A 57671-nucleotide genomic window follows, 5' to 3' on the forward strand; every position below is an offset into this window, starting at 1 on the left:
AGTGCTTCATGGGATTCCCCAGTACCGGCTCGCGCCGGATACGCCGGAGGGCCGTGCCGGTCCTGCTCACCGCCGGGCTCGCGCTGGTGGCCACGGCCTGTGTGCCGGGCACCGACGGATCGCAGGCCTACGGCCCGGGCAACGGCCCCGCCGTCGCCGTACCGGACCCGGCCAAGGCCGGGAAGGTCACGCTGACGGTCTGGGACCAGGAGATCCGGGGCGGCACCAACGGGGAACTGCAGCAGCTCAACAAGGAGTTCGAGCGCAAGTACCCCAATGTGAGGATCAAGCGGGTGGCGCGCAGCTTCAACGATCTGAAGACCACCCTCAAGCTCGCCCTCTCCGGCAACAACCCTCCCGATGTGATCCAGGCCAACCAGGGCTACCCGGACATGGTGTCCTTCGTCCAGGCCGGGCTGCTCGCCCCGCTGGACAACTACGCCGGGATCTACGCCTGGAACACCCGCTACCCGAACACCCTGCTCAACCTCAACCGGGTCTCCGCCGACGGCACCGACTTCGGCACCGGCCGGCTCTACGGCATATCCCAGACCGGTGAGTACGTAGGCATCTACTACAACAAGGACGTGCTGGCGAAGGCCGGCGTCGAACCGCCCAGGACCTGGGGCGAGTTCACCGCGAGCCTCCCGCGCCTCAAGGACCGCGGCAAGCTGCCCATCCAGTTCGGAAACCTGGACAAGTACCCGGCCATCCACACCTTCGGCGTGCTCCAGGACCAGCTCGCCGCCGCCGAGGTCCGCGACACCGTACTCGGCCGCGGCACCGGCTTCGACACCGCCGCCACCAAGGGCGCGGCGGCCACCCTCGCCGACTGGACGAAGCGCGGCTACCTCCCCAAGGGCTCCAACGGGCTCGGCTACGACGACGCCGCCAAGAAGTTCTCCTCCGGCGACGGCGGCTATCTGCTGACCGGCACCTGGCTGCTGGCCGACCTGAAGAAGGCCATGGGCGACAAGCTCGGCCTGATGGTCCCGCCCCCCGCCTCGGCCGGCGGCGCCCCCGTCACCACCGGCGGCCAGGGGCTCGCCTGGTCGATCACCTCCCGCTCCAAGCACCCCGAAGTCGCCGCCGCCTACCTCGACTTCATCACCAACAAGCACGCGGCCGATGTGATGACAGAGAACGGCGTACTGCCCGCAGTGCCCGGAGCCGCCGCCGAGCGGGTGGACCCGGACACCGTGGACGGGCAGATGATCGCCGGATGGAAGCGGCTGAGCGCGGCCGACGGTCTTGTCCCGTACCTCGACTACTCCAGCCCCACCTTCTTCGACACCATCACCGCGGCCCTCCAGGGCGTCATCAGCGGCAAGACCTCGCCCGAGAAGTTCGCCACCACCCTGCAACAGGACTACGGCGCCTTCATGAAGAAACAGCGTGAGCGCCACGCGGCCACCCCCGCCCCGGCGGAGCCGAAATGAAAAACCCTCTCTCCGCGGCCGCGTACCGGCGGCGGGCGCCGGGCGAGCCCCGCGCCATCGGCTATCTCTACATCCTGCCCGCCCTCGTCCTGTACGCAGCCTTCCTGCTCTACCCCTTCGGCCAGTCGGTCTGGCTGTCGTTCGTGCACTGGGACGGCCTGACCGTCGCCACCCCCGCGGGGTTCGACAACTACCGCGACCTGTTCACCGACCCCGCGCTGCGCGCCCCCTTCGCCCACGCCCTGCTGCTGCTCGTCTTCTACTCGGCCCTGCCGGTCGTCATCGGGCTGCTGCTGGCCGCCCTGATGTCCCGCGCCCGGGTCCGCGGTATGACCTTCTTCCGTACGGTCCTCTTCCTGCCCCAGGTCCTCGCGCTGATCGTGGTCGGCGTCGCCTGGCGCTCGATCCTCGCCCCGGACGGGCTGCTCAACGACACGCTCCACGCGGTCGGCCTCGGCTCCCTCGCCCGCCCCTGGCTCGGCGACTACGACTGGGCCCTGCCCGCCGTCGGCATCGTCGGCACCTGGGTCGGCACCGGTCTTTGCATGGTCCTCTTCCTGGCGGGCGCCCAGCGCATCCCGCGCGAGCTGTACGAGGCGGCCCGGATGGACGGCGCCGGGCCGGTGCGGGAGTTCTTCTCCGTCACCCTGCCCGGGCTGCGGCCGCAGATCGCGGTCGCGCTGACCCTGACGATCGTGGCGGGGCTGCGCAACTTCGACCTCATCTACATCACCACCAGCGGCGGCCCCGGCAACTCCACCTCCGTACCCGCCTACGAGGTCTACCACCGGGCGTTCGAGACCAACCAGGTCGGCTCGGCCGCCGCCGTGGGGGTGGCCCTCACGGTGCTGATCTTCGTCCTGACCGTCACGGTCTCCCGGCTCGTGGAAGGGCGGCGGTCATGACCACGCGCCTCGAACGCACTGTCACCTACGGCATCCTCGCCCTCTTCTCGGTCATCGCGCTCACCCCGGTCATCGGCATCCTCTCCACCGCCTTCGGCTCCCAGGACTCCCTGGACACCGGCTTCTCGCTGCCCGAGGGCGGACTGCACTGGAGCAACTTCGCCGACGCCTGGAACCGCGGCCACTTCGGCACCTACCTCGGCAACTCGGTCCTGGTGACCGTGGCCGTGGTGGCGGCCACCACCGTGCTGGCCGTACTCGCCGCGTACGCCTTCGGGGTGATGCGCTTCCCCGGCTCCACGGTGCTGTTCTACGTCTTCGTGATCGGCCTGACGCTGCCCCAGGAGGCACTGGTCGTACCGCTCTACTTCGATCTGCGGTACGCCGAGCTCACCGACACCTACTGGGCGCTGATCCTGCCGCAGACCGCGCAGTCCCTCGCCTTCGGCGTCTTCTGGATGCGGACGTACTTCCGGGGCAGCGCGCGGTCGGTGATCGAGGCGGCCCGGATCGACGGCGCGAACACCTGGACCACGCTGTGGCGGGTCCTGGTGCCCATGGGCCGCCCGGCCATCTCCACCATGGTGGTCATCACCTTCATGTGGACCTGGAACGAATTCCTGATGGCGCTGGTCATGGTCAGCGACGAGGCCCACCGCACGGTCCCGCTGGGCCTGGCCTTCTTCCAGGGGCAGCACAGCTCCGACGCGGCGCTGCTCGCGGCGGCCTCGGTGCTCATCGCGCTGCCGGTGGTGGTCGTCTATGTGGCCCTGCAGCGCCGGTTCATCGAGGGCATGCTGGGCGGCGCGGTCAAGGAGTGACCACTTACGGAAAGGAGCGCGGCCGGTCACAGGTCGGGGGTGCGGCTCACCTCGCGGCCGCGCCGCGCCACGGCCCGGGCGAAGACCACGGCGTCATGGACGGCCGCTCCGCCCGGGTCGTTGTTGAAGTACGCGTAGACATCGCCGCGCTCGGGCCAGGCGTCGGTCACCCGGCGCGCCCAGGCGGTCAGCGACTGGTGGCTGTAGCGCGGCGCGGGCCTGGCCAGCCCGTGGTGGAAGCGGACATAGCCCCACCCGGCCGTGCGCCACAGCGGGGTCACCGGCCGGGAGGCGGCGTCCGCCCAGCACAGCGCCGCGCCCCGGCGCTCCAGCACCCCCCGGATCTCGTCGGTCCACCATGAGTCGTGGCGGGGCTCGACGGCCACCCGCGTCCCGGCGGGGAAGCAGCCGAGCGCGGTGTCCAGCAGCCCGCTGTCGACGCGCAGGGTGGGCGGCAGCTGCAGCAGCACGGGGCCGAGCCGGTCGCCCAGGCCCTCGGCGTGCGACATCAGCCGCGCGACAGGCTCCTCGGGGTCGCGGAGTCGCTTGATGTGGGTGAGATAGCGGCTGGCCTTGAGGGCCATCACAAACCCGGCGGGGGTGCGCTCCCGCCAGGCGGCGAACTGCTCCCGGGTGGGCAGCCGGTAGAAGGCGTTGTTGGACTCGACGGTGGCGAACCCCCGCGCGTACTCCTCCAGCCACAGCCGCTGTGGGCAGTCGGACGGATACAGCACGTCGCGCCAGTCCTTGTACTGCCACCCCGAGGTGCCGACGAGGACCGTCATGCTTCACCCGGATGCCAGGGCGGCCACTGGCCCGGCCGGTCGACCCAGTGGACCTGCTCGGGGTCGTCCAGGTCGATGTCCGGGAACAGCCGTCGCAGCCGCGGCTCGAACTCCTCCCGCTTCAGCGGCTCCCAGCCCAGGCCGCGCAGCCACACCCGCCGGTATCTGGTGTCCGCGTCGTACGCGTCCACGAAGACGAGATGGCCGGACTCGCTCGGATCCGTGGCGTTCTCCATGCTTCCAGGGTGGGCCGCCCCGGCCCGCTTGCGCGCGCCGACGCGGCCGACCGGGTCCCCGCCGGTTTGCGGACGGGGGAAACTTCGGATGGAGTCGTAAGAGCGGGGTCTCCCTGTAGTAGGGGGTGAGTCATGATCTTCGTCGACCGCGTGGACGCCGGGCGGCGGCTGGCGGCCCGGCTGTCCCCCCTGAGCGGCGAGGACCCCGTGGTGCTCGGGCTGCCGCGGGGCGGGGTGCCGGTGGCCTTCGAGGTGGCGCGGGAGCTGAAGGCGCCCCTGGACGTGATCATCGTCCGCAAGCTCGGCGTCCCCTTCCACCGTGAGCTGGGCTTCGGCGCCATCGGCGAGGGCGGGGTGCGGGTGGTGCACGACGCGATCGTACGGATGAGCCGGGCGCGCAAAGAGGAGCTTGAGGAGGTGGAGCGAACCGAGGAAGAGGAGCTCGCACGGCAGGCGCGGCGGTTCCGGCGCGACCGGCCGCGGGTCGCGGTCGGCGGCCGGACGGTGATCGTCGTGGACGACGGGATCGCCACCGGTGCCACGGCACGGGCGGCCTGCCGGGTCGCCCGGGCCCAGGGCGCGGCCCGGGTGGTGCTGGCGGTCCCGGTCGCGCCGCCGGACGCGGCCGAGGCGCTGCGGCAGGACGCGGACGACGTGGTGTGTCTGTCCACCCCCGCGGAGTTCTCGGCGGTCGGCGAATGGTACGAGGACTTCTCCCAGACCAGCGACGCCGAGGTCGTGGAGCTGCTCTCCCGGTCGACCGGGATGCCGGGTCAGGCGCATCCTGGTAAATGAAGCAGGAGGTGATGACCGCGATGGAGACGATCGTGGGATGCGACATCGAAATGGAGTTCCGTGAGCTCGGACCCCTGACCGAGGCGGTCGTCCGGCTGAGGATGCACGACGGGACCGAGATCCTGGCACAGGGCCGGGCCAACCGGAATCCCGACGACCCGGCGCAGCCGCGGGTCGGCGAGGAGATCGCGGCGGCGCGTGCGCTGAACAACCTCGCTCACCGGCTGATCTCGAAGGCGGGCGGTGACATCGAGGAGGTCACGCACGCGAAGGCACATCTGGTGATGTAGGGCGGGTCTGCCGCGGCACCGCGCCGCGGCAGAGCACCCTTCGCTCACACACCTCTCAGATCTGGACGCCCTTGGACCGGAGATAGGCGAGCGGGTTGACATCCGAGCCGTAGTCGGGGCCGGTGCGCACCTCGAAGTGCACATGCGGTCCGGTCACGTTGCCGGTCGCCCCGGACCGGCCGATCTGCTGGCCGGCGGACACCGTCTGGCCGACGTGGACGGTCAGTGCCGACATGTGCGCGTACTGGCTGTACATGCCGTCGGGGTGGCGCAGCACGACCTGGTAGCCGTACGCACCGCCCCAGCCCGCGGCGACCACCTCGGCCGAGCCCACGGCGCGCACCTGGGTGCCGGTGGCGACGGGGAAGTCGACCCCGGTGTGGTGGCCGCTGGACCAGTTGCTGCCGGAGATGCCGTAGGCGGTGCCGACGGCGTGGCTGGCGACGGGCGAGGTGAAGGATGCCGACGAGGAGGACGAGTGCGCCGCCGAGCCGGACTTCTTCTTGGCGCGCTCGCGGGCCTTGTTGGCCTGCTCGACTCGCTGCTTGGCCGCCTGCTCGGCGCGCTGCTTGGCCTGTTCGGCCTGTTCGGAGCGGTGCTTGCCCTGGTCCGTGCGCTCGGGTTGGGGGTGGGTCTGGCGCGGCTGCGTGGCGGGGGACCGGCTTGTGTCGAGGGCGAGTTTCTGGCCGGGGTAGATCAGGTCCGGGTCGCCGCCGATGACGCGGCGGTTGGCCTCGTAGAGCCGCTGCCAGCCGCCGTCCACATCCCGTGCGTCGGCTATCCGGGACAGGGTGTCGCCGCCGACCACCGTGTACGAGGAGCCGGAGGGTCTGGTGGCTGCCGCGCTCTGGTCGACGGCCTTGGTGGTGGCCTTGGGCGCGGCTTCCGGAGCGGACTCGGTCTTGGGAGTGGCCTTGGGGGTGGCTTTCGGAGTCGCTTTGGGGGCGGCCTTGGGGGCGGTCTGGGTCTGGGCGCGGCCGCTCGCGGTGCCGGGGGTGACATCCGCGGGCCGGCCGCCGCGGGTCAGCCCCGCCTTGACCGAGCAGACCGGCCAGGCGCCGGGGCCCTGGGCGTCGAGGACCTTCTCGGCGATGGCTATCTGCTGGTCCTTGGAGGCCAGATCGGCCCGGGGAGCGAAGGACGTCCCGCCGTACGCCTGCCAGGTGGACTGTGAGAACTGGAGGCCGCCGTAGTAGCCGTTCCCGGTGTTGATGCTCCAGTTGTCGGTGGACTCACACTCCGCCACCTTGTCCCAGGTGTCGACGGAGGCGGCGTTCGCCTGGCCGACGCCTATGAGGGGCAGTGCCACGCCGGCGCCGCCCGCGGTGAACGCGAGCGAGGCGCGGGAGACGCGGCGGGGCCGAGGCCGTCGGTGACGTCCGCGTGCAGCCATTGAGCTCATCCTCTCCTGACGCCTGCGAGGTGAGCTGTCGGGTTCGGGCGGGAGCTGCCCGGCCGCGCCGTTCCCGGTGCCCCCGGCACCGTGGCGCGACTTCACCCCTAGCCGTCCCGCCCGACACAGCGCGGCACGGCGCCTACCTGGTTCCCCCGCTCCTGCCGTGACAGGTCGTCGTGTCACTCCTCCGCCACGGCAGGACTCGGCGCTCCGGCGAGGGAGAGACCCGTGCATGGAATGCGCCGGGTGCGGCACAGTAAACACATGGTTTAGGTCACGACAAGGTCTCGACGGACCTGTGTCCGGAAATCGATCACGGTGATGATGAACTGTGATCCGCGTCACCACTTTGCGGATGGGGTGATTGTGACACGGAATCCGCAATGCCGAATTACCCCTGTTATGTGATTAATGCCGCCGCAGACATAAGGACGCCGACCGGGGGAAGAGGAGTCGAAGGGGAATGGACGGGGAAAGTCGGGGCACTCGGCGCGGCGGCTGACGAGCCGCCGGATGCCCGACCCACAGGAGGTTGCCCATGGCTCAGCGGTACGGCGGGACGCCCGCGAGGCGTCGACCGCCGGTCTTATCCGTATCCGTACTGGTCATCGGCGCGCTGGCCGCGGTCACCGCCTGCGGCGCCGACGAGGACTCCGGGGCGCCCGCGCCGCCCGGCGCCGCGGGTGCGTCACATTCGGCCGCGAGCGCCGGCCGGCCCGGCGCCGCCGAACCCGGCGGGCGCGCGCATGACTCCGGCCGGGCCTCGACCCCCGCGAAGGCGCCGAGCGCGGCCAAGCCGTCCGTCGCCACCGAGGGTGCCTCCGGTGCCCCGCCCGCCGCGCGCCGCATCTGCGCCCGGGATCAGCTGAAACTGTCCGTCGGCCGGATGGATATCGGCGCGGGCAATGTCTATGTTCCCCTGGCCTTCACCAATACCGGTGAGGCCAGTTGCACGCTGACGGGCTTTCCGGGCGTTTCCCTGCTCGACACCCCCGGCACGGCTATCGGCGACCCCGCCGCCCGCCGAGGACCGGCGCGGCCCACGGTCGTCCTGAAACCTGGCGACAGCGCCTACGCGAGTCTGCACACCCTCAACAAAGGCCTGTCCGACAAGCCCTGTTGGCGGACCGCGTCCGAAATTCGCGCCTACCCGCCGGACTCCTACCGCTCCATGAAGACGTCGGCGCGCTCCCTCCAGGTCTGCGGTGAAGTATTCGAAGTCACCGCCCTCGAGCCGGGCTCCCAGCCCTGACCCGGAGCGCCACGGCCGGGCGCGGAACCGCAGCCCCCGCCCGTGCCCGACCGGACGCGCCGGAAATGAATTGGCCGGGAAGCGCGGCCACCTGACGCCCCCGGGTGTCCCAAAATCTTGATGGGCCCGACACCCACTGGCCCCTTTCGCCCTTCCGCAATCATTATCGGGTGGGCCACCATGTGAAGAGGCCTCGCCTGAGCCGGCGCGGAGCGTCTAGAGGGGACGATGTCATGGAGCGAGCGGCCACGGGGGTCGAGACGGAGTTGGTGGACCTCTCGGGAACAACGCTCGAAGAACTGGGCGACAGTGAGGAGTTCACTGTCGCGACCCAGCGGTTGCTCGATCTCGTACAGTGCCCGCCGACACTCGCGAACGCGGCTTCGTCGGGAGCCGGCTGTTGATGGAATCCCGGCGTGGAACGACAGCATTCACCCCACCAAGAAAGGCGGCCATGCCGGCGGACTATTCAGCTGGCCCTCCCTCCCCTCTCCCGACCCCGCACCGCAGCCGCCCGCCCGCCGCGCCCCCGATGAGCCGCCACCACCGACTGTCCACCGTGTGCTTCAAGGAGTTGGCGCACGGCGGTGGGGGAGTGTCCGCGATCGCCGAGTTACGGGCGGGCCAGCGCAGCCGTCTCATGCTTCTGCTACGCGCGTTGACCGACCTCGCCTCCTCCCACCCTCGGATCCCAGGGCCGCTGCCCGCGCCGCGGGTGGCGTGGGAGCTGCTGATAGAGGCCGAGCGGCGCAGCCCGCCGAGCGTGGCGCACCTGCTGCTGCACCCCCAGGTCGGCGCCTGGCTCAGCCGCTGTCTGCGCAGGCTGCGCGGTGTCGCGGAGGAAGCCGGGACGGAGGCCGACGAGGTCCCGCTGTGGCTGGAAACCGGCTATCTGCATAGCGTGGCCGCCTCGGCGGCCCTCCTCGCGGGGATCGACTTCCGGATCGTGGTCGGAGTCCGCGACGGCGGGGTGATGCTGCCGGCACTGGGCTTCGTCGACCTGGCGGGCTGTGACTCTCCCGTTGCCGAGATCGTCGCCGACGGCTCGGGCGGCCGAGCCTTGCGGGCCGGCCCGCACACGGTGCCGCTGCCTTCCGACCTCACCCGGGACGCCAAGGGCTGGCACCCCCTGAGACGGCTCCACGGCCGGCACCCCGTCCACCCCTGCTCGCCCTACCTGGATGACGTAGATCCTTACCGGGACTTTCTGCGCCCCGCCGGACCCGCGCGGCTGAGCGAACCGGAGGCCCGGGGGTGGCAGGAAGACTTCGACAGCGCCTGGGCGCTCGTAGCCGGGCAGAGCAATGTGGATCCGGCCGGTGTGGCCGACTGTCTGATCTCCGTCGTCCCCGTGCGATACCCCGCGCGGACGGAACCTTTCAGCGCATCGTCGCCCGAGGCCTACGGCTGCGTGCTGCTCAATCCTCCGACCGATTCGGCCACCCTCGCCGCATCGTTGATCCACGAAGCCCAGCACGTCAAACTCGGCGCGCTGTTGGACCTGGTGCCCCTGCTGCATGGAGGCATGGAGGAGATCCACTACGCGCCCTGGCGCGTGGATCCCCGCCCGCTGCGCGGCCTGCTGCACGGCGTGTACGCGTTCTTGGGCGTCACGGCTTTCTGGCAGGCCCACCGGCTTGCCGTACTGGACGAGACCACGCCGAGCGCGGACTTCGAGTTCGCGCTGCGGCGTGCGCAGACCTCGCACGGGCTCCGGACGCTACGCACCCACGCGGAGCTCACCGCCCTGGGCGACCGATTTCTGCGGGGGATCGAGGACCGGCTGGCCGCGTGGCTCACTGAGCCTGTGCCGGAGGTTCCGCTGCGCGCCGCCGAAGACCTCAACCTCGATCACCGGCTGCTCTACCGCCTGCATCATCTGTCTGTGGACCCCGGCCGGACCGGGCAGTGGGCGCAGGCATGGCGGCTGGGCCGGTCCGCACCGGACACCCTTCCCCCGACCGTGCTGTGCGCCTCCCGGACGGTGGTGTCGGCGCGCCCGGCCCTGATCCGGCTGCGCCTGCGCGACCCGGACGGCTTCGCCCTGCTGCGGGAGAAGCCGGAGGAGCGCCCCTTCGACGGTGCGGACGCCCCGCCCCGGGCCGACCTCGACTGGGCCGCCGGGGACACGGCGGCCGCGCTGCGCGGCTACCGCGATCGTCTGGCCGAGCGCCCCGACGATCTCCCGGCATGGTCGGGGCTGGCCCTGGCCATGCCCCCTGGCCCAGCCAGGGAGGCGCTGGTGGACTGCCCGGAAGTCGTGCTCGCGGTGCACCGGGCACTGCGCGCCCCGGTCTACGGCGGCCCCGACCCGGTGGCTCTCGCCCACTGGATCGGGACCCGCCGCTGAACGCCGGGGCGTCGCGTCAGAACGTGTACGCCTCCAGGTCGCAGTCCGCGCGGATGCCACGGGCCGCCGCGATGGTGGCCGGGTGCTGGGCGCCCAGCACCCGTCGGAACCGCTCCAGGGCGTCGTTGTGCAGCTCCTCCGCCGACCGGCTCTCACCCAGGGCGCGCAGGTCCGCCGACAGATTGACCGCACAGGCCAGCGTGGTGGGGTGGTCCTCGCCCAGCCGCTCCCGGCAGGCGGCAAGACTGTCGGTGTCCAGGCTGTGCGCCTCTTCGTAGTCCGCCAGCGTGTAGAGATCGCTGGCCAGGTTGATGGCGCAGGTGAGGGTCGAGGGGTGGTCGGCCCCGAGCGTCTCGACGAAGACCGGCAGTGTCTCTCTGTTGAGCGCCAGCGCCTCGTCGGTCTCGCCCAGCAGCCGGAGCGTGACGGCCAGGTTGGTCGCCGCGCTCGAGGTGTAGGGATGCCGGGGGCCGAGGATGACCCGCAGATCCTCCAGGGACTTTCGCCCGAGGTCCCGGGCGCCGGCCAGATCGGCGTTCTGCCGCAGATCCATGGAGAGGTTCATCTCCGCCGTGGTGATGTCCAGGTTGGGCTCGATATAGCGCAGCCGGTAGCTGTCCAGGGCCTGCCGGGTCAGCTCGATCGCTCCCTCGTGATCGCCCGCCTTGCGACGGGCCACGGCCAGGGTGCGCATCGCGGCCACGAACACGGGTGCGTTCGGCGGCACGCTGCGCAGCGCGAGAGTGAAGGTCTCCTCCTGCATGGCGCGGGCGGCGTGGTACTGGCCCTTGCCGCGGGCATCGCTGGAGAGGTGGGTGGCGAGCAGGATCGCGGTCAGGGAGTCCTCCCCGAGGACGATGGCCGCCGTGTCGCGCGCGGACTGGTGGATCTCCTGGGCGAGCACGAAGTCGCCGACGGCGCGGAGCGCCAGACCATAGTCGTTCGCGGCGGCCAGCGTGTACGGGTCCTCCTCGCCGAAGACGCGCAGGGCCCTGGTCCATCGGTCGTTCTCCAACTCGACGGATCTGGCGTAATCCCCCTGGAGCCGGGCGCTGTTGGCGACCGCGCCCATGGTCGCGATGGTGTCCTCGTGGTTCTCGCCCGCTTGTGGATGGGCGCGCAGCAACTCCAGGACCCGGTCGTTGAGCTGTCGGGCCTCCTCATAGTGGCCGAGCGCGGTCAGCGCGTGGCCGAGAGTCCGGGACGCGGTCAGCGTCTCCAAGCTGTCCTCGCCCAGCGACTGGCGCCAGGTCTCCACCACCTGCGTGCCGAACTCGCGGGCACCTTGGTGATCCCCCCAGGCGAACAGGAAACTGATCAGGTTGCGCACCATCTGCCGCACCCATTTGTCGTCGCACTCCATCGCGCGTGAGGCGCGGACGTGCGACAAGAGGTCGGCATAGCGCGGCCAGTTGGTGGGGGCTACGTCGTTGGGGTCGCCATAAGCGAGCAGAACGTGGGCGCTGTGCCGCATATCCGCCTGCTGCTGTGGGGACATCTGGCCCATCAGCACCGCCTGCACCAGTCGGTGCATTTCGATGGTGTTGTTCCGGTGATTGATTTTGATCAGCGCATAGCGATTGATCTCGCGGATCGCATGACCGAGCTTGATCGGGTCCTGAAGCACTTCTGAGAGTTCGGGGGAGAGGGAGACTCCCCGGACCCCGGAGAACAGCCGCCGCGAGATCGGCTCCGGCGCGAAGAAGGAGCACACCTGCAGCAGTTGCAGGGCTCCGGGATGATGCTCCGCGAGCCGCCTCAGGGACATGTTCCAGGCCGCCGCGACCGGTTCGGGATAGTCGACCGGGACACCTTGGGCCAGCAACTCGGCGCGCCGGGTGCTGACATCCGCCCGCTCGTCCTCGAAGACGTGCAGATACTCGTCGACCGGCATACCCGTCTCGGTCAGCCATGCGGCCGCCTGCTCGATCGCCAGCGGCAGATCGCCCAGCGCCTCGGCCACCCGGCCGGCCTGCTCGTCCGGTAGCTCCGGGCCTCGGCGCCGCAGCAGCTCGATGCTCTCCGCACGGTCGAAGACATCCACCTCGACCGTGCGGGCGGCCCGGGACCACTGGGCGTTGCGGGAGGTCACCAGGATGCGGCCGGGGCCGCCGTTGGGGAAGAAGGGCCGTACCGTATCCAGTTCTTCCGCGTTGTCGAAGACCAGGAGCCAGTCGCGGCAGGGGCGGCCGGTGCGCAGCGCCTCCAGCACGCTGGGCACGGCCACATTCGACTCCAGGCCGACCTGCAGCCCCAGCCGGTCCGCCAGCTGCACCAGCGCCTGGCGGATCTGCTCCGGGCGCTCGGCCGGGATCCACCACACCGCGTCGTAGTCGGAGGCGTGCTGGTGCACGTACTCCAGGGCGATCTGCGACTTGCCCACGCCGCCGAGCCCGTGCAGGGCCTCGGGGAGCACGGCGGCCGTGCCCTCGCTGCTCAGACGCTCGTGCAAGGTGTCGAGCAACGCTTGTCGCCCGGTGAAGTTGTTGTTCCGGGGCGGGACGTTCCCCCAGATGGCCGGGGGATCCCCGGCGCGGCGCTCCTCCACGGCGGGCAGGGACCGGGCAGCGGTCACGGGCACAAAACTTCCTCTCTGGTGCTCACCCGCCGCGCCCGGCGTGCCGTGCGCCGACGGGGGTGATTCGTCCTTTGCGGAGGACGACTTGGATCGGGACGAAAAGGAGTCAGTCACGGCAACCGCCTCGGGGGTCGAGCTTCCCCCATTGGGGTGATTTTCCCCATTCGGTGGGTCTTCAACTGGATTGTGTCGGTGTTCCCCCGACCGGCCGAGCGCCTGGTGCGCAAGCACGCGCGCGTGGAACGTCCGCGCGCCCTCCAGGTAGGGACCGGAGAGCGCCTGGTAGACCTGTTCCTGTACGCGCATGTAGGGCAGCAGCCGCTCGGTCTCGGGAAGGTCGGGCAGCGCCTCCGAGGGGTGGTTGAGCGCGTCCCGCAGTACGTGCAGGGGTTTCCAGCGGCGGCCGAGCCGGTCCAGGACGCTGCGCAGGATGTACAGCGACTCGTCGCGCATCCCGGCGGACAGCAGTAACTCCCGTACCCCCTGGTGGAATTCGTAGCCGACCCCGGTCTCGTCCATCGGGTCGGTCGCGCCGACCTTGCGCAGCAGTCCGCCCAGCAGGATCTCGGCGAGATCGCCGGGGCTGCCCTGCGGCTCGTGCATGCCCTGGACGAACTCCATCACCGGAATGTTCAGCGGCGCCGCCGCCAGCCGGGAGGCCAGCTTGAAGGCGCTCGGCGACGCGGTGGCGCGGAAGCGGAAGACGCGGTCCCGGGCGGTGGGTTCCGGCTCCCGCTCCCAGCGCTCGGCCGGTACCCCCGGCAGCAGCGCGAGCGTGTGGCGGCCGCGCGTGGACGGCCGGGTCACCAGCTGCGCCCAGCGGTGCAGCCATCGTGCTTCGAGCTCCAGCACCGGGACCGGCGGCTCGCCTCTGGGCCAGGGGGTGCCGTCGGCGCTCTGCCAGGTGGCGTTGGGCGCGCCCGGCTCCGGCACGCGCACCCGCACGCGCTCGGGCATCAGCCCCGTGTGATGCCAGCGGCTTTGATTCAACGTGTGCAGGACGGCGACCGTGGCGTACCGCGCCCAGCGCGCCAGTGCCAGCTTGCCCGTCTCGTCACCCCACGCCGCGCCGATGCCGTCGGTCAGAACCAGCACGGTCCGCCTGCCGCGGGGCGCGATGCCGTCCACCGGCGAGCGCCCGCCGTCCCGTCCGCCCTGTCTGCCCTGTCTCGGGGCTGCCCCGTCGTGGTGGCCCGCCGGGTCCGCGGGGAGCGGATGGTCGAAGTTGATCCGCTGCACGCGGACCGTACGGAACGCGCCGGTGCGCTCGAGGACGGTCACCAACTGGCTGATCGTCTGCCGCCACACCACCATGGAGCTGCTGCTGTCCACGACCAGGACCACGTCCATCCAGCGCTCCCGCACCGGCACGCAACTGGGCAGCCACAGCCCGTCGCGCGCCGCCCGCTCGGCCGTGGTCTCCTCGTCGATCTCGACCTCGACCGGCGAGGGCGCGGTGCGACGCAGCGGCCGGAGCGCTCGGGACAGGGCGCGCTCGGCTGTCGGTGGTGAGACGGGGGCGAGCCGGGGGACGGGGGTGACGATATCGGCGGCGATCGCCTGCCCCGGGGTCTCGCCGGACGGGGCCGGGACGCCGACGAGCTCCACGGGACGCGGTGCGGACAGGACCAGGTCGCCCTCGGGCTCCCGCTCCTCGTCCTCACCGCCGGTCGGCGAACTCTGCGGCGGGTCCAGAGCGCGGGCCGGATCCTGCGCGGGGGGCGCGGCCGAGGGCGGGGCTGGGGCGGGGCGGCCGGCCTCGTGATCGGTCTCCGCGCTGCAGATCGCGAGCCATAACGCGTCGGCGAGCTGCTGCCAGTCGAGGTCCGGCCGACGGTGCTCAGAGGACCTGCCGCCTGGGTCCTGTGTCATGTCGGTCCTGCTGCATCCAGCCGGTGCCAGACGGCGTGCAGTAGCTCCTCCCACTCGGGACCCGGACGATGGGCCTGAGACGTCACCAGATACACCGCGTTGAGCAACTGGTCGGCCGCCAGCCCGCCTTCGAGGCGGCTGCGTTCAAGGAACATCTGGATGAGTTCCAGGGCGCGCGGATCGTCCGCCCGGCCCAGGTGTGCGGCCACGATCGCGGCGAGCCGGTCGGCGTCCGGGTCGGGCAGCCGCAGTTGCAGACAGCGGCGGAGAAAAGCGGGCGGGAATTCCCGCTCGTCGTTGCTGGTGATGACGACGATGGGGAAGGCGCGGCAGCGCACCCGGCCGGAGGCGATGACGGCGCTACGGTCGGGGTCGTCGGTGAGCACCCGGACGGCGGGGCTGCGGCTGCGGATTCGCACCAGTTCGGGAATGGCGTATTCGCCGGCCTCGAAAATGTCGAGGAGGTCATTGGGCAGATCGATATCGCTTTTGTCGAATTCGTCGATGAGCAGGACGCGGGGCAGCCGGTGCGGCAGCATCGCCGTGCCCAGCGGGCCGAGTTGGAGAAAGCCCCCGATGTCCTCAGGCCCGGGCTCGGGGTGATCCTGGTCCGCCGCCTGCCCGGCCGCCGCGGCGTGAACCCGGCCGACCGCGTCGTACTCGTACAGGCCCGACCGCAAGGTGGCGCGGGTGGTGATCGGCCAGCGCAGTACGCGGCCGAGCCCCAGCTCCCTGCTGATGCGGTACGCCAGCGTGGACTTGCCCGTCCCCGGGCGGCCCGTGACCAGAAGGGGACGGCGCAAAATCAGCGCCGCGTTGACGACATCCGCCTCTTCCGGGTCCGACCGCATCCCCAGGGGAGCGGCGCCGAGCCGCCGGGCGGCGTCCTGCTCGTCCTCGGGCGGCGCGGGCGGCTCGGTGGGCGCCTCGCCTTCTCCGTTCTCTAACAGCTCGCTCGTGGACGCCCGTTCCTCGGCCTCGATGCCGTCGGCGGGGCCCGCGGAGACGCCGTCGAAGGTGCGCCACGGTGGGGGCGGCGGAAGGATCTCTTCCAGGCTGACGTCGTGCAAGGGACGTCCGGTGCCCTGATAGATCCACCATGGGCGGGGGATGCCCGATGACGTCGGGCCGACGCGGGACGTAGCGCCCGGATCACCGCCTGCGTGACCGTTCTGCCGCTTCGTAGGCCCTGCGTCGGTCATCGACTGCCCACCCCCTCGTCCGGCCCCGCCACTCGCCCTTGCGTCCCTACGGGACGGGTCGGGTCGTCCCAAACGAGCATGACATGTTGACCAAGGTGCTGTTCCCGCTCCGCGGATCCAATCCCTTGGGCCTCCAACCGCAACTCTGTCACGGCTTCGCGGAGCCGTGCCAGGTCCCCGTTGGCCTCGACGGGTTTTTGTCTCAACTGATGGACCAGGTGCGGGTCTCGCGGATGGCGCCGATCCCAAATGACGACGGGGACGCCCGCCCGCCATGCCGCGGAGGCCTGCCGGTTTCCCTCCTGGCTCACGCCCGGCGGCGCGTTCAGCACCAGGGCGAACACATGCTGGTCGGCGTTGAGCCGGGCCATCAGGGCGCTCGGGTCACCGGAGTGCGGACTGTCCTGATCCGGCCCGTCGACGACGAGCTGCCGGGACCGCTCCGGCTGGGAGCTGAAGGTCTGCCAGCGCTTCTTCCAAGGGCGGTACCAGTGCCTCTTCTGGCTGCGCTCCAGGCTCCGTACGACCACCGGGTAACTTGAGCACAGCGGGGTGGCGAAGTCGCTGTCCAGCTCATCGCGCCACATATGCACCGGCAGATGGAGGTCCTCGGCGCTCAGGACGAACTCCAGGTGGATACTGCGGGCGTCCTCCCACTCCACCACGGCCTCGTGCACCAGGTCCTGTACGGCGCGCTCGGCCGTGGCGGCCGTGACGTTGCTGGCCGGGCCGCGGACCGGATACCAGCCTGTCGGGTCGTAGGCGTGCCACGAGGAGAGCTCGTACCGGCCGGGCTCGTCCTGCGGCAGCAGCTGGATCACCAGATAGGCGTCGATCGACTCGGCGGGGGCGGCGTGTCCCACCTGCTGCCGCAGCGACCTCAGCTGCGAGGTCAGCGACAGCCCGCGCGCCCGCTCGTCCGCCCAGCTCCGCAGGCGGTCGGCCAGCTCCAGCGGCCGGGCGGAGGCGGCCAGGTACTCCACCAGGGCCAGGCCCGGCGGCAGGCCGTCCGGCCGCGCGTTCATCCGGCTCAGGGTCTCGAAGGCGTGCCACGGGCCGGTGACCGGCGGTACGTCCTGCAGCGGCCCCGCCGCGCCCCGGCACAGCCGCGCCAGATGCGCGACCTCAAGCCCCTCCAGCAGCGAGCACAGCCGCTCGGTGGCGTCCGGGGGCAGCGCCGGACGGGCTGTCATCTGCTCCATCACCGAGTCGAGTTGATCCATGGCGGTCGCGTCAGACGGCGCCAGGATCGCCAGGGACTCGCGCAGCGCCCACATGGCGCGCTCGTTGTCCAGACATTCCTTGGCCAGCTCCACTAAGAAGTAGTCGGCCACCCGGTGGTTGCGGACGGGCAGAGCCGCGTCCAGCTCCCTGGCGACCAGTTCCAGACACAGCGCACGAGAGTCCGGATCCATCAGACACCTGAACTCCCTCAGCGCCGTGACGAGATGGTTGACCGATTTCAGGCCGCCTTCCCCCGTGGCCGCCATGCATGACCTCCCGCGCCCCCATCACCGGTCCCCGCCGCCGGTGATCTATGCCGGAGACCCTGCCACAGGCGGTCCCCGCCCGGCCCGGACTCCGGACCAACTTGTATGCCCGGAACTCTTCATCTGACACCCCGTGAGGCGCCGGAGTCGCGCCCGTCACAGCGTGGCGCCCGGTACCGTGGCACCTCGCCGGGGCTGCCAGACGGTCACCTGAGGCCGATCTGAGACAGGCGCGCGATCAGCTCCGCGGTGGCCGGGGCGTCCGGCGCGATGACCTCAAGGACGTCCGCCAGGTCGTCCCACGCACCATACGCCTCACAGGTGCGCAGCAGGGCCAGGGCCTCGGCCCGGCTCGCCGACTGCCTGGCCACCTGTGTGCCGACGCCCGGCAGTTCGTCCAGCAGCTGCTGCCAGCTGGCCGGGGAGGACAGCCCGGGGACGGCGAGCAACAGGTCGGTCAGCTCGCCCAGTTCGCGGATCCTCAGCTTGCGGGGGGCGGCGGGGCGTGGCGTGGTGGTCACGGTGGTCGGCTTCGCGGTGGTCGGCCTCGTGGCGACCGTGGGCAGTCGGCGGAGGAGTTCGAAGGCGAACGCCGCCGCGTGCCGGGAGGCCACGGGCTGCCAGTGCTCGTCGTGCGCCTCGTCCTTGTCGGCGAGCAGATCGGAGATGCCGCGGATCACCAGGGCGTCGACCTGCCGGTTGACATACGCGCCCGCCAGGAAGCCGAAGCCCTCCATGTCCACCGCCACCGCGTCGCCCGCGCCCGCCGTGAGCCGGCGGCCGACCTCCGAGCGCTGGTGCGCCACCACCCGGCCGCCCGCCGCGATGGGCTTGACATGGGCCCTCGGGCGCGGCGCGGCGTCGCCCCCGGCGGGCCGGATTGCGCGCTGCCACTTGTCGTCGACCGCGACCATCCTGGCCAGCTGGACCAGGTCGTACGTCGACTGATGGGTCTTCTGGCGGGGCAGAAAGGCATCCTCGGTGTCCTTGCCGGTCTCGTAGTCGTACACCGCCTCCGCGGCCACCACATCCCCCAGACCCACGTCCTTGCGGCCGCCCGCCACCCCGACGAACAGCAGGGTCCGCGGGGCGAAGAGCGCCGAGGCCCGCTCCACCAGGGCCGCGGCGCCCGGGTTCCCCGGGCCCGTCATATGGATCGCGACCGAGGTGCCGGGGCGGCCGGCCTCGCGGAAGACGCCCACCTCGAACAGGGATCCCCGCTCGGCCGCCACGGTGCGCAGCTCCTCCAGATGCGCCCGTACGGCCCGGTACTCCACCTCGAGCGCGGTGAGGATGACCGCCTCCGCCCGCGCGCCGCCCTCCGGACCCCCGTCCCCGTCAGACCACACCTTGTCCCCCTAGGTCGCGCATGTCCAAGCGGTCCCATGGTGTCAGGTGGTGTCAGGGCCGGTGCAGATCCGCGTACAGCACGATTTGCACCGTCAACACCGCGATCAGCAGGGTTTCGGCCACCGAGATCGCGACGAGCGGTGCCTTGGCCGGGCCGCTGGTCCAGTAGACGATCAGGGCGGCGATCGGCGCCACGGCGAAGAGCAGCAGGTCGGCGGCGAGTTGCAGCCGCTTTCGGGAGATCCGGCGGCGGTCGTCGCGGTGGGCCGTTTCCCAGCCGAAGACCCGCGTCCGGTCGGGGGCCAGCGTGGCCAGCCGCGGGTCGAGGTCCTGGCGTATATAGCGGCCGATGGCCGAGATCTTTTCGTCGTTGACCAGATAGGTCCAGCCCAGCAGCACCGAGGCCGGGGGCAGCAGCAGAAGCAGTTCGGGCCGGCCGCCGCCTTGCAGCGAGAAGGTGATGATGGCCGCCATGGAGGCGAGCGTCGCGTAGAGCAGATTGTCCCGGAACCCGATACGTGCCCGCTGTTCCTCCTTCACCTGCTCGTATTCCACGATGAGCAGCCTGCCGACGACGGCTTCCTCGTCCCGTGACACACATCCCCCTCGACGAGCTCTCGCGCCCTGATGCCCCGGACCACCGAGCGTAACCGCAGACGGCCGACGGCAGCGCATAGATTTGCCATGCACCGACGGAACGACGAAGGCGAGTTGCACCGATGAGTCTGTACGACATTCCCCTGCACACCCTCTCCGGCGAGCCCACCACCCTCGGCGCGCACCAGGACACGGCGCTGCTGCTGGTCAACGTGGCCTCCAAGTGCGGGCTGACCCCGCAGTACGAGGGCCTGGAGCGGCTGCAGCAGCGCTACGCGGAGCGCGGCTTCACCGTGCTGGGCTTCCCCTGCAACCAGTTCGCCGGTCAGGAGCCCGGGAGCAGCGAGGAGATCCAGACGTTCTGCTCGACCACGTACGGGGTCTCCTTCCCGCTGATGGAGAAGATCGAGGTCAACGGCGAGGGGCGGCATCCGCTGTACGCCGAGCTGACGAAGACCGAGGACGAGGCGGGCGAGGCGGGCGACGTCCAGTGGAACTTCGAGAAGTTCCTGGTCTCGCCGGGCGGTGAGGTCGTGGCCAGGTTCCGGCCGCGCACCGAGCCGGAGGCGGCGGAGGTCGTCGCGGCGATCGAGGCGCAGCTGCCCCGCTGAGCCCCGGAGGCCGGGCAACCACCGCACACCGGGCGAACGCCCCCTCACGGGCGAACGACCCCTCACCGGCCCGCGAGGAAACCCACCCTCGCGGGTCGGCCGCGTATGTGCTTCCTCAGAACCTGCTCAAACCCGTGGCCTGCGCGTTCTCGGTGGCCCGTGGCGCAAGTAGGCTCATCGCGGCACCAGCACACGTACGGGGGTACACGCGGTGGGACTCGGGGATTTCATACCTGATCCGGTGCAGCGCTTCGTCGATGACCAGGTCGAGAACGTCGGCGAGGCCATCGACGGGGCGGGCGACTTCACCGCCGACCGGCTGGACGACATGGGCTGGTCCGGCGGCGCCGACTGGCTCCGGCGCACGTCCGACTCGGCCGCGAACGCGCTGGGCGCGGACGTCGAGGAGATGGGTCTTGACCAGACCGAGGACCCCAAGCAACTCGTCCACGGCAGCCCCGACAAGCTGCGGGCCACGGCCGACCACCTGACCACCTTCGAGAACGCCTTCAACGACGTCGGCAAGGGGCTCCAAGGCGTCGGCCCCGACGCCCTCGACACCTTGAAGGGACGGTCCGTCGCGGCCTTCACCCGGCAGGTGTCCGCCGAGCCGAAGAAGTGGTACGTCGCGGCCGATGCCTGCGGAAAGGCGGCCGCGGCGCTGCGCGAGTTCGCCGAGACGGTGGAGTGGGCCCAGAAGCAGGCGGACGACGCCGTCCGCACCTACCGCAGGGGCAGGAAGGCGTCCGAGGCGGCCCGCGATGCCCAGCACGTCGAGACGTCTGCCGACCAAGCCCAGCCGTCCGCCGGTCACGGCCCCGGCAGCGCCGATATCGAGGCGGCCAAGGACATCCTCGGCGAGGCGCGGCGGCAGCGGGACACGGCACACCTCACCGCTCAGCGGGCGGTGGCAACGGCGCGCGACAAGGCCCCGCGTAAACCCTCGTACCTCCGGCGGGCGGCGGACGGGGTGGACGGGCTGCGGCTGGACGGGAGCCACTTCGTCGGCGGCGTGGTCAAGGGCACGGCGGGCCTTGTGAACTTCGTCCGCTCCCTGGACCCCCTGGACCCCTACAACCTCACCCACCCCGCCGAATACGCCACCCGCCTCAATGACACCGCCGCCGGTCTGCTCCGGATGGCGAACGACCCGAACACGGCGCTCAAGGCCATGTGGGACTCCTTCGAGAAGGACCCCGCGGAGGGCCTGGGGAGACTGGTGCCCGAACTGGTCGGCACCAAGGGTCTCGGGGGTGTGCGATCGCTCGCCACCGCCGGCAAGGACCTCGCCAGGATCGCCGAACGGGTGCCGAGCAGGGGCTGGAAACCCAGCAGCTGGAAGTGGAAGTCCGGCGGCCACGCACAGCTCAAGAAGGACGGCGCCGCAGCGCACAGCGTCCCCGACCACGCCAAGACTCACGGCTACACCGACCCGGTGGACCTGGCCACCGGGAAGATGTACCTGCCGCAGACCGATGTGTCCCTGCCGGGCCTGCTGCCGCTGGTGTTCCAGCGCAGGGCCGAGTCCGGCTACCGCGCCGGGAGGTGGTTCGGCCCCTCGTGGTCGAGCACGGCCGATCAGCGCCTGGAGATCCTTGACCGGGGCGTCGTCCTCGTCGGCGCCGATGGACTGCTGCTGTCCTATCCGCACCCCGCCCCCGGTGTGCCGACGCTGCCCGGACTGGGCCCGCGGTGGCCACTGGAGCGCGCCCCCGGTGGCGACTACACCGTCACCGACCCGGACACCGGCCACGTCCGGCGCTACGCAGGACCCGAGGGCGTGCCGCCCGGCGCGGACGGCGAGGCGCCGCTGACCGAGATCTCCGACCGCAACGGTCACCGCCTCACCTTCACCTACGACACCGACGGCACCCCCACCGGCATCGTCCACGACGGCGGTTACCACCTGACGTTCGCCACCGAGGGCGGCCGGATCACCGCCCTGCGCCTGGGCGAGACCGAACTGGTCCGCTACGGTTACACCGACGGCGATCTGACCGAGGTCACCGGCTCCAGCGGCCTCCCGCTGCGCTTCGAGTACGACAGCGACCACCGGGTCATCGCCTGGGTGGACACCAACCGCCGACGCTACGAGTACGTCTACGACGAGCGTGACCGCGTCATCTCCGAGGGCGGCACCGAAGGCCATGTGTCACTCGTCATCGACTACGACGGTGTCGACCCGGACACCGGCCACCGCGTCACCGCGGTCCGCACCCCCGAGGGGCACACCACCCGCTATCTGGTCGACGACCGCTGCCGGATCGTCGCCGTCACCGACCCGCTCGGCAACACCGTCCGCACGGGGCACGACCGCCACGGCCGCCCGCTGGCCCACACCGACGCGCTCGGGCACACTACCCGTTACGCCTACGACGAGGCCGGCCGCCTGGCCCGGCTGACCACACCGGACGGTCACACCCGCACCATCGCCCGGAACCGGCTGGGGCTGCCGGTGGAGATCACCGATGCCGACGGGACGGTGTGGCGCCACACCTACGACGAGCGCGGAAACCGCACCGCCACCACGGACCCCGCAGGCCACACCACCCGGTACAGCTACGACGAGCGCGGCGCCGTGACTTCGGTGATCGACGCCCTGGGCGGGACCACCCGGGTCCGCTGCGACCCGGCCGGGCTGCCGCTGGAGATCATCGACCCGCTGGGCGCGACCACCACCTACCACCGCGACGCCTTCGGCCGCCCGACCACCGTCACCGACCCGCTCGGCGCCACCACCCGCCTGGAGTGGACGGTCGAGGGCAGGCTCGCCGCGCACACCGACCCGGGCGGCGCCCGGCAGAGCTGGCGTTACGACGGCGAGGGCAACTGCGTCGCGCACACCGATGCCCTGGGCCGGGCCACCTCGTACGAGTACACCCACTTCGACCTGATGGCCGCCCGCACCGGGCCCGACGGCGCCCGCGTCGAGTACGCCTACGACACCCGGCTGCGCCTCACCCGGGTGACCGACCCGCAGGGCCTCACCTGGACCTACGAGTACGACCCGGCGGGCCGCCCGGTGAGCGAGACCGACTTCGACGGCCGTACGTCCACCTACCGGTACGACGCCGCCGGCCGGCTCGTCTCACGCACCAACGCCCTCGGCCAGACGGTCGACTTCACCTGGGACCCCATGGGCCGGATCGTGCGCAAGGTGGCCGACGGCCGGGTCACCACCTTCGGCTGGGACCCGGCGGGCCGGCCGGCGTCGGCCGAGGGCCCGGACGCGCAACTCGCCTTCCACCGCGACCTGATGGGCCGGGTCAAGTCGGAGCTGTCCGGCGGACGGGTCCTGGCGCACACCTACGACGCGCTCGGCCGGCCCGTCCGGCGCGTCACCCCCTCCGGCGCGCTGTCCTCCTTCGCGTACGACGCCGCCGGCCACCGCACCACGCTCAAGGCCGGCGGCCACACCATCGCCTCCGCGTACGACGAGTCCGGCCGCGAGACCACCCGCCGCATCGACCGCGCCGCCACGCTCACACAGGTCTGGGACCCGGCCGGCCGGCTGGCCGAGCAGGTCCTCACCAGCCACCCCCGGCCCGCCGAAGAGGCCGCCACCGTGCAGCACCGGGAGTACACCTATCGCGCCGACGGCCATCTGACCGGAGTCGCTGACCAGCTGCGCGGCGCCCGCGGCTTCGAACTCGACCCGGCGGGCCGGGTCACGGCCGTGCGCGTGGCCGGCGGGCGGGGCGAGAGCTACGCGTACGACGAGACGGGCAACCAGACCTACGCCTCCTGGCCCGCGCCGTTCGCCTCGCACTCCGATGCCACCGGCCCCCGCACGTACACCGGCACGCGTGTCACCCGCGCGGGACGTGTCCGGTACGAGTACGACGCGGCGGGCCGGATCACCTTGCGGCAGCGCAACAGGCTGTCGCGCAAGCCGGACACCTGGCGCTACACATGGGACGCGGAGGACCGGCTGACCTCCGTCACCACCCCCGACGGCACCGTCTGGCGCTATCTCTACGACCCGCTGGGCCGGCGCACCGCCAAACAGCGGCTCGCCGCCGACGGCGAAACCGTCGTCGAGCGCGTGGACTTCGTCTGGGACGGCTCCACACTCGTCGAGCAGACCACCACCGGGCAGGCCCGGCCCGAGCCGACCACCCTCACCTGGGACCATGACGGGCTCCGCCCGGTCGCACAGACCGAGCGCGTCACCGACGACATGGGGCGTCGGGAGATCGACCGAAGATTCTTCGCCATCGTCACCGACCTGGTGGGCACGCCCCGCGAACTCCTCGACGAGAACGGCGACATCGTCGCGCGCCACCACGCCACCCTGTGGGGCGCGACCGGCCCCGGGGCGGCCGGGGAGGCGCATACGCCACTGCGCTTCCCCGGCCAGTACCACGACCCGGAAACCGGACTCCACTACAACCGGTTCCGCTACTACGACCCCGAGACCGCCCGCTACACCAGCCCCGACCCGCTCGGTCTGGCCGCCGCGCCCAACCCCGTCGCGTATGTGGCGAACCCGCACGCCTGGGTCGACCCGCTGGGGCTCTGCCCGTGTACGCCCGGCACGCGGCCGGGAGGGCGGCCGGACGGCGAGCTCGTCTTCAGCGGCCACGGCAACATCAGTCTGAACTACCTCGATCTGGGCGAAGGGGCCCAGATCACGGTCCCGAAGGGGACGAGACTCCACATGTACTGCCCCCACAGCGAGATTCTCAAGGATCCAGTGGCCAACCGCGTCGAGCTCGGCACTGAGCCGGTGGTCCCGAAATGGATCGTCGAACCGGGTGGGCGGGTCTGGAATTACTCGCTCCATCCGCCCACCGACGATCTGACGATCATGGGCAATCCGGTGACGGTGACGCAGGAGACCAGGCTCTCGGAGCTGCTGCACCCGAACATGGGCAACGTGCACTGGGCGGCGTGCCGGTCCGAAATATGGTGAGCGGGGGCCCTCGGGCCCCCGCTCGGGCGCCGGGCCCTCAGCCCCGCTCAGCGCTCCGCGGCGAACGCGACCAGCCAGGCCAGCGGGGCGTTCCAGTTGATCGCCACCTCGTTGGTCGAGTACGAGCCGATGTCGTCGATGTAGCACTTGGCCGCCGCACACCCCGGCAGCTTCTCCTGCGCCACCGGGTCCTGAAGGGCCGAGTCCGGACCGCCCGCGAGCGACCCGGCGGGCGGGTTGGGCAGCGAGGCGTCCGCTTGGTGGGCCCAGAAGCGGTGGTGCTGGTTGTGGGACGCCTGCTCGCCGTAGCCGGACACATAGGACTGGCCGAGCGCGTTGCGGCCGAGCAGATAGTCCAGCGTCTCCAGCGCCCCGTCGCGGTAGCGCCGGTGGCCGGTGAGCTCGTACGCGACGGCGATGACGGTCGCGTTGTTGCCCACCTGGCCGTTGGAGCCCCACACATAGCCGTCCTCCGGCAGCGGCACCGCGTAGCCCTGGCGGGACATGGCGCCCAGATAGCCGTCGGCGGCCGAGACAACCGAGGCGCGGACGCGCGCCCGGTCGTCGGCGGCCAGGCCGTTCGGGACGGTGGCCAGGGTGATCCGGCCGAGTGCCGCGGTGTCGGGCCAGGCGAAGCCGAGCGGGGTGAAGGCGTCGGCCGAGGTGTGGAAGGGCGAGGAGATGACCGCGTCCCGGTACGGGCTCTCCCCGGTGGTCGCGTACAGCTCGGCCGCCGCCCAGTAGAACTCGTCGTCGACCCGCGTGTCCCCGTACGCCCCGCCACCGGTGCCGTCCGAATCCGGGGCCAGCACGTTCGGGTTGGCCTTCGCCGCGGTCCAGGCGCGGCGGGCGGAGGCCAGACAGCGGGCGGCGAAGGTCTTGTCGTACGGTGCGAACACCCGGGCACACTGGGCCGCCACCGCCGCCAGGTTGAGTGTGGCCGCGGTCGACGGGGCGTGCAGCTCGCGCGGCTGGGAGTCCTGCTCGGGCCGGGTGGGCAGACCGGTCCACTGCGCGTCATGGATCTTGTGGAAGGCCATGCCCGCCCGCGGCTTGCCCTCCGGGATCTGCATCCGCATCAGGAACTCCAGCTCCCAGCGGGCCTCGTCCAGCACATCGGGGACGCGGTTGCCGCGCTCGGGCACCCGCAGCGTGGCGTCCCCGAGCGCCGACGCGTGCCCCGAGCGCTTGGCGCGCTCGAAGGAGTTCACCGTCTGCCATACCGCGATGCCGCCGTTGACCACGTACTTGCCCTGGTCACCGGCGTCGTACCAACCGCCGCGGACATCCCGGGAGTAGTCGCACACCCCGGTCTGGCACGGGACGCTCGTGTCCCCCTTGTTCGGCGCGATACCCAGGTGTCCTGCGGGCCGGGCGTATGACGCCCCCGCCAGCGACGCCTGGATCGGGATGCCGCTGCGCTGCTGGTAGAAGAAGGACATCGCGTCCGAGCGCAGCCCGTCGTACAGATCCGCGCGGATGTCGAAGGGATGGCTCGCCCGGCCGTCCACGGTGAGCGTGTAACCGGTGCCCGTGCCCTGGTACGAGGAGAAGTCGACCAGGTGCGTGGCGTCGCCCGAAGCGGTGTCGGCGCCGTGCACGGTGGTGGTGCCGGAGGCGGCCACCGCGCCCGTGGCGTCCCGCAGCTGCCAGGACAGGGCGGTGGTGGCGGTGGTGACGACGGTGGCGCGCTTGGGGCCGGAGGGCAGATATCCCAGCTGGTTGACCTGGACGGCGGAGGGCGCTGCCGCGGCGGCTGGGGTGGCCGAGGTGGCCGAGGTGGCCGGAGCGGCGATCAGCAGCAGCGCGCCGGCCAGCAGAGCGGCGGCGCCGCGGGCGCCGCGCGGACGGGGGCGAGCGGGCATGGCGGACCTTTCTGTCGCGGCCGGTATCCGGCCGGCGCGGGTGTCGGGCGGAGGTGTTTTGGGCGTGAGGGTCAGGAGCGGAAGACCGTGGCTTCCTTGGCCGTGGCGCCGATGCCGTTGGCACCCTTGAAGATCCGCTGGCCCCAGCTGGTGAGGGCGGCCGGATCGAAGTTGGTGGTCATGTCGAGGTATTCGACCCCGCCGCTGTTGCCGCTCCAGGACCAGCCCAGACAGCCGAGCCCGAGCGACTGCGCGGTTGCCATGATCGCGTCCTCGTCCGGGTTGCCGTCGGAGTGGTTATGGCCGAACTCGCCGACGACGATGGGCAGTTTGGCGTTGACGAAGCGGGTCAGATAGTCCTTGACCTCGGCCGCGGTGTCGAACACGCCGTACATGTGGATGGAGAAGACCGTGTTGCGGTCCGGGTCGGCGGCCAGCACCGAGGCCGCGTTGTCGCGCATGGTGAAGGTCCAGTCCTGGCCCCAGTTGGGGGCGTCGGCCATCAGCGCGTTGTGGATCCCGGCGCCGCGCAACTTCGCGATGGCGGCCTTGGCGTCCGTGGTCCAGGCGGCGGCGTTGTTGTTGCCGTACGGCTCGTTGCCGAGGTTGACGACGACGTAGTTCTCCTGACCGGCCAGGGCGGAGCGGACACCGATCCAGTAGTCGGCGGCGCGGGCGAGGGTGACCGCTCCGCTCTGTTCGCCGTAGCCCGTGGTGTCATGGGCCTCCAGCACACAGATGAGCCGGTTCTGCTTGCACTGCGCGACGACGTTCGCCACATCGGCCGTGTCGTTCTTCGTCCAGCGGTCCCCGGTGCTCAGCACCACGCGCACCGTGTTGGCCTTCAGGGCCTTGATGTCGGACAGGGCCTTGGTGGTCCTGGTCGCGTACCAGGTGTGGGCGTGGTTGACGCCGCGCATCACGAAGTCGCTGCCGTTGCCCTCGACCAGGCGGCCGTTGCTGACATGTAATCCGGTGGCCGCGTGGGCGGGCGGAGCGAGGGCCAGGACGGACATCAGGACGGCGGCGATGGCGCCGAGTGCGGTGCCGGCGCGGGTGGGGCTGCGCATCATCGACTCCTGGGGGTGCTCGGGGCCCGGTCCGTCAGACCAGGGGTCAGCAGCTTGGTGAGCGCGGGGTACCAGCGCGCGGCTATCTTGTTGTCGCCCGTGGCGTTGGGGTGCACCCCGTCGTAGGTGTCGGTGGCCGTGGAGAAACCGCTCCACTGGTCCACCGCTATCACGGGGGAGCGCGATGTGCTCTTGGTGGCCGCCCATCCGGGGATCTGGGCGTTGAGCGCCGTCACCCGGGCGGCGCACTCCGGACATGAGCCGGGGTTCATGGGGAGGATCTGCGCCACGAGGACCTTCATGTTCGGGTTGCTCTGGCGCATCTGGTCCACGAGCGTGCTGTGGGCGGCCAGGATCCGGTCGGGGGCGATATTGCTCCAGACGTCATTGGTGCCGAAGTGCATGACAACGATGTCCGGATGCGTGGCGGAGAGCCAGCCGGGCAACTGGTTCTGCTGGGCCACGGCCGTCGCCAGGAAGCCGCCGTGGCCCTCGTTGTCGCCGTCGTACGGCACCCCGCAGCCCTGCGGGCCGAGCGTTCCGACGAAGTCGACGGAGGTGTAGCCGGTGCTCTGCAGCTTGTTCCACAGCACCGCCCGCCAGCATCCGGGCGAGCCGGTGATCGAGTCACCCAGCGGCATGATGCGCACCGGCGCGGCGGTCGCGGCGGCCGCGGTGTCCGAAGCGGTAGCCACGGTGTCCGGTGCGGCGGTCGCGGTGTCCGGTGCGGGGCCTACGGGCCGCAGCGCGGTCAGGGCCAGGGTCAGCGCCGGGATGGCCAGGAGTGTTCTCAGAAGCCTCGTTCTCCGCACGGCCGTTCCTCCTCGGCTCGGTGGGGGTATGGGAGCGCTCCCAATCGTGTGTAACCACGTTGCTGAGGTGCGTCAAGAGGCTGGGCGGATGAGAGTGACCGGCCGGTGACGGCCGGTCAGAGTCGTCAGATCCCCCGGGCCAGGGTGCGGCGCGCCGTCTCCGCCATCGCCTCGTCCACCATCCGCCCCTCGAACAACACCGCGCCCTCGCCCCGTGCCTGGGCCGCAGTCACCGCCGCCACCAGCCGCTCGCACCGCGCCAGCTCCTCGGCGTCCGGTGAGAACACCTCGTTGACCACCGCCACATGGGACGGGTGGATCACCGTCATCCCCTCGTACCCCAGCGCCCGGTTCTGCTCAGCGAAACGCCGCAGCCCCGCGAGGTCCGCGACATCCGCCCACAGCCCGGCCACCGGATGCGGGCTGCCCGCGGCGCGCGCGTCCAGCAGCACCCGGGCGCGCAGTGGATGGGTCTCCTCGCCGCCCGGGCTCCAGCGGTAGCCGACCGCGCGCTCCACGTCCCCGCCCGGGGGGGTCAGCGCGCCCAGGTGCGCCACCCGGCCGGCGGCCCGCCCGATGTCGTACGCCTCGCGCAGCCCGCGCGCCGTCTCCAGCAGTGGCACCAGCGCGATCCGCCCCTCCGGCAGGCCCGTCTCGCGTTCGCACCAGGCCAGCAGCCGGTCGGCGATCCGTACGTCGTCGGCGCAGCGAACCTTCGGCAGCACCACCCCGTACAGCCCCGGGCGGGCCACCGCACGCAGGTCCTCGGCCCCCGCCCAACCCGACCCGTGATCCAGAGGGTTGATCCGTACGAGCAGCCGCATCGGCCCCGGTGTCCGCGCCGCCCGCTCGACGGCCTCGGCCACCGCCTCCCGCGCCGCCCCCTTCGCGCCCTGCGGCACCGCGTCCTCCAGGTCGAGGATCGCCGCGTCGGCGCCGGCCGCCTCGGCCTTGGGCAGCCAGCCGGTGCGGCTGCCCGGTACGAAGAGCAGCGAGCGCAGCGGCTCGCGGTCCGAGTCCCGGTCGTGGTCGATGGAGTGGTCAGATGACACCCTGGCCCTCCAGCTTCGCCAGCCGCTCCCCGTCGATGCCCAGCCACTGCCCGTACACCAGGCCGTTGTCCGCGCCCAGCGCCGGGCCGGTGCGCCACACCGCGCCGGGGTTGCGGCGGAAGTGCGGCAGCGCGGCCTGCATCCGGACCGGGCCGAGGTCCGGATCGTCGACGGTGACGACGTCCTCGCGCTCGGCGTAGACCGGGTCGGCGACGATGTCCGCCGCGCTGAACACCCGGGAGGCCACCACCTCGGCGCGTTCGAAGGCCGCCAGGCACTCGTCCGCCGGGCGCGCCGCCACCCACGCGCGCAGCGCGTGATCCAGCCGCTCCCGCCCGGCGTGCTGCGCCTCCACGGTCGCGTACTCCGCCTCGTCCAGGCCCAGCAGCCGCACCACATTGAGCACCGAGCGGGTGGTCGCCGAGGTGACCGTCAGCCAGTCGCCGTCGCCGCTGCGGTAGGTGTTGATGACGGCGGCGGGCGCGACGGCCAGCTGGTTGCCGGCCCGCTCCGGGGCCGCGCCGAGCTGGTCGTACGCGATGATCTGCCACTCCACCAGCCGGAACAGCGGCTCGAAGAGGGCCAGGTCGATCCACTCGCCGTCGAAGTGCGGATCGGTGTCGCGGCGGTGCAGCGCGGCCAGGATCGCGAACGCGCCCATCAGGCCGGTGACCGCGTCCCCGTGCGAGAACCCGGTGTGCACGGGCGGCCCGTCCGGGAATCCGGTCAGATGCACCACCCCGCTGCGGGCCTCGCCCATCTTGCCGAACCCGGGGGCGTCGGCCCGTGAGGAGGTCGCGCCGAAGCCGGAGATCTGCAGCAGGATCGCCCGGGGGTTGACCGCGTGCACGGCCTCCCAGTCCAACCCCCAGGCGCGCAGCCGCCCCGCGCGCAGGGTCACGATCACCACATCGGCCCAGGCGATGAGGTCATGGGCGATCCGCCGCCCCTCCTCGTGGTGCAGATCCAGGGTGACGGAGCGCTTGTTGCGGCCCGCGACCTTGAACCACAGCGGCACACCGTCGCGCCGGGGCCCCATGGCGCGGGCCGCGTCGCCCGTTCCCGGGGGCTCCACATGCACCACATCGGCCCCTTGGTCGGCGAGCATCGCCCCGGCGAGGGGGCCCGCCACGACGTGGGCGAACTCCACCACCTTCAAGCCGGTCAGCTGTCCCTGCTGTCCCTGGGGCGCGCGGCTGTCGTTGTCCATACGGTCCATACGGCTCAGGCTGCGGGGTCGGCCATATGCAGGTCCAGCAATGAACGGGCATCAATTCATGCGGATCTTGCAAGGGTTCGCTATGCTTCGCCGTCCTCCCAGAAGACCCCGTCGGGCAGCCCATGACCCGCGTCGCGGAACTCCTCCAACTGCTCCAGAAAGCGGCGCGCCCCCGGTGGCAGCGCCCGCCGCGCCGGAAGCACCACATGCAGCCGCCGCTCCACCACCGGCTCCACCAGCGGGCGCCGCACCAGCTTCCCCGGGGGCACCAGCGGATGCACCAGGGCGGGCATCGCGGACACCCCCAGCCCGGCGGCGACCAGTCCGCCCACCGTCGCCACGCTCGACGCCTCCGCCGCCGGGTCCGCCGACAGGCCCGCCTGGGCGAAGGCCGCGTCCGTCATCCGGCGCACGCTGGAGTCCGCGCCCACCGCAAGGAACGGTTCGCGGCCCAGGTCCGCCCAGCTCACCTCGGGCTTCTCGGCGAGCGGATGGTGCTCGGGGAGTACGGCGTCGAAGCGGTCGCGGACCAGCGGGCGCAGCCGTATCCCGGCCGTGCGCCGGGCCACGGTGGACACGGCGAAGTCCGCGTCGCCGTCCACGACCCGCTCGAGCACCGGGCGTTCAAGCCCGTCCAGCAGCCGTACGGTCACCTCCGGGCGCCGTGCGCGGAAGGCGGAGATCACCGGGGGCAGCAGCACGGCCGCCACCGAGGGGAGGGTCGACAGCGCCACCTTGCCGCGCTCACCGGAGACATAGCGCCCCAGCTGCGCCAGCCCCGCCCGGTGCGCGGACAGGATCTGGTCCGCGATGCGCAGCGCCTCGGCCCCGGCCGGGGTCAGCTGCACATTGCGGGTGTCGCGCTCCAGCAGCCGCATGCCGAGTGTGCGCTCCAGGTCCGCGACGGCGCGGCTCAACGAGGACTGGGACACATGCATGTCGGCCGCCGCGGCGGTGAAGCTCGCGGCGCGGGCCACCGCGGCGTAGGCCGCGAGCTGGCGCAAAGTGACGTCCATCATGAAGCGGGAGAGTAGACGCGACAGGCGCGCGGGGGAACTGTTGCGCTAAACGCATAGAGAGATCTGTGTTCGATGCTGGACGCGGATCTTTCGCCGCTCGGAAACTCATCGGCAACGCGTCCGAGGTAAGAGAAAGCGAGCGGGCCATGTTGGCAGCATTGGGCTTCTGCACGATCGGCGGCTTCCTGCTGCTCACTATGACCAAACGGGTCTCGGTGCTGGTTGCTTTGGTCCTCACCCCGGTGATCACCGCGGTCATCGGCGGATACGGGGACGATCTCGGCCCGATGGCGCTGGACGGGCTGTCCAAGGTCGCGCCCACCGGGATCATGATCGCCTTCGCGGTGCTCTACTTCAGCCTGATGGTCGACGCAGGCCTGTTCGAACCGCTGATCCGCGGCATCCTGCGGATCGCCCGCAGAGACCCGCTGCGCATCACCGTCGGCACCGCCGTCCTGACGATCTGTGTGGCGCTCGACGGGGACGGCGCGTCGACCTTCCTCATCACCATCTCCGCCATGCTGCCCGTCTACCAGCGCCTGGGCATGAGCCGGCTGGTGCTCGCCGGAGTGGTCGCCCTCGGCGCGGGCGTGATGAACATGGTGCCGTGGGGCGGCCCCACCGCCCGGGCGGCCGCCGCGCTCAAGCTGGACACCTCGGATGTGATCACCCCGCTGCTGCCCGCCCTCGCCGCGGGCATCGCCTGGGTGCTGCTGGCCGCGTATCTGATCGGCCGCCGCGAGCGGCGCCGGCTCGGGGAGCTCGACGCGCCGCGGGCCGAGGCGGCGGTGGTCGGCGACGGCCCCGGTACGCCCCGGGTGGCCACGCGGGCCGGCACCGCGCTGACGGTCTTCAATCTGCTGCTCACCGTCACCCTGCTGACCTGCCTGGTGCTGGAGGTCATGCCGCTGCCCGTGCTGTTCGTCCTCGCCTTCGTGATCGCGCTGCTGGTCAACCACCCCGGCTGGGAGGAGCAGCAGGCCCTGCTGGAGAAGCACGGCAACAGCGTGGTGCTGGTCACCACCATGATCTTCGCCGCGGGGGTGTTCACCGGCATCCTCACCGGCACCGGAATGATCGAGAAGATGGCCCACGCCATGGTCGAGGTGATCCCCGACAGCCTCGGCGGCCATCTGCCGGTGCTGGTCGCGGTCACCAGCATGCCGCTGAGCCTCGTCTTCACCCCCGACGCCTACTACTTCGGCATCCTCCCGGTGCTGGCCGGCACCGCCGACTCCTTCGGCACCGATCCGGCCGAGGTCGCCCGCGCCGCCGTCCTCGGCCAGATGACCACCGGCTTCCCGCTCAGCCCGCTCACCGCCGCCACCTTCATCCTGCTCGGCATGAGCGGCGTACAGCTCGGCGAACACCAGCGGTTCATCTTCCGCTGGGCCTTCGGCACCACGCTCGTGATGACCGCCGCCGCCCTGCTGACCGGCGCGCTGCCGCTGTGACCTCACCTTCAGGAGTACCCGTGCCCAGACCCGTACGCCGGTCGGCCGCGCTCGCGCCGCTGCTGGCCGCGGCGCTCACCGCCGCCCTCGTCCCGGCCGCCACGCCCGCGCCCGCCGCCCCCCGCGCCGGGCTCCCCTCCTACATCAGCGCGCTGAGCTCCGTACGGTACGAGGGAGTCGGCGACGACCTGCTCACCGCCGGGCTCGGCTTCTCCGGGCTGCGCTCCGCCACGCCGCCCGCCCCGGCCGACCCCGACCGGCCCACCGCCGCCGAGCTGCGCCGCCAGGCCATCTGGGCCTCCGCCGGGCTGTACGCCGGACCGGGCGGCGGCCTCGGGCGGCTGTACGGGCCGAACGTCGACCGCGGCCGCCCCGTGCCCGGCGACGGCAAGGTCGCGGGCGTCGAATACCGCGCCGTGGCGGGCAGCGGCTCACACAGCGTCAGCTTCGTCGTCCAGGTCCCGGACGACTTCGACAGGTCCCGCCCCTGCGTCGTCGCCGCGCCCGCCTCCGGCCTCGGCGGCGTCTACAACATGGTGGGCACCGCCGGGGCCTGGGGGCTGCACCGCCGCTGTGCGGTCGCCTACACCGACAAGGGCATGGGCCCGGCCTTCGACGATCTGCACTCCGGCACCGTCATGGCCTACGACGGCACGACCGGCCCCCGGGCGCAGACGGCGGACCGCGCCGCGTTCGACGCCGGGCTGAGCGACGCCGAGCGGGCCCGGTTCGACGCCGAGCGCCCCTACCGCGTCGCGTACAAGATGGCGCACGCCAAGACCAACCCGCAGGCCAGCTGGGGGCGCGATGTGCTGCGCTCGGTGGAGCTGGCCCTCGCTCTCCTCGACCGCGACTGGCGCCGGGGCGCGCCCCGCGCCGGCTATACGCCCGCCACCACCACCGTCATCGCCACCGGGGTCTCCAACGGCGGCGGTGCGGCCGTCGCCGCGGGCGAGGACGACCACGGCGGGCTGATCGACGCGGTCGTCGCCTCCGAGCCGCAGATGAACCTCGCGCCGCTGAACGGGATACGGGTCACCCAGGGCGGGCGCGCGGTGCCGGCCGCCGGACTGCCGCTGATCCGGTACGGCTCCCTCGCCTCGCTGCTCCAGCCGTGCGCCGCGCTCACCGAGCCCACCGCGCCCGGCTACTCCTCCCTGGACACCGCGGCCGCCCACCGCCGCTGCGCCGCCCTCGTCGGCGACGATCCACGGCTGATCTCCCGGCGCGCCGCGAAGCGTGCGGGTCCTGACGGGCTGCCCCGGCTGGCCCAGGAGGCCCTGGTACGCGCCGGATACCAGCCGCAGTCCAGCTATCTCCAGCTCGCGCACTACGATCCGCAGACCCCCGCCTCGTACGCGATGAGCTTCGCCCGAGCCTCGGTCGCCGACTCCCTGTGCGGCTACGGCTGGGCCCGCACCGACGCCTCGGGCGCCCCCGTCCCGTACCGCACCGCCGAACTGGCCGCCGCCTTCGGCACCAGCTCCGGCCGGGCGCCCGCGCCCGGGGTGCTGATCGACGAGAACTCACCGGGCGGGCCCGTCGCCGACGCCAGGTCCCAGGGCCCGGACGGCCGCCACGACTACAACCTGCGCGGCGAGAGCTGCGTCTACCGGCTGGCGTTCAACAAGGCCCCGCGCGCCGAAGGGGAGTGGGCGGCGCGGCTCGCCGAGGGGCTTGACGCCACCCGGCGCACCGGCGATCTGCACGGCAAGCCCGCGCTGATCGTGCACGGCCGCGACGACACCCGGGTCCCCGTCAACCACAGCACCAGGCCCTACCTGGGCCTCAACTCCCGCGCCCAGCACGGCGCGTCCACCGTCGCCTACGTCGAGGTCACCAACGCCCACCACTTCGACTCCACGGCACCCGGCTACGACAACCGCTACGTTCCGCTGGGCTACTACTACCAGCAGGCACTTGACCTGATGTGGCAGCGGCTGGACGGGCGCGGCACGCTCCCGCCCAGCCAGGTCGTACGCACCGTCCCCCGCGGCGGCGAGCCGGGCCACGCCCCGGATCTGACGCCCGCCAACGTGCCGGACATCGCGGACCGCCCGGCCGCCGGGGACCGAGTCAGGATCACGGACGGGACGGTACGGATCCCGGGCTGAGCCTTACAGCGCAGCCGTCACCGCCGGGCGGCCGTGGCCGGCCGCCGGGGTTCGATGACCGTGACCCCGGCGCCGGCCGCCGCCCCCATCGCCATCAGCGCCTCCGGCACCTCGTCGAGCCCGATGGTGTCGGTGACCAGCAGATCCGGCCGCAACGTCCCGGCCTCGACCATCTCCATCATCGGCCCGTACGCGTGCGCCGCCATGCCATGGCTGCCCAGCAGCCGCAGTTCGAGCGCGATGACCCGGTCCATCGGCAGCATCGGGCTCCCGGCGGCCGGCGGCAGCAGGCCGACCTGCACATGGCGGCCGTGCCGCCGCAGGCTGTTGACAGACGCGGCGCAGGTCCGCGGGGAGCCCAGCGCGTCCAGCGAGACATGGGCGCCCCCGCCGGTCGCGTCCGCGACGGCGTCCGCCGCGGACCCCAGGGTCGAGGCCGCGTCCACGCACACCTCCGCCCCGAACCGCCGGGCGAGGGCCAGGGCGCGCGGTGAGATGTCCACCGCGACCACCCGCGCCCCCGCCGCGGACGCGATCATGACCGCGGACAGCCCCACCCCGCCGCATCCGTGCACCGCGACCCATTCGCCGGGGGCCACCCGGCCCTGCGCCACCACGGCGCGGAAGGCCGTGGCGAAGCGGCAGCCCAGACCGGCGGCCGTGGTGAAGGCCAGTTCGCCGCGGATGCCGACCAGGTTCACGTCGGCGTTCTCGATCGCGACGTACTCGGCGAAGGAGCCCCAGTGGGTGAAGCCCGGCTGGGTCTGCCGCTCGCACACCTGCTGGGCACCGTCCGCGCAGGCGCCGCAGCGCCCGCACGCGCAGACGAACGGCACGGTGACGCGCTGCCCGGGGCGCCAGTTCAGGACCTCGGGCCCCACCTCCTCGACCACCCCGGCCAGCTCATGGCCGGGTACGTGCGGCAGCCGGATGTCGGGGTCGTGCCCCATCCAGCCGTGCCAGTCGCTGCGGCACAGCCCGGTCGCCTCGACGCGGATGACCGCGCCGCGTCGCGAGGGAGTCGGATCCTGGACGTTCCGGACCTCGGGCCGGTGCCCGAAGGCATCGAAGACCACAGCGCGCATGGACCCGCTCCCTCGCTCAGCCGCACATGGTGGGGGCCGTAGAACCTACACCACGTTCGACCCCGGGCGACCGGCCCCACCCACCGACGGCGGCTCCGCGCCCGGCCGGGTGCCCCAGGCGGACGGCTCGGTGCCCAGCCGGTGGGCGAGCGAACCGCCGTGGGCGACCGAGGACCAGGGCAGCCAGGTCCGCGGCAGGTCCCGTCCGTTCAGCGACACATCGCGCACATAGCGCCGCTCGTCGCTCGCACCGGGCGCGGTGACGGTGAGCGTGCCGCCCTGCCGGGTTCCGGAGCGGCCGATACGTCCAACACGGACGACCGCCGATTCGAACTGCGGGCTGGAGACGGCCAGGAAGTCACCGCCGCTCATGGTCGGGTAGAGCCCGAGCGAGGAGAAGACGTACCAGGCCGACATGGTGCCCAGATCGTCGTTGCCCGTCATGCCGTCCGGCCCGGTGGTGAACAGCGTCATCGCCGCCCGCACCACGGTCGCGGTCTTCGCGGGCGCGCCCGCCCACAGATACATGTACGGGGCGTGCAGGTCGGGCTCGTTGTTCGGGTTGTACGTCGGCTTGCCGTAGTAGTCGTACGGGGCCGAGATCCAGTCCCGGCGCGCGGTGCCCGCCGGGTCGGTGAGCAGCTTGCCGTAGGCGAAGAAGGAGTCGAGGCGCCGCTCCGTGGCGCGCCGCCCGCCCATCAGCCCGACCAGCCCGGCCGGGTCCTGCGGGACCAGCCACTGGTACTGGTAGGCGCCGCCCTCATGGAACTGGCGGCCCGCCTCCACCGGGTCGTACGGCGTGACCCAGGCGCCGTCGGCCGTGCGCGGCCGGAACTGCGCGATCGAGGCGTCCCACAGCTTCCGGTACCACTGGCCGCGTTCGGCGAACATCCGCGCGTCGGCGCGGTGCCCGAGGCCGCGCGCCATCAGCGCGAGCGACGCGTCGGCGGCGGAGTACTCCAGGGTCGCCGAGGCGGGGTGGACACAGTCGTTGTCGCCGCCCTTGTGGGCGCAGTCCTTGCCGAGCTCGAGCCCCGACGGGACGTAGCCGAGCCTGCGGTAGTGGTCCACGCCGGAGCGCCCGTTATAGGGGGAGTCGGCGGGCGGGGTGCCGGTCGCGTTCCGCTTCAGAGCTGCGTACGCCTCCTCCTCGTGCCCGGCCAGCAGGCCCTTGGACCACGCCTCGACCAGGAACGGGGTCACCGGATCCCCGGTCATGATGTTGGTCTCGCTCTCGGCGAGCGCCCACCTCGGCAGCCAGCCGCCGTCCCGGCCGATCCCGACGACCGACAGCGCCACATCGCGCGCGACCCGTGGCTGCAACAGCTCCAGGAGCTGGTTCTGCGGCCGGTAGGTGTCCCACAGCGAGAAGTTCTGGTACGGCGTGTAGTCGGTGGCGGTGTGTGTCCCGCCGTCGAAACCGGTGTAGCGGCCGTCCACGTCTCCGGCCAGGTTCGGATGCAGCTGGGCGTGGTAGAGCGCGGTGTAGAAGGCGCTGCGCCGCTCCGGGGTGCCACCGCCGATCCGCACCGAGTCCAGCTGCCGCTCCCAGGTGTCGCGCAGCTTCGCCCGCGTGGCGTCGAAGTCGTGACTGTCGGCGGTCTCCGCCGCCAGGTTCTTCCGGGCACCGTCCGGGCCGGTGTACGACAGGCCGACCTTGACCACGACGTCCCGGTCGGCGGTCGCGTCGAAGGTGGCCCATGCGCCGTTGCCGCCCTCCCCGGCCGCCTCCCGGGAGCCGGGGGTGGCGGTGGTGCCGCGCCAGGTGCCGTACGAGGAGAAGGGCCGGTCGAAGGTGGCGGTGAAGTAGACGGTGTGCTCGTCCTTGCCCGCGCAGAAGTTTCCGGCCCGCACCCGACCCTCGACGGTGCGGTCCCCGACCACGCGCACCTCGGAGTCGAACACTTTCTGGTTGGCCTTGCCGGTGTTGAACAGGACGTTGGCCGCGCCGGTGGCCGGGAAGGTGTAGCGCTGCCAGCCGGTGCGCTCGGTAGCGGTCAGCTCGGCGTCGACGCCGTAGCGGGAGAGCCCCACCCGGTAGTAGCCGGGGGTGGCCTCCTCGTCGTCGTGGGAGTAGTCGGAGCGGTAGTGCTCCGGGTCCACATCGGTCACCGGGCCGGTGGTCGGCATGAGCGGCAGCTCACCCGCCACACCGCAGCCGACGCCGGACAGATGGGTCTGGCTGAAGCCGTAGATGGTGTTCTGCGCGTAGTCGTAGCCGCCCTGTCCGCCGGTGTCCGGGCTGACCTGGACCATGCCGAACGGGGCGCTCGCGCCGGGGAAGGTGTTGCCGAAGTTCTGCGTGCCCACGAACGGGTTCACCAGCGCGGCGGGCTCATCCGCAGCGGCCGCCGCCGCGCCGGGCGGTCCGAGCAGACCGCCGAGGAGGAGTGCGGCCGCGGTCAGCGGGGTGACCGCTCTCGCCGCGCGCTTACGTATCCGACCGACCAGTGGTCTCAAGGGGGACCTCCGTTGACAACGTTGTCCGGCCATGGGTGCGTGGACCCTAGCACGGGCGCCGCGCCCGGGGGAGTACGGCGAACGAAGCCCGTGCCAGGGGCGCGAGACTCTGCTCAGCGGTTGTGCCGTTGGCCCTCCGCCAGCTGGCGGGTCGTACGGTCGGCCCCGGAGTTGCGCTGGGCCACCGCCGCCAGGCTCGGGAAGAGCCCGCCGAGCGCGCTGCCCAGGCGCAGTTCGAGCGGCGCGATGTTCACCTCGGCGCGGTCCCGCTCGATGGCGCGCAGGGTCGCCACCGCCACCTGGCGGACGGAGACCGTACGGACACCGGGGGGCGTGGTGGCGCCGGAGTCCGCGAACATCCCGGTGTCGCGGACGAACCCCGGCTGCACCACCGAGACCCCCACCCCGGTGCCGTGCAGATCCTGGCGCAGCCCGAGCGCGAAGCCGCGCAGCCCGAACTTGGACGCGTTGTAGAGCGCCGCCCCGGGGGAGGCGGTACGGCCCGACAGCGAGCCGATCATCACGATGTGGCCGGAGCCGGACGCCACCATCCGCGGTGCCAGTGCCCTGGCCAGCTGGAGCGGGGCGCGCAGATTGACCTCCAGGGCGCGGTCGACCTCGTCGGGGGCGTAGCCGAGGACTTCACCGCTGGACGGCAGCGCCGCGTTCGCGATGAGGATGTCGGCATCGGCGGCCTCGGCGATCAGGTCGTCCACCTGAGCCCGGTCGGCCAGATCGGCGACGATGGCCCGGGCGCCCAGCCGGTCGGCCAAGGGCCGCAGCACCTCCTCGCGGCGGCCGGTGAGCAGCAGCTTGGCCCCCCTGGCCGCGAGGGCGCGGGCCAGTGACTGCCCGATGCCTCCGGTCGCTCCGGTGAGCAGGACGGTCGCGCCGCCGATCCGCATGCGTGTCTCCTCCGCGTAGTGGGCTTGTCGGGGTAGTGGCCGTACGGCCGGCCCGTACCGGACGAACGGTACTGCCCTGCGGGGGCGCGGCTCATGTCAGCGAGCCGAAGGGGCACGCCGAGTCCCCCGTCACGACCGCCCGGGGTCCATGCCGCTCACCCGCGCGATGGCCTCCACCTCCATCCGGTCGCGCTCCTGCTCGGCCCCGAAGTCCACCACCAGCCGCAGGCCGTGCGGCCCGAGCAGACTGGTCAGCTCCTCCAGCTCCCGGCTGAGGGCGGGGGTGAACCGATCCTGGTCGCGCGGGGAGAACGCCACGTCAACACAGCCGCTGCCGCCGTCGCTGCCACCGTCGCGGCGGTGCACGATGGCGTCGTTGATGCCACGGAGGATGCGCAGCAGGAGGTCGTACGAATCGGGGTCCAGACGGTTCTGGAGCTCGGCCAGCCGGTGGGCGAACTGCTTGGCGCGCTCCAGGAAGTGCTCTTCGTCCATGACGCCATCGTGACGAAAACCCGTGCCATACGCGTCAGTTACAGATGATTTTACGGTCGACTCTAGATATTGCCGGTGATTGTGCTGTTCAGCCCGTACACTCGGCGGGCGTTGCCCGCGGCCACCAGGGCCGCCACCCGCTCCGCGTCCGCCGCGCTCCAGGCGCCGTCGCGGACCCAGCGGGCCAGAGTTGCGTCCAGGGCCTCGCGGAAGAGCAGCGCCCCGACCGCGTACAGCTCGGGCAGTCCGTAGGCGTCGGTGGAGAAGAGCACCTTGCCGAAGGGGGCCACCTCCAGCACCTCGGCCAGCACCGCCCCGGCCCGCGCCCCGGTGTGCGTCAGGGCCAGGCCCACATCGGCGTACACATGCGGATACACCGCGGCCAGATAGGCGGCGCCGCGGTGGTACGGATAGCCGTGCAGCAGGATCAGCGGGCACCCGGTGGGGCGCACGGCGCGGATGAAGTCGGTGAGCAGCAGCGGGTCGCAGCGGTCGAGGCGCAGATCGGGGTCGCCGAACCCGGTGTGCAGCTGCAGTGGCAGGGCGGTGCGCGCGGCGGACCACAGCAGATGGCGCAGCAGCACCGGATCGGCGAGCCGCGCCGCTTTCGGGTCGCCGCCGTCGGTGCGGGTGGCCCGGGCGGCCAGCCAGCGGTCCGCCGCCGCGCGGAGTGCGGCCGGTGCGGGCGGTGTGGGCGCGAGGTCGAGACCGTAGCGGTAGGCGGCCACCGACTTGAACCCGGCGGCGGTGAGCGCGGCCCCCTGTACGGCGCCGTCGAGCGTGGCGAGGAAGGAGTCGGCGGTCCGTGAGGCGTCCGCGACCCGTTCGGCGAGGTGTTCCAGGCGTACGATCTCGCGCGCCGCGCCCCCGGCGGCTTCGGCCACTTCCTGAGGGCTCATCAGATCCCCGGGCAGCCCGGTGTCCACCAGAAACTCGGTGATACCGGCGGCGCGCAGCAGCCGCCGGGTGGCCTCCGCCGCGCCCAGCTCGCGCCGCCGGGCCAGATAGCGCTCGGGCGGGCAGTGCGGCGGAAGGCCCAGCAGCGGCGGGCACCAGCGGCGCACCGCGAATCCGAGCTGGGTGTCGAAGTAGCTGGTGCCGGGCGCGGCGGGCGCGTCCGACTCGGTCAGATACGCCTCGAACGCCGCGGCGTCCGGCTCGCCGCGCAGCAGGCCGTGGCAGTGGTGGTCCACCAGGGGCGGGCGGGGTCGCGCCGCGCCGTGGCCGGACATGGCTCAGTACCTCCAGCGGGTGGCCGCGGCGATGTCCTGCGGGCTCGCCCCCTCGAACAGCTCGGCCTCGGCGCGGCGCACGGCGGCGATCGACTCGAAGAGCGGATCGCCCAGCGCCTCGCGGAGCGTGTCCGAGGCGTCGAAGTGTTCCAGGGCGGCGGGCAGCGAGGTCGGCAGCCGCTGCTCATGGCCCTCGTGCACCGGATCGCCGGCCACCGGAGGGGGCAGCGTCAGACCGGAGTCGAGCCCGGCGAGCCCGGCGGCGATGACCGCGCCCGTCAGCAGATACGGATTGGCCGCCTGGTCGACACACTTGACCTCGGCGTTGGCCCCGCTGGGGTCCTCCGGCGCCCCCGCCACGAAGCGCAGCGCGGCCTCGCGGTTCTCCAGCCCCCAGCACTGATACGCCCCGGCCCAGCGGGAGGGCTCAAGACGCAGATAGCTGGCGGGCGAGGGGGCGCCGATGGCCAGCAGGGCGGGCAGCGCGCGCAGCACACCGGCCAGGAACGCCTCGCTGGTCGCCGTCATACCGCACGGCCCGTCCCCGTCGCGGCACAGATCGCGCTCGCCCTGCCACAGGCTCAGATGCAGATGGCCGCCGTTGCCGACGGTGTCCGGGGTGACCACGGGCGCGAACGACGGCGCCAGGCCGTGCTGTGCGCTCACGCCCCGGATGGTCTGGCGCACCAGCACGGCGAGATCGGCCGCGCCGACCGGGTCGGCGGGCGCCACGGACACCTCGAACTGCCCCTGCGCGTACTCGGGATGAATCTGCAACACCTCGACCCGCTCGGCCTGGAGGGCGTCGAGCACATCCGCGAGATAGTCGGAGAGATCCACCAGGCGGCTCATCCCGTAGGCGGGCCCGGCGGTGGGGTAGCGCGGCTCCGACTCCGGCGCGCCGGCGGTGGCGACGACCCACTCGGTCTCGAAGCCCATGAGCACCCCAAGGCCGCGCTCCCGGGCCCGCTCGGCCATCCGGTGCGCGAACCGGCGCTGGCATACGGGGTGTTCCCGCCCGCTCACGTCGTACCGGTCCGCCGGGGCCCAGGCCCAGCGGGGCTGGGCGGCCAGCGGGGTGAGCCGGTCGAGGTCGGGGAAGAGCCGCAGATCGCCGTCGGGGCCGCCGATGTGGCGGCTGGTGGTCATGGAGTCGTCCACCAGGAAGACGTCGAAGACGGGGGACATGCCGACGCCCCACTGCGCCGCGTGTTCGAGCCGGGCGGTGGGCACGGCCTTGACGCGGGTGAGTCCGGCGTTGTCAACCCAGGTCAGCGCGGTGCCGACGATCCCCTGGGCGGCCAGCTCCCCGGCCGCCTCGCGCGCCCGTGCCCGAGCCTGTGCGCGGTGTTCGGTGTCCACGGGCGGCTCCTGTCCGGGGTGTGCTCATCCGGTCTGTTCGCGGGTCCTCGAGGTCTAACGCGCGTGGCTCACAAGCGTTACGATTGATGACATGTCCAGAACAAGTCCGGAAACCTTACACTCGGGAGCCGACCAGTGATCAAACGCAGGACCGTACTCGCCGGCACCCTGGGCCTCACCAGCGGCCTCGCGCTCGGCACCGCCGCGGAAGCGGCCCCCGCCGACTGGTCCCGGGCCGTGGTGGACTCCACCATCGCCCGCAAGCCCGACCCGAAGTCGCTCGGCGGCTGGGGCTACACGCAGGGGCTGTTCCTCTACGGCACCCACCGCGTGTACCAGCGGGTCAAGGAGCCGTCCTACCTCGCGTACATCAAGGGGTGGGTGGACACTTACGTGGACGCGGGCGGCCACATGGACCACAGCTTCAACAACCTCGACGCCATGCAGTCCGGCAACCTGCTGCTGATCCTGCACAAGGAGACCGGCGACCCGCGCTACCGCACCGCCGCCGACCAGATCCGCACCCGCATCACCACCTATCCGCGCACCTCCGACGGCGGTATGTGGCACGCCACCAGCAAGACCAACGAGCTGTGGGCGGACGGGGTGTTCATGGCCCAGCCGTTCCTGCTGCGCTACGGCATCGCGTACGGGGACGAGACCTACGCGTACGACGAGGTCAGCCGCAACCTGGCCGTGTACTTCACTCACCTCAAGGCGTCCAACGGGCTGCTCTACCACGCGTACGACGCGGACGGCGACGCCCCCTGGTCGCCCAACCCGGCCACCGGGACCTCCGCCCACCACTGGGCCCGGGCCATCGGCTGGACCGCGATGACCCATATCGAGGCGCTGGATCTGCTGCCCGCGGACCACCCCCGGCGCGCCGAGCTCATCGCCAACGTGCAGCACCTGGCCAAGGGGTTCGTCCGCTACCAGGACCGGAGCACCGGCCGCTGGTTCCAGGTGGTCGACAAGGGGAGCGAGTCGGGTAACTGGACCGAGACCTCGGCCTCCAGCATGTACACCCTGATGCTGCACGCGGCGCTGGAGCGCGGCTACATCGCCGGCGCCGACTATGTGTCCGCGGCTCGCAGGGGCTATCAAGGTGTCCTGAAGAAGGTGAAGGTCAACTCCGACGGGCTGACCGACATCACCGACATCAGCGAGGGCACCAACGTCGGGGATCTGGCCTACTACTTCGGACGCAAGCGCAACACCAACGATCTCCATGGCCTGGGCGCCTTCCTGCTCATGAACGAGCAGCTCGCGTACTGACCGCCCGCACGGTCGCGCTCCGCGGCGGATCGCGGAGCGCGACGTGAGGTGACGTGTCCGGGCGCCGGTGGCGGAGACTACTTCAGCTCCACCTGGAACACCTTGTCCGCGCCGTCCGGTTCCCCGCCGTTGTTGTCGGCGTTGGTCGTGGACAGCCACAGGGTGTTCTTGCCCGGGACGGTCTCGACGGTGCGCTGCCGCCCGTACTCGTTGATGTAGTACGCCTTCGGGGTGCCCGCGGATGTGCCGTCGACCGGGATCCGCCACAGCCGCTCGCCCTTGAGCGCCGCCATGTAGAGCGCTCCGTCGGCGTAGGTGACACCGCTGGGTGACGCCTCGCCGGTCGACCACTGGCGCTTGGGGTTGGTCATGCCGGAGGTGGAGCAGCTGCCCTCGCAGGTCGGCCAGCCGTAGTTCTTGCCCGGCTCGATGAGGTTGAGCTCGTCGTACTTGCTGTTGCCGAGCTCGGCCTCCCACAGCCGCCCCGCCGAGTCCCAGGTGAGGCCCTGTGGATTGCGGTGGCCGTAGGAGTAGACCAGGGTGCCGAATGGGTTGCCGGGGGCGGGCTTGCCGTCCGTGGTCATCCGCAGGATCTTGCCGTTGAGCGCGTTCTTGTCCTGGGCGAGGTCGGATGTCTGGGCGTCCCCGGCGGTCGCGTACAGATAGCCGTCCGGGCCGAACTTGAGGCGTCCGCCGTTGTGGTACTTGTTCTTCTTGATGCCGCTGACCAGTGTGGTGTACCCGCTCAGCGAGGAGCCGTCGAAGGTCATCCGGGCGATCCGGTTGCCCTCGGACGCGGTGTGCATGAGGTAGACGTAGTGGTCGGTGTTCCAGTTCGGGGAGACCGCGATCCCCAGTAACCCGCCCTCGCCGCTGGTGGTCACGACGTTGGGCACCGTGCCGACCTGGGTCTTGGTGCCCGACTGGGTGAGCTTGGACACCTTGAACGAGTCCCGCTCGGTGATCAGCGCCGATCCGTCGGGGAGCCAGCTGAGCCCCCAGGGGATCGACCAGCCGGACGAGACGGTCTTGATACTGGACGGTGCCGAGTCGACTCTGTCGGACGAGGCGTTGCCCGTGCCGGCCGTTCCGACCAGCAGCCCGGCGGCGAGTGCGGCGGCGGTGGCCGCCACCACGAGTTTCCGATGGCTCTTCATCGCGCGTCTCCTCCTACTGGAGCTTGTACGCCTTGAAGTTGCGGGTAAGCAGGTAAGTCGTCTGGTGAAGCTGGTGGTCGCGTCCGCGCTGGCCCCGACGCGGGGCTCCACTTGAGGGTGTGCAGCAGTCGTTCGATTGGCCTGAAGATCCTGGGTGTTCCTGGGCGGGCGACGCCGCCTTTTATGGATCGCCCGTTCGATACGTTCATGCGATTGGGTGGGACGTTCGGTGGAGCTGTTGCCGGTGGGGGCGATGGCGCTACGGTGCAGTTCTGGCCGCGAATCTTCATACCGTGTCGGCCTGCCAACAGAACAGGGAGCGGACTCCATGGCTCCCATGAACCGAACGCCCCGCGCCCGGGAAGCGGCGTGGGGTCCCTGCCCCGGCCGGGTCCACACCGGCTTGGAAAGCGTCCGGCAGGGCGGCCTCCACCGCGCCAGACCCGCCGCATCCAGCGGCGTTGACAGCAGCAGGAACCGAACACGATCGGCACCGGCCGCACCAGACGGCCGCAACCGGCTCACACCCACGGGACTCCAACCCCCGTCGCCATACCAACACGAGCCAACCACCCGACGTCGGCCCGAACCACCCAGGACGACCAAGGAAGCCCAAGTCGACCAGAGACGCTCCAGGAAGCCGTGGGCGCCTGCGGTGTGCGGTCCGCGCCGTGGGCGGCGACGGTGGGGAGGAGCGGCGGGCCCGCCGCCAGGGCCGCCGTGGTGCGGGGCCCGGGCAGCCGTTTGCGCTTCATCAGTGATTCTCCTGTCTGACCTTTGGTCATATCCATGAACTGGCTGGATATGGAGAGGTCGCGGTGGGGGAGTGACGCATGAGGTGAATCGCTGTTGAGGGGGACTGTAAAGAAACGTTCCTATCCCGTCAACAGCCCGGCGCAGGTTCGTGGTTCAGTCGCGACTCGCCGCGGTTCAGCCGCGGGAGACCCGGAACACCACCGTGCCGTGCGCGGGCACCGAGGCGCTGATCGAACCGGTCGTGGTGCTGGTCGCCTTGGACCACAGGTCCTTGAGCCCGTACGAGGACGAGCCGCCGAGCCCGATCGCGGAGGCCGTGGTGGAGATCGTCTTGGTGGACGAGTTCTCGTTGAGCAGGGCGACCGCCCGGTCGCCGTTGGCCAGTTGCTTGGTGTACACGACCTTGCCGCCGCTGGAGGACACGATGGTCGCCTGCTTGCCCAGGGTGTCCTGGTCCACCGCGATGAGGTCGGTGTTCTTCAGGATCGACTGGGTGGTGGCCGAGGCGTCGCGGATATCGCTGCCGATGAGCAGCGGCGCCGCCATCATCGCCCAGAGGCTGAAGTGGGTGCGGTACTCGGTGGCGGTCATCCCGCCGTTGCCGACCTCCAGCATGTCCGGGTCGTTCCAGTGGCCGGGCCCCGCGTACTGCGCGAGGTCGTCGTTGATGTGCACCTTGTCGATCATGCTGGACCACTTGTCGCTGATGTCGCCGGTGGTGCGCCACAGATTCCCGACCGGCTCGCCCCAGGTCCACACCTTGGGGTTGGTCTGGCCCCATTCGCAGATGCTGTACGCGATCTTCCGCCCGCTGGCCGCGAGCGCGTCGCGCATGGCCTTGTAGCGCTGCTGGGCGTCCACGCCCTGGTTATTGCAGTTGTCGTACTTGAGGTAGTCCACACCCCAGGACGCGAACTGCTTGGCGTCCTGCTTCTCGTGGTTCAGCGCCCCCGGGAAGCCGGCGCTGTTGCAGGTCTTGGTGCCGGCGCTGGTGTAGATGCCGAACTTGAGCCCCTTGGAGTGCACATAGTCGGCCACGGCCTTGATGCCGTTCGGGAACCGGGTGCGGTCGGGCACCAGGTTGCCGCCCGAGTCCCGGCTGGACTCCGCCCAGCAGTCGTCGATGTTGACGTACTCGTAGCCGACGTCCTTGAGGCCGAGCGAGACGAAGGCGTCGGCGACCCCCTTGACCATGGACTCGTTGAACGAGGGGTCGCAGTGTGTGGCGTTCCAGTTGTTGAAGCCCATGGGGGGCGTGCGGAGCAGCCCGTTGTCCAGCGCGGCGGCCTGACCGGCCCCGGCGGTGAGCGTGAAGGTGATGGCGGCTGCCGCGGTGGTGGCGGTGGCGGTGGCCGCCGCCACCAATGAGCGGAGTCTGCCGGATCGTACGTTTCCTCGCATGATCATCTCCTCCGAACGCAGCTGAGGCATCCGTGTGTGATGCATCGCGGAAGGTAGGAGGTGTGGTCTGATGAGTCAAGGATTGGTACGGGCCAGAAGATGGGTAGAGGGTGTTCGGTGACCCTGACGTGGCTAACTGCCTGCGGTTTCTGATGACTTGATGAGTGATAATCCGTCAGGTCGGAGGATAGAGATCGGAGGATTTTTGCGTCCGCCCCATTGACCCGGACCAAGTGGCTCGCAACTCTTCAACAGAACACCACCCCCGAACACCACCCCATGTCTCCCCTCGCCCGGCACCCCACAGCTCGGGGAAGGAATCCCATGAGCCGCAGACCGCGCGGACGTCTTCGCGCCTGGCTGGCCACCGCACTGCTCGCCGTCGGCACCCTCCTCTTCGCAGGCCCCGCCCCCGCGCGGGCCGAAGTCGTGCATGCGCGGCAGCAGTGGCTGCGCGACTCCCAGGCCGGACTCTTCCTGCACTGGGGCATGCGCACCTCACCCGGCTACACCAGCTGCTCCGCCTGGGAGAAGGCAGTGACCGACGGCGGCTGGAGCGCCGACTACTGGGTCCGCGAGGCCGAGAAACTGCATGCGAAATACCTCGTGCCGGCCTCCTTCCACAGCCGTCTGGGGTACTCCCGCGCCTGGCCGTCCGACATCCCCGGCAGCTGCTCCACCAAACGCGACTTCCTGGGCGAGCTGATCAGCGCCGCCGACGCCCGGGGGCTCAAGGTCGTGCTCTATATGACCGACGATCCGCAGTGGCACGACGAGGGCGGCCATGAATGGCTGGACTCGGACGCGTACTCGGACTACAAGGGGCGCGATGTCGACCTGACCACGCGCGACGGGTTCGGTGAGTTCTCGTACGACAACTTCGTCGAGGTCATGCGGAACTACCCCAAACTGTCCGGCTTCTGGATCGACAACGACAACGACTACTGGATCGACCACGGCCTCTACGAGAAGATCCGCGCGGACCGCCCCGGCTGGCTGCTGAGCAACAACAACGAAGACACGCCGATCATGGACACGGTCAGCAATGAACAGAAGACCGGCATGACCCCGGACTATGACTACCCGCAGGCGATCTGGAGCCCCCAGCCCCGGCTGACCGAGGCCTGTTTCAAGCTGCCCAGCAGCGGCGCCTGGTGGTACAGCGGCACCGACTCGGCGGTGGACCACGCGCTCACCCTCCGCCGGCTGATCGCCAACTCCGGCTCCTCCGTCAAATCGCTCATGGCCGAGACCGCTCAGGTCAACGGCCGGTTCCCGAGCAAACAGGAGGCGTTCAACAACGTCGCCAAGACCTATCTGGATGCCATCTGGGGCTCGGTCAACGGCACCGAGGGCGGCGGTTACAGCTACGGCGGGCTCGCGCCCGGGGCCTGGAACGACGGGGCCCGCGGCGTGACCACGGTCTCCAAGGCGGATCCGGATCTGCACTTCGTACACGTCCTGACCAAGCCCTCCGGCACCACCCTGACGCTGCGCGACAACGGCTACCGGGCCCAGCGGATCACGGACTTCCGCACCGGAAAGCAGCTGAATTTCAGCCAGAGCGGCGGCAAGATCACCATCACCGGAATCGCCGACTGGGACCCGTACGACACGGTCCTCAAGGTCGAGACCGACGGCAGACAGGGCCTGATCCCCGCCGACTCCATGACCGCGAGCGCAAGCTCCTCGGCGAGCGGACACCCGGCCTCCGCCGTCCTCGACGCCAATCCGCAGAGCTACTGGGACAACAACACCAAGCTCCCCGTCTCGCTCACCTTCGATCTGCGCTCCGCCAAGAGCATGCAGTACCTGGCCGTCAACCAGCGGGAGTGGTCGGTCAGTTACGCCCGCTCGGACACCGAACAGTCCGCCCGCATCCGCGACTACCAGATCCAGGTCTCCAGCGACGGCACCGACTGGGGGAGCGCCGTCAAAACCGGCACCCTCCCCAGCGCCCGCGGCGTGCAGTTCATCGACATCCCCGCCACCACCAAGCGCTATGTCCGGCTCACCGTGAACAGCACCTGGGCCGCCGCCACCGACACCAAGCGCTACAAGAAGCTGCTCATCGACGAGGTGCGGATCGGCTCCGGCTATGCGGGGAAGAGCTCATAAGACCCGTGAACCCCTTGTCCCTCCACGTCACCCGGCACCCCCACCCTCCGTGCGGATCCGCGGGAAACCGTCCCGTGGATCACCCCCAACACACAGGAAGGCAAGGTACGGATATGAACGAGACCGTGCAGCGCAACGAACCCCAGTCGAGGCGGACGGCGGAGCAGGCCCGCCCCCGCATCGAGGAGACGGCCTGGCAGACCCCCGACTACGTGGTCGTGGACACCGCGTTGGAGGTCACCGCCTACTCGCTGACCACCCGCTGACGGCGCCGCCATGCTGCTGCGCGTGCTCGGCACCGCGGCGGGCGGCGGACTGCCTCAGTGGAACTGCGCGTGCCCCGGTTGCTCCGGGGCACGCGCCCACCCCGGCCGGCGCCGCCGCCACGCCTCCCTCGCCGTACGGGCCACCGAAGGCCACTGGTACCTGGTCAACGCCACTCCCGATCTCGGCGACCAGATCGAGGACTGCCCGGAACTGCGCCCAGGGCCGCGGCCCCGCCAGACCCCGCTGGCCGGAGTGGTCCTCACCGACGCGGAACTCGACCACACCCTCGGCATCGCCCGGCTCCGCGAGGCGGCCGGCGGCGTCGACGTACTCGCCACCGCGCCCGTACGCCGCGCCCTGCTCGACGGCCTCCACCTCGGCGATGTCCTGGACCCGTACACCACCCTGCGGTGGCGTGGCCTCGACGCCGAGCCGATGCCCCTGGCCGAGGGCTCCCCGCTGACCGTCAGCGCCGTACCGGTCTCCGCCAAACGCCCGCGCTACGCGGCGGACATGGAGGCCGATGTGGCAGGGACGGCAGGGGACGACGCGTGGGTGGTGGCACTGCGGCTGACCGACCGGGACACCGGCGGGTCCCTGCTCTACGCCCCCGCCCTCGCCGCCTGGCCGGACGTCTTCCAGCGGGCGGCGGCCGAGGCGGACTGCGTGATCGTCGACGGCACGTTCTGGGACGACGAGGAGCCCCGGCGCTCCGGGTTCTCCACCCGCACCGCCACCGGTATGGGACATCTGCCCATCGACGGCCCCGGCGGCACCGCCAAGCGGCTCACCGAACTGCCGGGCCGCTGCCTCTACACCCATCTGAACAACACCAACCCCCTCGCCGACCCGGCGGCGCCCCAGTACGAGGCGCTGGCCGGGCTCGGTCTCGAGGTGGCCGCCGACGGGATGGTGATCGAGCTATGAGTGCTGTGAGTGACGTCAAGGACTTCGAGGAGCGGCTGCGGACCGTGGCGCGCGAGCGCTACCACGACCGCCACCCCTTCAACGTCCGGATGCACCAAGGCGAGCTGACCCCCGACGAGCTGCGCAGGTGGATCGCCAACCGCTTCCACTACCAGCGCCACATCCCCGTCAAGGACGCCCTGATCACCGCCAAGCTGGAGACCTCGGCGCTGCGCCGGATGTGGCTGCGGCGCATCCAGGACCACGACGGCGCGGCCGAGGGCGAGGGCGGGATCGAGCGGTGGCTCAGGCTCGGCGAGGCCGCGGGGCTCGACCGCACCCTGCTGCTGTCCGGCCGGAGCGTGCTGCCGGGGGTGCGGCTCGCCGTGGACGGTTACGTCAACTTCTGCCGGCTGCGCTCCCCGCTGGAGGCGGTCGCCGCCTCGCTCACCGAGCTGTCGGCCCCGGACATCATGCGCACCCGCATCGACGCCTTCGAGCGCCACTACCGGTGGATCGACGGCGACGGGCTCGCGTACTTCCGCACCCGCGAGACCCAGGGGCGCCAGGACAGCCGGGAGGCCCTGGACCTGGTGCTGTCCTGGGCGCGCACCGAGGACGACCGGGAACGGGCCGTGGCGGCGCTCGCCTTCAAATGCGATGTGCTCTGGTCGCTGCTGGACGCGGTCGACCACGCAGACCCCAAGGAGGGGCCGTGACCGCCGACACGGCCAAGGAAGCCGACACGGCCAAGGAAGCCGACACGGCCAAGGAAGCCGACACGGCCAAGGAAGCCGACACGGCCAAGGAAGCCGACACCACCCCGGCCGCCACGCCCCCGTGGCGGCCCGCCCTCGCGCCCGCGGTCCACCTCCGCCACGACCGGGTGCGCGACGCGGACCTGCTGGTGCTGCCCGAGCGGGTCGTGGTGCTGCGCGGCACCGCGGGCGAGATCCTGCGGCTGTGCGACGGCACCCGCGACGTCGACGCGATCGTCGCGGAGCTGGCCGGGCGCTTCCCCGGCGCCCCCGTGGCCAGCGAGGTCCCCGCCTTCCTCGGCCGACTGCGGCGGGAGGGCTGGCTGCGATGACCGGCGCGCCGCCCCCCTGGGCCATGCTGGCCGAGCTCACCCACGGCTGCCCGCTGCACTGCCCGTACTGCTCCAACCCGCTGGAGCTGGTCCGCCGCTCCCGGGAGCTGACCGGGGAGGAGTGGGCCGAGGTGATGCGGCAGGCCGGGGAGCTGGGCGTGGTGCACACCCATCTCTCGGGCGGGGAGCCGCTGCTGCGCACCGATCTGGCGACGATCACCGCGGCCGCCGAGTCCGCCGGGATCTACACCCAGCTGGTCACCAGCGGTGTCGGGCTGACGGCGGCGCGGCTGGCCGCGCTGGTGGACGCCGGGCTGCGCGGCGTCCAGCTGTCCGTCCAGCACTCCGACCCGGGCGCCTCCGACCGGATCGCCGGGCGCCGGTCCTTCTCCGCCAAGGAGCGGGCCGCCGCCCTGGTCAGGGACGCGGGGCTGCCGCTCGGCCTCAACATCGTGCTGCACCGCGACAACCTCGACGCCCTCGACGACCTGGTGGAGCTGGGCGCCGCCTGGGGCGCCCAGCGGATCGAGCTGGCCAACACCCAGTTCTACGGCTGGGCCCTGCGCAACCGCACCGCGCTGCTGCCCACCCGCGAACAGCTGGCGCGGGCCCGCGACGCGGTCGAGCGGTGGCGGGAGCGCCTGGACGGCTCGATGGACCTGGTGTGGGTGGTCCCCGACTACTTCGACGGGGTCGCCAAGCCCTGTATGGGCGGCTGGGGAGCGGTCTCGCTCACCGTGGCGCCCGACGGCACCGCGCTGCCCTGCCCGGCGGCGGCCACGATCCCCGGCCTGGACCCTCCGAACGTACGCGACCACCGGCTGGACTGGATCTGGAACCACTCCGGGGCCTTCAACCACTACCGCGGCGAGACCTGGATGAAGGAGCCCTGCCGCAGCTGTGCGCACCGCGCCGAGGACTTCGGCGGCTGCCGCTGCCAGGCGTACGCGCTGACCGGCGACGCCGCCGCCGCGGACCCGGCCTGCGGGCTCTCCCCGCACCACGGCCTGATCCGCGAACTCGCCGGAGCCCCCGGAACCGGGCCGGACGACACCGCCGACGACACCGCCGCGGCGGGCCCGGGCTACGTCTACCGCAAACCCGGGCGGGGGTGAGCCCGCCCCGGGTTTGGCGCTGCCGCCCCCGCTTCCGTAAAGTTTCGCCGTTACCCACCCCACCACCACCCAGGGCACCGCCCTTGGAACGGGCGAAGCAGAAAGCGGCAGCGGCGAATGACGGTGACTGAAGAGGGCCGGGCCGAGCAGGCGGGCATCGACCCGGAGCGTCTGGCGACCTGCCTGAGCGTGCTCGAAGAGCTCGACCGGCTGCCGGTCGACCACCCCGACGCCATCGCGGTGCGCCGCGCCACCTCCGGCGTCTACCGGACGGTCAAGCAGCGCAGGCGCCAGGAGCGCCGGGCCGCGAAGACGGCCCACGACAAGGCGGTCACCGAGGCCACGGCCACCGGCGCCGCCGACCGCATCGACGACGAGACGCTGGGCCTGGCCCTGACCAGCTCGGTGACCACCCCGATCGCGGGCATCCTGCAGCGGCCCCGGTCCTGCTACACCTGCAAGACCCGCTATGTCGAGGTCGACGCCTTCTACCACCAGCTCTGCCAGGACTGCGCCGCCGAGAACCGGGCCCGCCGCGACGCGCGCACCGATCTCACCGGACGCCGGGCGCTGCTCACCGGCGGCCGGGCGAAGATCGGCATGTATATCGCGCTGCGGCTGCTGCGCGACGGTGCGCACACCACCATCACCACGCGCTTCCCGAACGACGCGATCCGCCGCTTCAAGGCCATGCCGGACAGCGGGGAGTGGCTGCACCGGCTGAAGATCGTCGGCATCGATCTCCGGGACCCGGCCCAGGTGATCGCGCTGGCCGACTCGGTGAGCGCGGCGGGCCCGCTGGACATCCTGATCAACAACGCCGCGCAGACGGTGCGCCGTACGCCCGCCGCGTACGCGGAGCTCATAGCGGGCGAATCGGCCGCGCTGCCCGCCGGGGAGCTGCCGGACTCCGCCGTCCTGGGCGTGTTCGGCAGCGGCGCGCAGGCGGCCCTGCCGGGGCCGGCGGCCGCGCGGGACGGCGCGTTGAGCGCACAGGACCTCACCGCCCTCGCCCTGACCAGCGGCTCCGCCTCACCCGCGCGGATCGAGGCGGGGACCGCGATCGACGCGGGCGGGCTTGTGCCCGACCTCGACGACACCAACACCTGGATCCAGCGGGTGCACGAGGTGGACCCCGTCGAACTGCTCGAAGTGCAGCTGTGCAATGAGACGGCGCCGTTCATCCTGGTCAGCCGGTTGCGCCCGGCGATGGCGGCCTCGCCCGCGCGGCGCAAGTACGTGGTGAACGTATCCGCCATGGAGGGCAAGTTCAGCCGCGGCTACAAGGGCGCGGGCCATCCGCACACCAATATGGCCAAGGCCGCCCTCAACATGCTGACCCGCACCAGCGCGCGTGAGATGTTCGAGGCCGACGGCATCCTGATGACCAGCGTCGACACCGGCTGGATCACCGACGAGCGCCCGCACCCCGACAAGATGCGGCTGGCGGCCGAGGGCTTCCACGCCCCGCTCGACCTCGTCGACGGCGCGGCCCGCGTCTACGACCCGATCGTGCGGGGCGAGGGCGGCGAGGACCTGTTCGGCTGCTTCCTGAAGGACTACGCCCCCACGGACTGGTAGGCGTACGGACCGGCAGGCGGTCAGCCGGCGCCCTCGACGATGCGGAAGTCCCGTTCCGCGCTGTCGGCCAGCACGGTCAGCGCCTTCTGGTAGTCCTCGCTCTCGTATGTGGCGACGGCCTGCTCGAAGCTGTCGAATTCGACGACGACCGTGCGCTCCGCCACCCCGGCCTCATGCGCGACGATCTGGCCCCCGCGGGTCAGAAACCGTCCCTTGGCCTTCTCGATGACCGGGACGGCCAGCTTCCCGTACGCAGCCGTCTTCGCGGGATCGGAGATCGAGCGGTAGGCGACGACCCAGTAGCCCTTGGACATGAGCGGACTCCTTCGGCTCGGCGGGAGGGGTCGGCCGAGAGGTGACACCGGGAGTGGTCGCGGGGGAGTGGTCACGCGGGCTGGAGTGCGCCCCGGACCTTCACAATCTACCGCTGCCCCGGATGCTCGGCGCGTCCGGAGACCGGCGCCACGTACACGCTCAAGCCGCCCGTGCCGGGCAGGGTGTGCCGCGTCCAGCCGCGGGCGCGCAGCGACGGCAGGCCGTGCCCGGGGGCGTGGCCGAATACCGCGGTCGGCTCATGGGCGGCCCGGCGCAGCAGCGCGGCCGCCGTGGTCGAGGTGTTGTTGCCGCTCACCTCGGCGGAGGCGCAGCCCGCCGCGTAGCCGATCGGCAGCGCGCGCGGGCCGGCCACCAGACACGGCGGCCGCAGCCCCAGCGCCCGCAGTCCGGCGGCCGCCCGCTGGTACCGCTCGGCGGTGGCGGCGGCCTGGTGCGTGGTGTCCGCGAGGACGGCGTACTGGCTGCCCAGCTGCAGCGCCAGTACGAGCCCGAGGGCGGCGGCGACCGGCACCGGCGAGCGCGCGGCCCGTACGGCGCGTGCCGCGAGGGCGGCCAGGGGCAGGGCGAGCAGTGCGTAGGCGGGCAGCAGGAAGCGGGGCGCCGAGTAGTCGATGAGCAGCAGATACGGCACGGCCATCGAGGCGGCGCAGACCACCGGCAGCACGGTCGCGGACAGCGACCGGCCGCGCCCGGCGCGGTGGTCCCGTACGGCCACGGCGAGCGCGGCGGCGGCCAGCAGGGGCAGGGCGAGCCACCACAGCGTCAGCTCCGGATGGCGCAGCGGCACCTGGCACGGGCGGCACAGCAGCGGGCCGTTGAGGCTGCGCAGCGCGGTGCCCACGTTGAGCTGCGGCACCATGCCGCCCTCCGTGGCGCTGGAGGCGCGCAGCCGCGCCCCGACGCCGCCGAACCGCGCGTACGCCTCGGCGACCCAGGGCGCCGCGCCCAGCGCGAGTCCGCCCAGCAGCGTGGGCAGCGCGGGCCGCCACCGGCGTACGCACACCGCGGCCGCCAGCAGCGGCAGCCCGAGCCAGCCGCCGTCCGGCATCCGCAGCAGCGTGACCCCGGCCACGGCGGCGGCCGACCACCAGCGGGCGCGCGGCTCGGCCGGGGCCCGCAGAAACCAGCCGACGGCGGCCACCGCGCCGAGCGCCACCCACAGGTTCGGCATCACCTGCGACCCGCTGATCTGGGTGATCCACAGCCCGGAGAACAACAGCGCCGCCAGCGCGGCGGTGCCCCGCCCCACCAGCGGCCCCCACACCCGGAAGACGCCATACAGCGCGACCGCCGACAGCAGGGCCAGGACCACCCGCAGCGCCACGACCGAGGAGGTCGCGGCGACCACGGGCGCGACGAGATAGCTGATGCCGCGGGACCGCGGCGCGCTGAAGAAGACCGCGGGACGGTGCGGATCCACCTGGGAGGCGTAGACGCTCTCGTCCCAGAGCAGCCCACCGCCCATATGCGGTACGACCATGGCCAGCTGCACCACGGCGTACACCGCCCCGACGACCGCGAGCCACGGCACCTCCCGCCGAGCCCGCGCCGGACTCTGCGCGGCGACGGGCCGCCCCACCACCGTCGCGGTCACGGCCGGCCCCGCCCGTCGGCTTCCCACCGGGGTGCGGCGGCGTAAGCGGCCGCCGCCGACGCGCCGCGTCGCGCGCGCCCGGGCATGGGCGGACATGGGATGGCGCCGACTCCCGCGAAGCCCGCGCGGCCTCGCGGGGTGGCGGGCGCTTCGCGCCGCGTGCCGGGGCGCCCGGGGCCCCGTGTGGTGCGCGTGCCGGGGCGGCGCGGCCGGGTGGCCGGCGGGCGGCCGGTGGGCGGGGTGGTCCGGGGGCCGGGGCCGTTCCTCATGGGCGCTTCGCGCCCGTCGCGGGGGTCGCGGGGGCCGGGCGGTTGGAGTGGGTCGCGCGGCGGGCCGCGGTGAGCCAGCGGCGCGCCACCCGCCCCGCGCGGCGGCGCGCGGCGGCCCGGCCGCGCTCCCAGCCGCGGGAGAGGCGGCTCGCCGCCAGGTCCTCGAAAAGGCGCTCGTAGCGCAGGGCGATCGGCTCGGGGTCGTAGGCCTCCGCGCTCTCCAGGGCCGCCGTGCCCATGGCCCGGCGGGCCGGGGCGTCGGCGATGAGGTCCAGGAGCGCGGCGGCGAGGGCGTCCTTGTCGCCGGTGGGGACGAGCCGGCCGGTGACCCCGTCCTGGATGATCTCCGCGGGGCCGAGCGGGCAGTTGGTGCTGACCACGGGGACGCCGCAGCGCATCGCCTCGACGATCGTCATGCCGAAGGACTCGGCGTCCGAGGCGACCGCGACCAGCGACGCCTTGGCGAACTCCGCCTCGATCGGCGAGTGCGGCCCCATCAGCCGTGCGCTTTCCGCCAGGCCGAGCCGGTCGATGAGGGCCTGCAGCCGTTCCTCCTCGGCGCCCCCGCCGTAGATCCGCAGCCGCCAGTCGGGGTGCTTGTCCGCGACCGCCGAGAACGCGTCTATCAGCAGGTCGAAGCGCTTGCCGCGGACCAGCCGGCCCGCCGCGGCGATGACCGGGGCGGTGCCGTCCGAGGGGGCGACCGGGGGCCGGGGGACGCTGTTGGGGACGGCGAGGGTCCGTACGCCCGGCAGGGGCATCTTCGCCCGGTAGA

The 57671-nt window shown here is 71.8% G+C and carries 42 protein-coding genes, 2 pseudogenes and 1 riboswitch (1 of these 45 cut by a window edge); of the genes and pseudogenes, 19 read left to right on the forward strand and 25 right to left on the reverse strand.

The features are described 5' to 3' along the window. Positions 1 to 8 precede the first annotated feature (8 nt). From ACFV2X_RS08505 to ACFV2X_RS08515, 3 genes are read left to right on the forward strand one after another with little or no spacing between them, the layout of a single operon-like run. A complete protein-coding gene (locus ACFV2X_RS08505; protein WP_385613139.1) occupies positions 9 to 1439 on the forward strand; it encodes an extracellular solute-binding protein in 1431 nt (476 codons plus the stop codon). Next, complete coding sequence (locus tag ACFV2X_RS08510) at positions 1436 to 2344, forward strand: carbohydrate ABC transporter permease (protein WP_089510170.1); 909 nt, start codon at positions 1436 to 1438, stop codon at positions 2342 to 2344. Before ACFV2X_RS08505 ends, ACFV2X_RS08510 begins: the two co-directional genes overlap by 4 nt. Continuing rightward, positions 2341 to 3165: a carbohydrate ABC transporter permease gene (locus ACFV2X_RS08515; protein WP_385613142.1), complete on the forward strand. Its 825-nt coding sequence runs from the start codon at positions 2341 to 2343 to the stop codon at positions 3163 to 3165. Before ACFV2X_RS08510 ends, ACFV2X_RS08515 begins: the two co-directional genes overlap by 4 nt. Before the next feature lie 26 nt (positions 3166 to 3191). On the opposite strand, the gene ACFV2X_RS08520 is transcribed toward ACFV2X_RS08515, so the two are convergent. Both ACFV2X_RS08520 and ACFV2X_RS08525 read right to left on the reverse strand, forming a co-directional pair. After that, complete coding sequence (locus ACFV2X_RS08520; protein WP_385613144.1) at positions 3192 to 3950, reverse strand: DUF72 domain-containing protein; 759 nt, start codon at positions 3948 to 3950, stop codon at positions 3192 to 3194. Next, the gene (locus ACFV2X_RS08525; RefSeq protein ID WP_385613147.1) at positions 3947 to 4186 is read right to left on the reverse strand and encodes a hypothetical protein; all 240 of its coding nucleotides are present in this window, start codon (positions 4184 to 4186) and stop codon (positions 3947 to 3949) included. Before ACFV2X_RS08525 ends, ACFV2X_RS08520 begins: the two co-directional genes overlap by 4 nt. A gap of 132 nt (positions 4187 to 4318) precedes the next feature. Here ACFV2X_RS08525 and ACFV2X_RS08530 point away from each other — a divergent pair. Continuing rightward, positions 4319 to 4960: pseudogene (locus tag ACFV2X_RS08530) on the forward strand (phosphoribosyltransferase); the annotation flags it as partial. Positions 4961 to 5001: 41 nt separating this feature from the next. Beyond that, entirely contained in the window at positions 5002 to 5271 is a 270-nt protein-coding gene (locus ACFV2X_RS08535) for a dsRBD fold-containing protein (RefSeq protein ID WP_043489472.1), read from the forward strand. Between the two features lie 55 nt (positions 5272 to 5326). Here ACFV2X_RS08535 and ACFV2X_RS08540 read toward each other — a convergent pair whose 3' ends face one another. Further along, entirely contained in the window at positions 5327 to 6664 is a 1338-nt protein-coding gene (locus ACFV2X_RS08540; RefSeq protein WP_385613148.1) for a transglycosylase family protein, read from the reverse strand. Between the two features lie 5 nt (positions 6665 to 6669). Further along, positions 6670 to 6851, reverse strand: a riboswitch (cyclic di-AMP (ydaO/yuaA leader). A gap of 354 nt (positions 6852 to 7205) precedes the next feature. On the opposite strand from ACFV2X_RS08540, the gene ACFV2X_RS08545 reads away from it, so the two are divergent. After that, on the forward strand, positions 7206 to 7919 hold the full coding sequence (locus tag ACFV2X_RS08545; protein WP_385613151.1) for a DUF4232 domain-containing protein: 714 nt from the start codon (positions 7206 to 7208) through the stop codon (positions 7917 to 7919). Between the two features lie 532 nt (positions 7920 to 8451). After that, on the forward strand, positions 8452 to 10269 hold the full coding sequence (locus ACFV2X_RS08550; RefSeq protein WP_385613153.1) for an HEXXH motif domain-containing protein: 1818 nt from the start codon (positions 8452 to 8454) through the stop codon (positions 10267 to 10269). Positions 10270 to 10285: 16 nt separating this feature from the next. Here ACFV2X_RS08550 and fxsT read toward each other — a convergent pair whose 3' ends face one another. The 5 genes from fxsT to ACFV2X_RS08575 form a co-directional block, all read right to left on the reverse strand. Continuing rightward, positions 10286 to 14719 carry an FxSxx-COOH system tetratricopeptide repeat protein gene (fxsT, locus tag ACFV2X_RS08555; protein WP_385613155.1) on the reverse strand — a complete coding sequence of 1478 codons (4434 nt, stop codon included), beginning with the start codon at positions 14717 to 14719 and terminating at the stop codon, positions 10286 to 10288. Then, positions 14716 to 15921: an AAA family ATPase gene (locus tag ACFV2X_RS08560; RefSeq protein WP_385613157.1), complete on the reverse strand. Its 1206-nt coding sequence runs from the start codon at positions 15919 to 15921 to the stop codon at positions 14716 to 14718. Before ACFV2X_RS08560 ends, fxsT begins: the two co-directional genes overlap by 4 nt. Next, the gene (locus ACFV2X_RS08565; protein ID WP_385613159.1) at positions 15918 to 17336 is read right to left on the reverse strand and encodes a hypothetical protein; all 1419 of its coding nucleotides are present in this window, start codon (positions 17334 to 17336) and stop codon (positions 15918 to 15920) included. The genes ACFV2X_RS08560 and ACFV2X_RS08565 overlap by 4 nt, the downstream gene beginning before the upstream one ends. A 281-nt stretch (positions 17337 to 17617) precedes the next feature. Beyond that, a complete protein-coding gene (locus tag ACFV2X_RS08570; RefSeq protein WP_385613162.1) occupies positions 17618 to 18760 on the reverse strand; it encodes a hypothetical protein in 1143 nt (380 codons plus the stop codon). Positions 18761 to 18812: 52 nt separating this feature from the next. Next, positions 18813 to 19358, reverse strand: coding sequence for a hypothetical protein (locus ACFV2X_RS08575; protein WP_385613164.1), 546 nt, complete (start codon positions 19356 to 19358; stop codon positions 18813 to 18815). A gap of 122 nt (positions 19359 to 19480) precedes the next feature. Between ACFV2X_RS08575 and ACFV2X_RS08580 the strand changes: the two genes are divergently transcribed. Together ACFV2X_RS08580 and ACFV2X_RS08585 are read left to right on the forward strand one after the other, a co-directional pair. After that, positions 19481 to 19969 (forward strand): glutathione peroxidase, encoded by a 489-nt coding sequence (locus ACFV2X_RS08580; protein WP_385613167.1) that lies wholly within the window; start codon positions 19481 to 19483, stop codon positions 19967 to 19969. Positions 19970 to 20180: 211 nt separating this feature from the next. After that, positions 20181 to 24884, forward strand: a complete 4704-nt coding sequence (locus ACFV2X_RS08585; RefSeq protein WP_385613169.1) for a putative T7SS-secreted protein — start codon at positions 20181 to 20183, stop codon at positions 24882 to 24884. 47 nt (positions 24885 to 24931) lie between these two features. Here the strand turns inward: ACFV2X_RS08585 and ACFV2X_RS08590 are convergent, their stop codons facing one another. From ACFV2X_RS08590 to ACFV2X_RS08615, 6 genes are all read right to left on the reverse strand, one after another. After that, positions 24932 to 26749: a glycoside hydrolase family 9 protein gene (locus ACFV2X_RS08590; protein WP_385613172.1), complete on the reverse strand. Its 1818-nt coding sequence runs from the start codon at positions 26747 to 26749 to the stop codon at positions 24932 to 24934. A gap of 71 nt (positions 26750 to 26820) precedes the next feature. Continuing rightward, positions 26821 to 27819, reverse strand: coding sequence for a glycoside hydrolase family 5 protein (locus tag ACFV2X_RS08595; protein ID WP_385613174.1), 999 nt, complete (start codon positions 27817 to 27819; stop codon positions 26821 to 26823). Then, positions 27819 to 28631: an SGNH/GDSL hydrolase family protein gene (locus ACFV2X_RS08600; protein ID WP_385613177.1), complete on the reverse strand. Its 813-nt coding sequence runs from the start codon at positions 28629 to 28631 to the stop codon at positions 27819 to 27821. The genes ACFV2X_RS08595 and ACFV2X_RS08600 overlap by 1 nt, the downstream gene beginning before the upstream one ends. 125 nt (positions 28632 to 28756) lie before the next feature. Then, positions 28757 to 29683: an HpcH/HpaI aldolase/citrate lyase family protein gene (locus ACFV2X_RS08605; RefSeq protein ID WP_385613180.1), complete on the reverse strand. Its 927-nt coding sequence runs from the start codon at positions 29681 to 29683 to the stop codon at positions 28757 to 28759. Further along, on the reverse strand, positions 29673 to 30902 hold the full coding sequence (locus tag ACFV2X_RS08610; RefSeq protein WP_385613182.1) for a CaiB/BaiF CoA transferase family protein: 1230 nt from the start codon (positions 30900 to 30902) through the stop codon (positions 29673 to 29675). The genes ACFV2X_RS08605 and ACFV2X_RS08610 overlap by 11 nt, the downstream gene beginning before the upstream one ends. Before the next feature lie 80 nt (positions 30903 to 30982). Further along, positions 30983 to 31918 (reverse strand): LysR substrate-binding domain-containing protein, encoded by a 936-nt coding sequence (locus ACFV2X_RS08615; protein ID WP_385613476.1) that lies wholly within the window; start codon positions 31916 to 31918, stop codon positions 30983 to 30985. A gap of 149 nt (positions 31919 to 32067) precedes the next feature. On the opposite strand from ACFV2X_RS08615, the gene ACFV2X_RS08620 reads away from it, so the two are divergent. Then, on the forward strand, positions 32068 to 33375 hold the full coding sequence (locus ACFV2X_RS08620) for a CitMHS family transporter (protein WP_385613185.1): 1308 nt from the start codon (positions 32068 to 32070) through the stop codon (positions 33373 to 33375). Positions 33376 to 33395: 20 nt separating this feature from the next. Beyond that, the gene (locus tag ACFV2X_RS08625; protein WP_385613187.1) at positions 33396 to 35489 is read left to right on the forward strand and encodes a 3-hydroxybutyrate oligomer hydrolase family protein; all 2094 of its coding nucleotides are present in this window, start codon (positions 33396 to 33398) and stop codon (positions 35487 to 35489) included. Between the two features lie 17 nt (positions 35490 to 35506). Here ACFV2X_RS08625 and ACFV2X_RS08630 read toward each other — a convergent pair whose 3' ends face one another. The 6 genes from ACFV2X_RS08630 to ACFV2X_RS08655 all read right to left on the reverse strand — a co-directional run bounded on the left by ACFV2X_RS08630 (position 35507) and on the right by ACFV2X_RS08655 (position 43028). Next, a complete protein-coding gene (locus tag ACFV2X_RS08630; protein WP_385613190.1) occupies positions 35507 to 36574 on the reverse strand; it encodes a zinc-dependent alcohol dehydrogenase family protein in 1068 nt (355 codons plus the stop codon). A 45-nt stretch (positions 36575 to 36619) separates the two neighbouring features. Further along, entirely contained in the window at positions 36620 to 39067 is a 2448-nt protein-coding gene (locus tag ACFV2X_RS08635; protein WP_385613192.1) for a GH92 family glycosyl hydrolase, read from the reverse strand. Positions 39068 to 39147: 80 nt separating this feature from the next. Next, the gene (locus ACFV2X_RS08640; RefSeq protein WP_089510148.1) at positions 39148 to 39939 is read right to left on the reverse strand and encodes an SDR family oxidoreductase; all 792 of its coding nucleotides are present in this window, start codon (positions 39937 to 39939) and stop codon (positions 39148 to 39150) included. 129 nt (positions 39940 to 40068) lie between these two features. Then, complete coding sequence (locus tag ACFV2X_RS08645; protein ID WP_385613196.1) at positions 40069 to 40434, reverse strand: hypothetical protein; 366 nt, start codon at positions 40432 to 40434, stop codon at positions 40069 to 40071. A 62-nt stretch (positions 40435 to 40496) separates the two neighbouring features. Further along, positions 40497 to 41666 (reverse strand): amidohydrolase family protein, encoded by a 1170-nt coding sequence (locus ACFV2X_RS08650; RefSeq protein WP_385613199.1) that lies wholly within the window; start codon positions 41664 to 41666, stop codon positions 40497 to 40499. Between the two features lie 3 nt (positions 41667 to 41669). Further along, positions 41670 to 43028 (reverse strand): glutamine synthetase, encoded by a 1359-nt coding sequence (locus ACFV2X_RS08655; RefSeq protein WP_385613202.1) that lies wholly within the window; start codon positions 43026 to 43028, stop codon positions 41670 to 41672. 135 nt (positions 43029 to 43163) lie between these two features. On the opposite strand from ACFV2X_RS08655, the gene ACFV2X_RS08660 reads away from it, so the two are divergent. Next, positions 43164 to 44306: a glycoside hydrolase family 105 protein gene (locus ACFV2X_RS08660; RefSeq protein WP_385613205.1), complete on the forward strand. Its 1143-nt coding sequence runs from the start codon at positions 43164 to 43166 to the stop codon at positions 44304 to 44306. Positions 44307 to 44383: 77 nt separating this feature from the next. Here the strand turns inward: ACFV2X_RS08660 and ACFV2X_RS08665 are convergent, their stop codons facing one another. Together ACFV2X_RS08665 and ACFV2X_RS08670 are read right to left on the reverse strand one after the other, a co-directional pair. After that, a complete protein-coding gene (locus tag ACFV2X_RS08665; RefSeq protein ID WP_385613207.1) occupies positions 44384 to 45463 on the reverse strand; it encodes a PQQ-dependent sugar dehydrogenase in 1080 nt (359 codons plus the stop codon). A 933-nt stretch (positions 45464 to 46396) separates the two neighbouring features. Next, positions 46397 to 47626: pseudogene (locus tag ACFV2X_RS08670) on the reverse strand (glycoside hydrolase family 27 protein); the annotation flags it as partial. 318 nt (positions 47627 to 47944) lie between these two features. Between ACFV2X_RS08670 and ACFV2X_RS08675 the strand changes: the two are divergent. From ACFV2X_RS08675 to ACFV2X_RS08705, 7 genes are all read left to right on the forward strand, one after another. Beyond that, entirely contained in the window at positions 47945 to 49738 is a 1794-nt protein-coding gene (locus ACFV2X_RS08675; RefSeq protein ID WP_385613210.1) for an alpha-L-fucosidase, read from the forward strand. Between the two features lie 113 nt (positions 49739 to 49851). After that, positions 49852 to 50004, forward strand: coding sequence for a pyrroloquinoline quinone precursor peptide PqqA (pqqA, locus tag ACFV2X_RS08680; protein WP_014174696.1), 153 nt, complete (start codon positions 49852 to 49854; stop codon positions 50002 to 50004). A 10-nt stretch (positions 50005 to 50014) separates the two neighbouring features. Next, on the forward strand, positions 50015 to 50932 hold the full coding sequence (pqqB, locus tag ACFV2X_RS08685; RefSeq protein WP_385613212.1) for a pyrroloquinoline quinone biosynthesis protein PqqB: 918 nt from the start codon (positions 50015 to 50017) through the stop codon (positions 50930 to 50932). Then, a complete protein-coding gene (gene pqqC / locus ACFV2X_RS08690; protein ID WP_385613214.1) occupies positions 50929 to 51630 on the forward strand; it encodes a pyrroloquinoline-quinone synthase PqqC in 702 nt (233 codons plus the stop codon). Before pqqB ends, pqqC begins: the two co-directional genes overlap by 4 nt. After that, positions 51627 to 52001, forward strand: coding sequence for a pyrroloquinoline quinone biosynthesis peptide chaperone PqqD (gene pqqD / locus ACFV2X_RS08695; RefSeq protein WP_385613217.1), 375 nt, complete (start codon positions 51627 to 51629; stop codon positions 51999 to 52001). Before pqqC ends, pqqD begins: the two co-directional genes overlap by 4 nt. Then, positions 51998 to 53116, forward strand: coding sequence for a pyrroloquinoline quinone biosynthesis protein PqqE (gene pqqE, locus ACFV2X_RS08700; RefSeq protein WP_385613219.1), 1119 nt, complete (start codon positions 51998 to 52000; stop codon positions 53114 to 53116). The genes pqqD and pqqE overlap by 4 nt, the downstream gene beginning before the upstream one ends. A gap of 117 nt (positions 53117 to 53233) precedes the next feature. Next, positions 53234 to 54697 (forward strand): SDR family NAD(P)-dependent oxidoreductase, encoded by a 1464-nt coding sequence (locus ACFV2X_RS08705; RefSeq protein WP_385613222.1) that lies wholly within the window; start codon positions 53234 to 53236, stop codon positions 54695 to 54697. Positions 54698 to 54717: 20 nt separating this feature from the next. Here ACFV2X_RS08705 and ACFV2X_RS08710 read toward each other — a convergent pair whose 3' ends face one another. The 3 genes from ACFV2X_RS08710 to ACFV2X_RS08720 all read right to left on the reverse strand — a co-directional run. Next, a complete protein-coding gene (locus ACFV2X_RS08710; protein WP_385613224.1) occupies positions 54718 to 55011 on the reverse strand; it encodes a DUF1330 domain-containing protein in 294 nt (97 codons plus the stop codon). 107 nt (positions 55012 to 55118) lie between these two features. Beyond that, a complete protein-coding gene (locus ACFV2X_RS08715) occupies positions 55119 to 56723 on the reverse strand; it encodes an ArnT family glycosyltransferase (protein WP_385613227.1) in 1605 nt (534 codons plus the stop codon). 169 nt (positions 56724 to 56892) lie between these two features. Then, positions 56893 to 57671, reverse strand: partial view of a glycosyltransferase family 4 protein gene (locus tag ACFV2X_RS08720; RefSeq protein ID WP_385613230.1) — the 3' portion only. 508 nt of this gene lie beyond the right edge of the window; 779 of the gene's 1287 nt are visible here — the last part of the coding sequence; the start codon falls outside the window, past its right edge; the stop codon is at positions 56893 to 56895.

Source organism: Streptomyces sp. NPDC059679, assembly GCF_042734105.1.
Lineage (GTDB): Bacteria > Actinomycetota > Actinomycetes > Streptomycetales > Streptomycetaceae > Streptomyces.

Excerpts from the sequence above, each read along its gene's own strand:
- ACFV2X_RS08505 (WP_385613139.1), top strand. The coding sequence starts at position 9 with ATGGGATTCCCCAGTACCGGCTCGCGCCGGATACGCCGGAGGGCCGTG.
- ACFV2X_RS08510 (WP_089510170.1), top strand. The coding sequence starts at position 1,436 with ATGAAAAACCCTCTCTCCGCGGCCGCGTACCGGCGGCGGGCGCCGGGC.
- ACFV2X_RS08515 (WP_385613142.1), top strand. The coding sequence starts at position 2,341 with ATGACCACGCGCCTCGAACGCACTGTCACCTACGGCATCCTCGCCCTC.
- ACFV2X_RS08520 (WP_385613144.1), bottom strand. The coding sequence starts at position 3,950 with ATGACGGTCCTCGTCGGCACCTCGGGGTGGCAGTACAAGGACTGGCGC.
- ACFV2X_RS08525 (WP_385613147.1), bottom strand. The coding sequence starts at position 4,186 with ATGGAGAACGCCACGGATCCGAGCGAGTCCGGCCATCTCGTCTTCGTG.
- ACFV2X_RS08535 (WP_043489472.1), top strand. The coding sequence starts at position 5,002 with ATGGAGACGATCGTGGGATGCGACATCGAAATGGAGTTCCGTGAGCTC.
- ACFV2X_RS08540 (WP_385613148.1), bottom strand. The coding sequence starts at position 6,664 with ATGGCTGCACGCGGACGTCACCGACGGCCTCGGCCCCGCCGCGTCTCC.
- ACFV2X_RS08545 (WP_385613151.1), top strand. The coding sequence starts at position 7,206 with ATGGCTCAGCGGTACGGCGGGACGCCCGCGAGGCGTCGACCGCCGGTC.
- ACFV2X_RS08550 (WP_385613153.1), top strand. The coding sequence starts at position 8,452 with ATGAGCCGCCACCACCGACTGTCCACCGTGTGCTTCAAGGAGTTGGCG.
- fxsT (WP_385613155.1), bottom strand. The coding sequence starts at position 14,719 with ATGACACAGGACCCAGGCGGCAGGTCCTCTGAGCACCGTCGGCCGGAC.
- ACFV2X_RS08560 (WP_385613157.1), bottom strand. The coding sequence starts at position 15,921 with ATGACCGACGCAGGGCCTACGAAGCGGCAGAACGGTCACGCAGGCGGT.
- ACFV2X_RS08565 (WP_385613159.1), bottom strand. The coding sequence starts at position 17,336 with ATGGATCCGGACTCTCGTGCGCTGTGTCTGGAACTGGTCGCCAGGGAG.
- ACFV2X_RS08580 (WP_385613167.1), top strand. The coding sequence starts at position 19,481 with ATGAGTCTGTACGACATTCCCCTGCACACCCTCTCCGGCGAGCCCACC.
- ACFV2X_RS08590 (WP_385613172.1), bottom strand. The coding sequence starts at position 26,749 with ATGCCCGCTCGCCCCCGTCCGCGCGGCGCCCGCGGCGCCGCCGCTCTG.
- ACFV2X_RS08595 (WP_385613174.1), bottom strand. The coding sequence starts at position 27,819 with ATGCGCAGCCCCACCCGCGCCGGCACCGCACTCGGCGCCATCGCCGCC.
- ACFV2X_RS08610 (WP_385613182.1), bottom strand. The coding sequence starts at position 30,902 with ATGGACCGTATGGACAACGACAGCCGCGCGCCCCAGGGACAGCAGGGA.
- ACFV2X_RS08615 (WP_385613476.1), bottom strand. The coding sequence starts at position 31,918 with ATGGACGTCACTTTGCGCCAGCTCGCGGCCTACGCCGCGGTGGCCCGC.
- ACFV2X_RS08620 (WP_385613185.1), top strand. The coding sequence starts at position 32,068 with ATGTTGGCAGCATTGGGCTTCTGCACGATCGGCGGCTTCCTGCTGCTC.
- ACFV2X_RS08630 (WP_385613190.1), bottom strand. The coding sequence starts at position 36,574 with ATGCGCGCTGTGGTCTTCGATGCCTTCGGGCACCGGCCCGAGGTCCGG.
- ACFV2X_RS08635 (WP_385613192.1), bottom strand. The coding sequence starts at position 39,067 with ATGGCCGGACAACGTTGTCAACGGAGGTCCCCCTTGAGACCACTGGTC.
- ACFV2X_RS08640 (WP_089510148.1), bottom strand. The coding sequence starts at position 39,939 with ATGCGGATCGGCGGCGCGACCGTCCTGCTCACCGGAGCGACCGGAGGC.
- ACFV2X_RS08645 (WP_385613196.1), bottom strand. The coding sequence starts at position 40,434 with ATGGACGAAGAGCACTTCCTGGAGCGCGCCAAGCAGTTCGCCCACCGG.
- ACFV2X_RS08650 (WP_385613199.1), bottom strand. The coding sequence starts at position 41,666 with ATGTCCGGCCACGGCGCGGCGCGACCCCGCCCGCCCCTGGTGGACCAC.
- ACFV2X_RS08665 (WP_385613207.1), bottom strand. The coding sequence starts at position 45,463 with ATGAAGAGCCATCGGAAACTCGTGGTGGCGGCCACCGCCGCCGCACTC.
- ACFV2X_RS08675 (WP_385613210.1), top strand. The coding sequence starts at position 47,945 with ATGAGCCGCAGACCGCGCGGACGTCTTCGCGCCTGGCTGGCCACCGCA.
- pqqA (WP_014174696.1), top strand. The coding sequence starts at position 49,852 with ATGAACGAGACCGTGCAGCGCAACGAACCCCAGTCGAGGCGGACGGCG.
- pqqB (WP_385613212.1), top strand. The coding sequence starts at position 50,015 with ATGCTGCTGCGCGTGCTCGGCACCGCGGCGGGCGGCGGACTGCCTCAG.
- pqqC (WP_385613214.1), top strand. The coding sequence starts at position 50,929 with ATGAGTGCTGTGAGTGACGTCAAGGACTTCGAGGAGCGGCTGCGGACC.
- pqqE (WP_385613219.1), top strand. The coding sequence starts at position 51,998 with ATGACCGGCGCGCCGCCCCCCTGGGCCATGCTGGCCGAGCTCACCCAC.
- ACFV2X_RS08705 (WP_385613222.1), top strand. The coding sequence starts at position 53,234 with ATGACGGTGACTGAAGAGGGCCGGGCCGAGCAGGCGGGCATCGACCCG.
- ACFV2X_RS08710 (WP_385613224.1), bottom strand. The coding sequence starts at position 55,011 with ATGTCCAAGGGCTACTGGGTCGTCGCCTACCGCTCGATCTCCGATCCC.
- ACFV2X_RS08715 (WP_385613227.1), bottom strand. The coding sequence starts at position 56,723 with ATGTCCGCCCATGCCCGGGCGCGCGCGACGCGGCGCGTCGGCGGCGGC.